This window comes from Streptomyces maremycinicus (assembly GCF_001184025.1).
GTDB lineage: Bacteria > Actinomycetota > Actinomycetes > Streptomycetales > Streptomycetaceae > Streptomyces > Streptomyces maremycinicus.
Genome location: NZ_BBYG01000022.1, coordinates 115344 through 171493 on the forward strand (window position 1 = coordinate 115344; position 56150 = coordinate 171493).

Consider the following 56150-nt stretch of genomic DNA (forward strand, 5'->3'; position numbering starts at 1 on the left):
TGAACGCCCCCGAAGCATCCGCCTGCACCACCACGGAAACGCCGGAGGTCATGGTCGACCTGCCGTGGATCGAGGACGGTGGAAAGGTCGCCCCCAGAGACGCGCGCGAACTGTCCAAGCTGTTCCTCGACCGGCTGCACGTCCTGGAAGAGGGCACCCGCGAGTACCAGTACGCCCGCAACACCCTGATCGAGATGAACCTGTCCCTCGTGAACTTCGCGGCCCGCCGGTTCCGCAACCGGGGCAGCGGGGCGATGGAGGACGTCATACAGGTCGGCACGATCGGCCTCATCAAGGCCATCGACCGGTTCGACCTGTCGCGCGAGGTCGAGTTCACCTCCTTCGCGATCCCCTACATAGTCGGCGAGATCAAACGCTTCTTCCGCGACACCACCTGGGCCGTGCACGTCCCGCGCCGCCTCCAGGAACTGCGAGTCGACCTGGCCAAGAGCAAGGAGGCCCTCGTCGTCCTGCTCGGCCGGGCTCCGACGGTGAAGGAACTCGCCGCCCACCTGGACCTGACCGAGGACCAGGTCATCGAAGGCCTCGTCGCCGCCAACGGCTATGTCGCCGGTTCCATCGACTTCCCGGCCGGTGACGACGAATCCGGCGACGGGCCGAAGTACGCGGACACCATCGGCGACGTCGATCCGGCCCTGGAGCTCTTCGAGGACCTGCACGCGCTCGGCCCCCTGCTCCAGAATCTCGACGACCGGGAGCGCACCATCATCGAGATGCGCTTCGGCCAGGAGATGACCCAGTCGGACATCGGGCGCGAACTGAACCTCTCGCAGATGCACATCTCCCGTCTCCTCAACCGCACCCTCGCCAAACTCCGCACAAGCCTGCTGTCCACGTGACCGTTCCGCCACGTTCGGGCCGCGGTGCGCCGAAGGACTCACCCTCATGGTCCGGTGAAGCGCTCCGTGTCGCGATATCCGCGCAGCCGGGGTCCGCGTACAGCGGGCAACCCGACCAGGGTGTCCTGGAAGGCCTCGTGGTGGGGAACCAGCGCGCACCGGGGGTGTGGCGGCAGCGGGTAGTCGTCGCGCAGGACGACCTCCGGGAGCACTCCGGTCGCCGGCATCGGCGAGGTCTCGCCCGGGTGGGCGAGATACGCCCACACTCCGCTGTCCACCGGCACCACAGCCCCGTCGTCCCCTGACGGGCGCCAGGGCGTGCCCGTCAGGGGGTGGCGGGGGACCAGGAGGACGTCGGGTCGGGGCCGGGACGTGCGGATCCCCGGACCGGCCGGCTCCACGGACCGGGAGCCGGGCCCAGTGGGGAGATACCGGCCGACCGCGTGGCCGAGCAACTCGGCGACAGGGCCGGCGGGGAGGGTCACCGGGCGGTTGTCGGTGGCTGCCACCAGGTGCGCCATCGCGACTCCGACCGCCGCCTCCCAGCGACGGCTCCACGACCCGTCGGGTTCGACGGGCGGTACGCGGTGCCCGGCCTGCTTCAGGTCCCCCCAGTCGGGCGGTGAAGCGGTCGGCAGCGCCGAGGGGCGCCGCACGACCGCGTCCGGTTCCAGCCACACCGTCTGCCACAGTCCGCAGTCGTCCATGCGGATCGCCACGGCCCGCCCGCACCCCTCGCACGCGAGGTTGGGTCCCGCCCGGCCGTCCACGCCTCTGCAGTAGCCTTCGCACTTCTCGGGGATCAGTGCCATGGACCGGGAGTCGCCGGGGGCGATGACGATCCTGTTCCGCGCGCCGAAGGAGACGGAGTACACGGGCGCGTAGACACCCTGCCGGGCAGCCGCGTCCTCTCCGACGTCCTCCCACCGCCGCCAGGGCGGTCCGGTGGGCCGGGGGTCGACGGCGTAGGTCGCGGGCTCCATCAACGGAGGATGGAGTTCCTCCCAACCTCCGTGGTGGGTGTGGACGGGGAGGGCGACCCGGGACACCGGCGCGGTCAGCTCCGTACCGCACCCGGCACACGCGAACACCTCCACACAATCTCCCCTCGCCCAGGTTCTCGGGGATTGTGTCCCGCCCGCTGTGAAGGATCCACCGGATTTCGGATCGCCCGGGCGCTGCCGCGAGGGTCGCGTCCCCGCGCTCACCAGCCCCGCAACCCTCGCCGGCCCGGCCGGTCTCGTCATCCGGTCGGCAAGGTGTTCCGAGGGTTCCCGAAAAGTCAGTTCACCAGTAGGTCGATCACTCCCGTCAGATCCTCCTCGCTGCCGTCCTCGGCCAGGCGGCGGCGCATCAGTTCGAAGTACGGGCTGAGCAGTCGCGGGCTGACACCTTGCTGTTCGGCGGTGCTCAGTAAGGTCGGCGTGCCTGCCACCTGCATGGCGAGGCCGGAGACGACGCCGTCGGTGTAGTCACCGCTGACCAACTGATCGGCGGTCCGGTGAACCGCCGGGGCCATCGCGACCAGCCAGTCGGCGAGCAGCGGGGCGAGCGCAGCGGGATCGATGTTCTCCCGGCGGATCAGGGCGAACGCGTGCGCGGTCCCGGCGAACATCCCGTACATGGCGCTGAGAAGGGCCACGTCGTGCAGGGCCGCGAAGCCCGCGTCCTCGCCCACGTAGGTGGTGCCGGCCGGGACGCCCAGGGTGTCCTGGTGCCTACCGAACAGCTCCCGTGAGCCGCTGTAGAAGACGTAACCTCCGGTCTCCGGGACACCGATCATCGGCGGCACGGCCATGATCCCGCCGTCCAGGTAGCGGGCGCCTCGCTCACGGGCCCACGCGGCACGGGCGCGGGCCTGGGCGGGGGTGCCGGTGGTCAGATTGACCAGGTCCCGGCCGGTCAGGTCGGTGCCGGTCAGCACCTCATCGACCGAGGTGTCGTCCAACAGGCAGAGAACGACCAGGGAGTTCGCCGCGACCGCCTCGGCGGCGGTGTCCGCGACCCGTGCGCCCTCGGCGGCGAGTGCCGCGGCGCGGGCGGGGGTGCGGTTCCAGACGGTGAGCGGGTGGCCGGCGGCGAGCCAGGTGCGGGCCAGCGCGGTGCCCATCGCGCCGAGGCCCAGCAGCGTGACGGGAGTCTTCTCAACAGGGTTCTGTGTCATGGCGATCAGGCTGGTCGCAGGTCCGGAGACGATCAAGTACGCACTAATTGGTGGGTGGTTATCCCGGGGTGAGTGAGCACGTCGGAAGGGTAGGAGACGGGCGGCGTCGCGCACCGCGTCTTCTCCTCGCAAAGTGCTGAGGGTTGAGGGCTGTGGGCTACCGGCTGTGTGCGCGGCGCCCTCAGGAGGGCCGGCCTCTCACCGCTCCTCGCGCAGTCGGAGAAGGTACGCGGCCGTCAGGGCAACGGCGCGGTCCCCGTCATGGGACAGCTCCACGAGGGCGTGGGACGCCGTGGTCCCCGGGATGTCCGCCAGCGCTTGGGTCAGCCGTCCACGTGCGGGTGCCTCGGTGGTGTCGAGGGCGAGGCGCTCGACGAGCACGGTCGCGATCTGGTCCGCCGTCGTGGAGTCGCCCGCCAGCTCGCTCAGTGCGTCGGCCGCGTCGGTGTCGTTCCTTCCCTCCACGATCATGTCGATGAGCGTCGGCACGGCGTCGGCCACTCCACGTGTTCCGAGCGCCAGAGCCGCCTGGCCGCGGACCACGCCGTCGGGGTTCGCGAGGGCGTCCCGCAACCGCAGGGTGGCCTTGTCGCCGGGCATCTCGGCGAGCGACCGAACGGCGCGTTCGCGCACCGCGGCCACCGGCGAGCCGAGACCCTCCGCGAGCAGTGCCGTGCCGCCGTCGCCCGATCGAGCCAGCGCCCATCGAAGGGCGCCGGCGACGTTCGGCTCCGACTCGCTCAGTGCCGCCTCGACCAGGGCATCCACGGGCACGGGTACCTCGTCGGCCGAGGAGAGGGCCGCGCGCTGGCGCGTGTCGGCGCTCTTCGATCCGAGTGCCTGGAGGAGCGCGACGACCTGGAGGACGTCCTCCCAGTCGGCGGGTTCCGCGGCGTCGATGCGGCGAAGCCGCGTGAGCAGTTCGGTCTCGGCCGCGAGGCGTTCGAGCGTCTGGCCGATGAGGTCGTCGACGAGCGCCGAGGGCGTGAAGCCGGGGTCGTCGAGCGCGCGCCCGATCTCGCGGAGCGACAGCCCCAGCGAACGCAGGCTCTCGATGTGGAAGATCCGCCGGACGTCGTCGCCGCAGTACTCCCGATAACCGGAGCCGGTACGCCCGGAAGGGCGCACCAGGCCGAGCGACTCGTAATGCCTGAGCATGCGGGCACTGACCCCGGACCGCCGCGCCACCTCACCGATCAACACGTTCTATCGTCCCTCCTGGCCGGGGCCTCCGAGGACCAGGACGCGCTTCGCCTCCGCGATCGCGAACTCGAACCCGGTGTCCGGATCGCGCAGGAGACGTTCCGTGGCGAGCGCGTGCGCGCGTACACGCGGGTCGGCGGCCGTCATCGCGGGACGCAGAGCCGCCAGAACGACTTCACCCAGCGCGACCAGCGCCCGGCTCAGACTCAGCTGAGTCTCCCGCTCACCGCGCCCGAGCTGTGTCGCCAGGACCGCGGCCAAGTCGGACTCCTCGCCCGGCGGCACGAGCACCACCGCGGCCCGCCACGCGCTCCGCGCCACCTCGTCGTCGGCGTCGGCCAGAAGCGCCGGTGTGATCGCCGGCCACGCCTGACGGTCCCCGATCTTGGAGAGCGAGTGCAGCGCCTGGCTCCGGGCCTGGGCACGCTCCGAGCGGGTTTCGCGCAGCAGTGCGGGGAGCGTCACGGAGACCGGATGGCGGCCGAGCGCCCAGGTCAGCATGTCGCGGACGAAGAACTCGGGCTCGATCGCGCAGCGCTCGACGAGCTTGTCGACAAAGCGAGAATCCGGCGTCGTGCCGATCATGAGGGCCGCCCGCAGCCGCACGGACGAACGGCCGTCCTCCAGTGCCTGGAGCACTCGTTGCGCATCCGCACCCGCAGCCCCAGCCGCAGCCGCAGCCGTGCCCTGTCTCGTCATGGTCATCGGGACCACCTCCTCGGCCAGCAGTGAAGGCCTTGTCACCGTGTCAAGGTCAAGCGGGGCATCTCGTCGCGCGGTGGACGCCGCGGGCGGCCTTTGGCCCCCGTCCGGATTTCCGGGACCCGGGCCGATCGCGTGGAGGAGGCGGAATACCGGCGCTCCCCGCGTGGTTCCCCGCCGTTGTCGATCAACCAGGAGGCCCCATGCCCACGATCCTTCGTCCCCGTGCGCTGCGTTCCGGCGATCTCGTGGTCGTCACCGCGCCCTCGGGCCCGCTCGAGCCCGGTGAGGAGCCGCTGCTCGCCCGCGGTGTGGCGATATTGGAGCGGATGGGGTTCCGCGTGCGGGTCAGCCCGATGGTCGACCCCGCGCGAAGGCGCTGGTGGGCGGCGGGCGCTCCGGCGGAGCAGGCCGCCGAACTCAACACGCTGCTCCGGGATCCGGAGGTACGGGCCGTCGTCGCGCATACCGGTGGTCAGGCGACCATCGGCTATCTCGATCTGATCGACCTCGACGCGATCCGGGCCGACCCGAAGCCGATCATCGGCTACAGCGACATCTCGCTGCTGAACATGGCGCTGCACGCCAAGACCGGTCTCGTCGGCTTCCATGCCGACCTCGTCACCCATGGTTTCGGCAGCGATTGGTACACGTTGGGCGATGAGCGCCGTCGGTCCGAACTCGTCGATCTCTACGCGCGTGTGCTGACCGAGGCCGAGGCGCCGGGCGTGCTGCCGGCCGGGGGGACGTGGGAGACCTGGCGGCCGGGCCGTGTGCAGGGACCGCTGGTCGGCGGCTTGCTGAACCGCCTGGTCCAGTTGCAGGGGACACCCTTCGCGCTGGCCGCCGAGCGCTTCGACGGCGCCGTCCTGTTCTGGGAGGAGCTCCAGCGACCGGTTACGCGGATCTGGTGCGATCTGCACACCTTGCGGCTGTCCGGTGTGCTGGACCGGATCGCGGGCATGGTGGTCGGCATCCCGAGCGAGGTCGCGCCCTATGAAGGCGGCGGGGACACGGTCGGTCTGCGCGAGGTCGTGCTCGACGTGCTGGGGCAGCGCGAGATCCCCGTCCTCGCCCAGGTCGACTTCGGTCACACCTCGCCGAACCTGCCGCTGCCCCTCGGCGTCCGTGCGGACGTGGACGCCGACAACCGGACCCTGTCCCTGCTCGACCCGGCGGTCGCGGAACGCTGAGTTCTGTCGGCTCCCGGCCGGGTGCCGCACCCTGCGCAGGACGCCCTGGCTCCCCACTCGCATGCGGTCTCGGCCGGTGGGGCTCAGGCGAGGGCGGTGACCAACAGGGTGAAGGCGGCGATGATGACCGCGACGCGGACGTAGTGGAAACGGTCCCAGCGGTTCATCTGCTGCCTCCAGTCGGCCGGGAGTCCATCGGCGGTCGCGGTCCACGTCTTGACCCGGTTGTTGATCGGGACGAGCAGCAGGATCGACATGACCACGCTGACGATGAGCAGCGCGGCGGCGGTGACGACGAGGCCGGTGCCGTGGTCGTGCCGTCCGACGACGGCCCAGGCCGCGGCGAGGACGAGCGAGCCGACGTACCAGAACGGCATCACTGCGCCGAGCAGTCGGGCTCCGTGGGTGCGGCCCCGCAGTCCGTTGTCGCCGGGGAGGCCGCTGAGGATCGGGTTGACGAAGAAGGCGACGGAGAACTCCACCCCGACCATCACGCCCACGGCGACGGTGGTGAGGACCTCCAGTGCGTTGAGCATGGTGACCGACTCCCTTTGAGATCTAGCGGTGCTAGGTGATGGGTCAACGCTAGCGCTGCTGCCGCTCGATTGTCTAGCGGTGCTAGGATCGGGTCATGTCGGTACAGGAACGCAAGGAGCGCGAGCGGGCGGACCGCGAGCGCCTCATCGTGGCCACGGCCCGCGAACTCGCGGAGCAGCAGGGCTGGGACGCGGTCACCACGCGCCGGCTCGCCGAGCGCATCGAATACAGCCAGCCCGTGCTCTACAGCCATTTCCGCGGCAAGCGCGAGATCATCGGCGCCGTCGCGCTCGAGGGCGCCGCCGAGATGGCCGCGGCGCTGCGAGGCGCGGCCGGCGCCGCGGACGGACCGCGCGCCCGGGTCACCGCCCTGGCCCGCGCGTACCTCGACTTCGCCGAGCGCAACCCGGCGGTCTACGACGCCTTGTTCCAGCTCGACGGCGGCCTGGCGTTCGCCGAGGAGGACACCCCGGAGCCGTTGAAGGACGCCTTCGACGCCCTGCTGGAGAGCCTCGGCGAGGTGGCCGGGGACGATGTGGGGCCGGCGCTGTTCACCGAGGTGTTCTGGGCGGCCCTGCACGGACTGGCGACCCTGACCCGGGCCGGGCGACTGCCACCGGGGGACACCGGGCGCAGGGTGCGACTGCTGGTGGACCGGCTGGCCGTGGCCTGATCACCGGCCGCGTGTCGTCGCTCGAACGGCTGATGCGAACCCGCGCTTCACCGCGCGGGCGCCGTCGGACCGCTCTCGGTGGAGCCTTTGCCCGCCGTCCGGGGCGCATCCGTACCGCAACCGGCGGTGATGATCGTCCCCGGACGCCACCGGGCCACCCGGCCGCCTTCGGCGCGAGAGCCCCGGGACGGCGGTCTCGTCCGCCGTGTCCGGGATGCGGGGGTCGCGGGGAGCACCGAAAGTGGCCCCATGGCGATCGTCGTGCTGCGCGAGCTGCGCAAGGAACTCTCCACCGACTTCGGCGCGGGCGATGCGGAATCGCGCATCGCGGCGGTACACGCGGCAACGGCCGAACCGGACGCCCTCGGCGATGTGGGCGACCGGACGTTCTGCGGCAAGCCGACCCTGGACATGGAGCGGGTGGACTACCAGCCCCCGGAGTCCGGTGAGTCCTGGCTGCCGCCTGCCATGGCGCCCTGGGAGTGCTCCAGTTGCACGGACGCGCTGAGGTCACCCCGGCCCCCCGGAGCCGACGCCTGAGGGAGCGCGCTCGCACGATCACCGTCAGGCGGCGAGACGAGTGGCGGCCTGAGCAGCGCAGTCACCGAGGGAGGCCGGCTCGGGGCGACGGCCACGAGGTCGGCCGGGGCCGCACCTTCGGCCCTTTCTTCGTCGTCGCCACGGCGACGTGCCACCCGGCCTCAGCCCTTGCCGAAGATCCCCGCGGGGAACGCGCCCGCCGCTCTCAAGGTTCGGGAGAAACCGCCGGCCAGTTCGGTCAGACGGGTGGTGGCGGCCGGGCCGAGATGGTCGTAGGGGGCGGCGTCGAGGCGGTCGGTGAGTGCCTCGGCCTCGCCGCGCAGGCTCGCGCCCGCCTGCGTGAGGTCCCCCGCCTCGTCCAGCAGACCGCGCTCGCGCAACCGGGTCCGGGCGTCCTCCCACTGCTGTGCGGACCACCCGCGGGTCCGCATGAACAGCGCCGAAGTCGGCGCCGTGCCGGTGGCGTTGTGCAGGACCAGCGCCTCGATGCCGGACAGACCGGCGATCGCGAGGGCGGCGAGGTGACCGTCGCCCCGGTGCTCGCGCAGCAGCGTCGCGGCGTGCCACAGGGCCAGGTGCGGCTCCTCGGGCACCGGGAGGCCGGCGTGCGCTGCGTACAGGGGGCGCGCCTCGCGGTGGCAGGCCTCGGTGGCGCGCAGTGCCAGCCCGGCGGCCTCGGCCATCTCCTTCGACGCGAGGACTTCCTGTCCGAGCAGTCGCCGCAGCATCCCGTGCACGCCGCGCAGGAGCGCCGCGAGCACCGCCTCCGGCGTGGTGACCGCCCACGCGGCGGGGATGTACCGCCGCACATGCTCGTGGTTGAAGTTGTAGAAGGTCGCCGTGACCGTGCCCGCGCCGACCGCGCCGAGCGGGGCGGCGCGGCCCGCGTAGTAGGACATGGGCCCTCGTTCGAGTCCGAGCGCCGCGAGTTCGTCCTGCCGCTCCGGTGCGAAGTACATGGCTGAGTGCAGGGGGCTGACGGAGTGGTGGCAGTGGCGGCCCGGGCTCGCCTCGAAGGAAGTGGTCATGCGGTGGCTCCGATGTGGCTGATCAGGTGTGGTCGTGCGCACGGCGGACGGCGCGCATCAGGCACTGTCCGGTTGGGGGGCCGGTGCCGGTGCCGGTGAGGGTGCGGCTGCGGGTTCGGGGTGGGGGTCGCCGGTCAATCCGGCCGCGGTCTGGGTGAGGTGCTGGGTCAGGACCTCGGCCGCGGTGTCCGCGTCGCGGGCGAGCGCGGCCTCTTCCAGCCGGCGGTGTTCCAGGACGCCGTCCCGGCCGGGGTTGCGGTGTGCGGACCAGCGGCGGGCCAGCTCGCTCGCCGTCCACATCCGGTCGAAGGTCTCCAGCAGGACGAGGTTGCCGCATCCCTCCAGCAGGGTGCGGTGGAAGACCCGGTGGGCTTCCGCCCACGCGCCGCTGTAGTGCTCGCCCTCCTCGGGTACGTACGCCGGGGTACGGCTCAGTCGGTGGTGCGCGGCTCGTACGCGGGCCTCCCAGTCGACGTCGCCGCGCTCGACGGACATGCGCAGCATGGCCGGTTCGAGGGTTCGGCGCGCCTCCGCGATCTCCTGCCAGCGCCGGTCGGAGTAGGCCGGGACGGCGAAGCCGCGGTTGGGCAGCCGGTCGGCGAGGCCCTCGCCGACCACCCGCACGAGCGCCTCGCGCACGACGGCCAGGCTCACGCCCTGCTCTCGGGCGAGGTCCTGGGGCTTGAGGGCGTCGCCGGGGGCGTGATCCCCGCGCATGATCGCGTCCCGCAGGTGTGCGTAGACCTGCTCGGACAGCATCCGCTTACCCGGAGAGGCCGAGGCATGGTTCGTCTGGTCGTCCATGCCTACACAATAGACGATCGGATGAATAATCGATTATTAGTGTTATCGTCGATCTGGGCCGCATGCCGCCACCTGGTGCCACGACCCACACGCCGCAATCCGAAAGGACGCCATGAGCGCCAACGACCCGTTCGCCCGCCTGCCCGAGGCGGCCTCCTTCACCGTCGTCAGCACGACCGTCACCGACGGCGCCGCCTGGCCCATCGAGCAGCACTCCGGCCTGTCCGGCGTTCCCGGCGGGAAGGACGTCTCCCCGCAGCTCTCCTGGAGCGGTGCCCCGGAAGACACCAAGAGCTACGCCGTCACCGTCTACGACCCCGACGCCCCCACCGGGTCCGGGTTCTGGCACTGGGCGGTCGCCGACATCCCCGCCACCGTCACCCGGTTGCCCGAAGGCGCCGGTGACGACACCGGCTCGGGCCTCCCGGAGAACGCCTTCCAACTGCCCAACGACGCCCGCGCGGCCCGCTTCGTCGGCGCCGCCCCGCCGGCCGGACACGGCCCGCACCGCTACTTCACCGTGGTGCACGCCCTCGACGTCGAGACCATCGGAGTCCCCGCCGACGCCACCCCGGCCGTCCTCGGCTTCACCATGGCCGGCCACATCCTCGGCCGCGCGGTACTGACCACCACCGCCGAAACCCCCGCCTGAGGAACGGCCGCGAGGCCCGACGAGGTCAGAGGCCGCCCGTGTTGAGCAGTCGGTTGGGGGTGTCGGAGCGGACACCGCGCACCACACCGCGGGTGGCGGTCCGGTCGAGCCATACATGGACCGCGTCGGCCGTGGCGTGGGGGTGGGCCGACAGGTAGAGCGCGATCACGCCGGTCGCGTGCGGCGCGGCCCAGGACGTCGCGCCGGTGTCCTCCGTGACCGTGCCGCCGCCGGCGAGGGCGGCGGTCACCTTCTGGCCGGGGGCGTACAGGTCCACGCACCGTCCGTACCCCGAGCCGTAGGAGCCGCTGTCGTTCCACACGCGGTCGTTCGAGGTGGAGGCCGCCACGACGATCGTGCCGGGGACACCGGCCGGGGAGTGCTTGCAGGCGTCGTCGTGGAAGTTGCCTGCCGACACCACCGTCGGGATCCCCGCGGCGACCATCTTCTTCACGGCGGACTCCAGGGCCGACGACCGGTGGTCGAGGTTGAGCGACATGTTCACCACCGCGGGCTTCTGCGCGTGCGCGGTGACCCACCTGACCGACTTCACCAGGGCCGCCTCGGCCGCCGCGGGGGAGCCGCCGCCCCCGCTCTCGCACAGGACGCCCTGGACCCGTACGAGCTCAGCCTTGGGCGCCACCCCGTACTTCGCCCCGCCGATGACGCCCGCGACGAACGTGCCGTGACCGGTGCCTTCCTCGCTGAAGCAGTCACCGGAGTCCTTCGGGCCCACGAAGTCGGCGCCGAGGCGGGCGCGTCCACCGAACTCCTTGTGGCCGATGTCCATGCCGGTGTCGATCACATAGACGTGCACGCCCTTGCCGGTGGCGGTCGTGGTGAACTTCCCGTTGAGGGGCCGCGACCGCTGGTCCAGGATGTCCAGGTTCCACGGCACGTTCCGGGTGACGGGTGCCGCGGCGGCCGGGGCGGCGCCGGACAGCTTGGCCACGGCGCCGGGTGACGCCGTCGCCGACCCGGAAGGGCCCCCGCCCTCGGACGGTGCTGACGACCCCCCGTTCCCGTGCGCGGAACGGGTCCCGCCCCTCTGCCCTCCCGCAGCGCCGGCTTCGCCGCCGCAGGCTGAAGCCCCGAGCACCGTCAGCATGGCCAGTGCCATGAGACCGGCCTTCGTCATGTTCCGCGTCACTATGTCCCCCGGTAGCCCGCACATCCCGCTTTCGCACACGGTCAGCGCACAAGACGACCACGGCGGGCCGACGGTTCCGGCGGCTTCTGCGGATACCGGGAAGCCGGGGGTTCGGGGGTGGGGTCGGGGGATCGGCGGTCTCAGCTCACGCGGCCGTCGCCCCCCTCGGAGTCCTCCGCTTCCTCCTCGCCGGGCAGGTGGACGTCGTCGACGCTGATGTTGACCTCGACCACCTCCAAGCCCGTCATCCGCTCCACGGCGCCGATGACGTTGTCGCGCACGTCACCGGTCACGTCGACGATCGAGACGCCGTACTCGACGAGGACGACCAGGTCGACGGCGGCCTGGCTCTCACCGACCTCGACCTTCACCCCGCGCGTGACGCCGCCTCCGCCTCCGCCTGCGCCGGGGACCCGGGTCCGCACGGCTCCGAAGGCGCGTGCCGTGCCCGCCCCGAGGTCGTGGATGCCCGGTACCTCACGTGCGGCAATGCCCGCGATCTTGGCGACCACGCCGTCCACGACGGTGGTCTTGCCCCGGGTCCGGGCGGGAGCCTCGGCTCCGGCACGGCCTTTCAGGGTGCTCACGCCCGCATCGGGGCGGCTGCCCGAGCCGGTGCCAGTGCTGCTGGTGGTGGTGGTGCTGGTGGTGTCTGTCATGGAGATCGCCTCGGCCTCTGTCCGATGGGCTCTGTGCGGGCCCCGGGTACCCGCTCCTGTCGCACCGCGAACGGACCGGCGATCACCGAAGGCCGGGCCGCCCGAGCCGCCATGAAGCGACGAAGCGACGAAGCGACGAAGTGGCGAGGTGGCGAAGCGTTGAAGTGGCGAGGTGACTAACCGACGAAGCGCTGAAGTGGTGATGTGGCGAAGCAAGGAGACGGCGGAGCGCGGAAGGAGCGAGGAGACGAAGACACGGGGATTCGTGAGCCGCTGTCGGGCTCCGGCCTCCGGCCGGGCGGCGGGAGAGTAGGTTGGAGGAGCGAGGATCCTTCGTACACCGGCGCTCAGGCCGGTCTCGTCCTCCTGGTTCGACCACACCGGGTGCTTCGCGCTCGAGGCAGGTTCCGCCTTATGGCCGCAGAAGCCGCTCACTTCCCCGACCGTGCCTCGGCCGTCCCGCGGGTGTCGTCGTACCCGGCGGTCGCCCGTCAGGTCGCCGACGCGCTCCGCTGGTTCTTCGCCTGCGAAGAAGCCGGCGGCTCATCCTCGGGTCGCGAAGCAGGCGGCGGACCGCGCAAGCAGCCGCCCGTCTCCGGCGGGAGCGGCTGACCGCGGCTCCCGCGGCACGCCCGACGCCCACGCCGAGGGGCGGCGCGTAGGTCCGCCACGCCCCTTCCGCCGGCACGACCTCGACCTTCACCACGCCGATACCCCGGCCGTCCGTCGACCGCGCAGCCACCAGGAGCAGACATGACCACCGCCCTGCAACCCCCGCTTCCCTCCCAGCCCCTCCTCCGCCTGAACCTGGCGCCGCGCAGTACCATGCCGCGGCCCCTCGACGGCGCCTGGTGGCCCCGCTCATACGACCTGCTCGCCGAGCTGCCCCGTCTCCTGGGCGGGCTGCCGCCGGAGTGGGGCCATATCACCAGCGTGACCGTCAACGGGTCGACGTGGTCCGAGACGCCCGGCCGGACACTCGTCTGCAACCAGGTCGTACGACTGCGCAGAACGACGTCGGCCTCTGCTCCCCACACGGTCGTCCTGCTCGCGCCCGGTCAGGGGCGGTGGGACCTCCTGGTCGTCCCGCCGGAGAGCACCGAGCAGGCCGCGCGGCCGTTCATGACCGCCGCGGAGAGGACGTGAGGACTCGTACGCACGTTTGTTCGTGAATGGCCTGGCTACTCGCACCTGCAAGCCCGTGCCGTAGCGGGAAACAGCGCCGACGGGACCGCGCAGAACAGATGGCAAGGGGTTGGTCGTGATGACCGTGGCGACACAGCAGGGTGGCGGAGGAGGAGGTTCCAGTGGCCTCTACGACGTCCTGGAACTCATTCTCGACCGAGGACTGGTGATCGACGCGTTCATACGGGTCTCCCTTGTCGGTATCGAGATACTCAAGATCGACATACGGATAGTGGTCGCCAGCGTCGACACCTATCTGCGCTTCGCCGAGGCGTGCAACCGTCTTGACCTGGAGGCGGGGCCGCGCAAGCCGGCCGGGCTCACGGAGCTGACGGGCCAGCTCACCGAGTCCGGTGCTCGCGGCAAGACGAAGGGCGCGCTGTCCGGCGCCGCGGACACGATCTCCGACGCCTTCCATGATTCCCGTGACGAGGGCAGGGAACGTCAGGCTGCCCGGCCCGCCGCCCGCAGGAGGCAGACGGAGCGCTGAGCGTCCACGCCTGTCCGACGAGCCTGAAGACGCGCCCGTCGGATGTGCTGAGGACAGGCCGGGGACGCGCCGCTGGGAGGTGCCGCCCGTCCGAGGGGATCCGCCCGACGGGCCGGATGCCCGGCTACTGGACGCTCCACCGGTGCGGATGTCCGGGCGCGGTGGGGCAGGCGAATATGTTGAGCAGCCCGTCCCGGCCGATCGTGAGCTTCGTCGGGGTGAGGTCCCGCAGGTGCTCTGCGATGTCCCGCTCCTCGACGGGCATCCAGCTGCCGTCGGCACCGTCCCACTCGCGGCTGGCGACGGTGAGCAGCAGCTCCATCGGTGCGGCGCAGGCTTCGCAGGTCATCGGGTGGGGGTCGGTCGTGTGCCACGAGGGGAACCCGCCCACACGGCAGCCTTGAGGGATCGCCAGGTCGTGGTGATAGGTGACCAGTTCGTCCTCCCGGCCGTTCCTCTCCGCCTTCCGTTCCTCGGCCTCTTCCCAGGCGTCGATCCGGGCGCCCAGCCGGGTCGGCAGCGACCCGGCGTACGGGTAGGTGACGACCTGTTCGGGGCACAGCACGCACGGCTCCGGGACCGCCCCCTCGAAGCCGACGAGCACTGGCTGCGGGGGAGCGTCCAGCGCCGCGGTGACCTGGTCGGCACGGCGCCAGCGGATGTGCAGGGCCAGGCCCTGGCGGCTCGGGCCGTGTGCCTCGTACGGGCACCACAGCACCTGGAGGAGATCGCAGCCGTCCGGGCCCGGCATGAGGCCGGGTATGTCCCGCCGGTACAGCTGGACCAGGCCGATCAGTGGGATCGGGTCGGTGTCGGTGAGGTCCGGGACGCGATGCCTGCGGCCGAGTTCGGTGAGCAGGGCCCCTTCGGCGGCGGTGGGCCGGTCACGCGCCCAGGCGTCCGCGAGCAGTCGTCGCGCTTGACGGATGTCCGCGACGCGGTACCCACGGCTGCGTCTGTGCGGCTCCGTGCACATCGGCCACGGTTCGTCGGCCGGCCACAGCAGAGGGTCGCCCACCGAGCTGACCGACGCGTCCGGCCGCCCCGGCCTCGGGTGCAGTCGGGTCGTCACACCCCGCAGCGCGGCCAGCTTCGGGAAGAGCTCCTCGACGGGCACCGGGCGCGGTGGCGTAGTCCTGGTCATGGGAGCGACCCTCATGCGCCCTGTCGGCCCGGTGCGGAACCGCCCGCGCCCTCCGACCTCGGGAGGAGTCGAGCGCCTCAGGTGTGGAACGGTGGGCCGCGCGGCGTGTTGCGTCCGTTCCGCCCCTCGGATCCGGGGGAGCGTGGGCCGAGTACAGTCGCCTCGCTCGCCGCTGCCACCATGGACCTCACCGCGGGACCGATCGCCCGCGTCACCCCGTCCCGCTGAAAGCCGCCCCCCCCCGGCATCCCCCCACATCACCAGGAGCAACTCGTGCGCGTCATCGTCTTCGGAGCGTCCGGAATGGTCGGGCACGGCGCACTGCACGCCTGTCTGCGGGACGACGCCGTCACCGAGGTCCTCGCGGTCGTGCGCGCGCCTCTCGCCGTGGAGCACCCCAAGTTGCGGCAGATCGTGCACACCGACTTCACCGACTACACCGCGATCCGGGACCATCTCACGGATCTGGACGCCTGCTTCTACTGCCTCGGAGTCTCCGCCGTCGGCCGCAGCGAGGCGGAGTACACCCGCGTCACCTACGACTACGCCCTGGCCGCCGCGCGCGCCCTGCTCGCCCCCAGCCCGGCGCTGACCTTCGTCTATGTCTCCGGTGAGGGCACCGACCCCACGGGCAGGAGCCGTCAGATGTGGGCCCGCGTCAAGGGCCGCACCGAGAAGGACCTCCAGACCCTGCCCATGCCCTCCTACATGTTCCGCCCCGGCTTCATCCAGCCGGTCGACGGAGCCGTCTCCCGTACCCCGCTGTACCGCACGCTGTACCGTGCGACCGCGGTGCTGTATCCGCTGCTGAAGAGGCTCTTCCCCCGGCACGTCACCACCACGGACGCCGTCGGCCGCGCCATGCTCGCCGTCGCCGGGCCGGGCGGTGACGCTCCCGTCGTCGTGCGCAACGCCGACATCAACCGACTTGCCGCGGGCGCGGAGCGCTAGACCGGCGTCGCCCGAGGGGTGCGGCCGGGAGGGCGGCGGTCAGGCGGTGAGGAGGGAGTCGTCCTCGACGCGGGTTGCGGGCAGCCGGTGGCGGGCGGCGACCAGCGCGGCGTCGATGTCACGCGTGCCGGTCGACACGCACAGCGTGTAGGCGACGTCGTCCATCTGCCGACGCACGTCCTCGCTGCCGCTCTCGGCGTGCAGGACGCTCAGGTTCTCGTACCGCTCGACGAGGTTCTTCAGTACGGCCGGGTGTGCCATGAGCATCATCGGGAGCCTCCCAGGTCGCCACTCTTCGCGTGGGTCATACACGCACCCGTCTGCCCCAGCCGTCGGCTGCCATTCCACCCGACTCGGTCGGGCGCCCAGGGGCAGGCCGGGAGCGGGGACCGGGGTGCGGAGCGGGCGCGCAGGCGACGGTGAGGGCGAGCCGGTGGGGGAGGGGCGTTACCGAAGGCCGGTCCCCGCCATCAAGATCGAGAACCGGACAACCGTCGCGAGCCCGCGAAGCGGGCCGGGGCCCGCGAGTCGATCAACGGTTTCCCTGCATCGTGCACGTACCGTCTCGGGTCGGACAGGGAGCAGACGTGACTGATCGACACGCCGAAGCGGCCCGCCCGTCAAGTGCGCTCCGGACAGTCATGTGTGACTGTCCGCATTGGATCTAGTGCGCAAAGTAACCGACTCTCTATGGTCAAAGCGACGCCAACTTCGCATCCCTGGAGGATTCGTGGCACGCTTCCGTACTCGTCCGGCCCTGCTGGCCCCAGCCGCGGCTCTCGTCGCGGCCACCCTCGCGCCCGTTCAGCTCGCCGGGGCGCACCCCGCCGCCGCGGCGGCCGCGCACGAGTGGGTCGCCCTGGGGGACTCCTACACCGCGGGGGTCATCCCGGCCGCGGGCGACGTTTTCGAAGTGCCCCGGGACGGGTGCGAGCGCACCGACCAGTCGTATCCGCAGGTCGTCGACCGTGACCTCGGCTCTCTCCTGGAGCTGACGAACGTCAGCTGCGGCGCCGCCACCATCGAGAACATCACCTTCCGGGCCCAGGAACCGATCGGCCGCCATCTGCCGCCCTTCTCGGAGGACCCGGACTACCCCTTCCCCGCGGTGCCTCCCCAGTCCCAGGCGGTGGGTCCCGGTACCGACGTGATCACCGTCGGCGCGGGCGGCAACACCCTCGGCTTCGCCGACATCCTCATGCGGTGCCTGCAGCTGGGCGGCGGCAGCGGCGGCGTGGACACCCCGTGCAAGGACGACCTGGCCGACGACATCCCCGGGCGGCTGGCCAAGGTGAGCAGGGACTACGACGAGATGCTCACCGTGCTCCGCGAACGGGCCCCGCACGCGAAGGTCCTGGCCGTCGGCTACCCCACGGTCATCCCCGAGGACACCGCCAAGTGCCGCTACAACGACCTGGAACAGTTCGGCCCCGTCACCCAGGGCGACCTGAACTGGCTGCGCACCGACGTCCTGGAACCGCTCAACAAGGTCATCGAGAAGTCAGCCGGCACCCACGACTCCGTCGGCTTCGTCAACCTCTACGACTCCTCCCGGAACCACAGTGTCTGCGACGCCGGCAAGTGGGTCGAGGGCATCTTCACCCGAGTCCCGGACCAGGTGGCCTTCGTCCATCCCAACGCCCTCGGCCACCGCAACGCCGCCGACCACGTGACGGCAGCACTGCTGGACGCCATCGGCGTGAACTGACCCCGGCACAGCTCCCCTTGAGTGCATGAGCCCCTGGCTTCCTGCCGGGCCTCGGGCTCCCTCGATCCGATTGAAAGGGTTCAACTCCCTCTCGCGGCAGCTGATTTGAGCCGTATCCCCGCATCACCGCAGGTCGCCTGATCAAACTCGGGAAAACCTGTGCGCAGTCATTGACGCGCGTCCCGGCCATCCCTACGTTCACGGCCGTGAATCGATTCACCTTCTGCCTCTGGGGGTCGCAATGATCAGTAGAAGGAACATCCTCGTGGGCGCCGCCGCCACGGTGGGCGCCGTGGCCGCGGGAACCGCGCCGGCCGTGGCCGCGCCCGGGACCGCCGTACCGCGTGCGGGCGAGGGCGCCCTGAGTCCGATCGCTCCGACCGTCGAGTACGTCCGGCAGCCCCTGGGCCTGGACGTGGTGCGACCGCGGCTGAGCTGGCCGCTGACCGCGACCGGTTCGGGGCAGCGGCAGAGCGCCTATCAGGTGCGGGTGGCGTCGAGCGCGGCCGGTCTGTCCCGGCCGGACGTGTGGGACAGCGGCAAGGTCGACTCGGCCGAGTCCGTCCTCGTCCCGTACGCCGGGCCGCGACTCGAGCCGCGCACCCGCTACTTCTGGACCGTACGGGTCTGGGACGCGGCGGGCGGCGTCTCCGCGTGGAGCCCGGCGTCGTGGTGGGAGACCGGGCTGATGGACGCGTCCCAGTGGTCCGCGCAGTGGATATCCGCTCCCGCTTCCCTCACGGACGCCCCCTCCCTGGACGGCAGTTCGTGGATCTGGTTCGCCCAGGGGGACCCGGCGACCGGTGTCCCGGCCGGGACCCGGTGGTTCCGCCGCGCCCTCGACCTCCCCGAAGGCGTCACCGCCGCCACGCTGGTGATCAGCGCGGACAACGTCTACGCCGTGTCCCTCAACGGCGCCGAGGTGGCCCGCACCGACCTGGCCACGGACTTCGAGGGCTGGCGTCACCCGGCCGTCATCGACGTCCTCTCCCATGTCCGCTCCGGGACGAACACGCTGGCCGTCTCGGCGACCAACGGCACGGACGGCCCCGCCGGGCTGATCGGCGTCCTGGCCGTCACCACGGCCTCCGGGGAACGGAAGTTCCTCACCGACGGCTCCTGGAAGTCGACCGACCAGGAGCCGGCCCACGGCTGGCGCGAGCGGGACTTCGACGACAGCGGGTGGCCGGCCGCCAAGGTGGCCGCCGCCTGGGGAGCCGGCCCGTGGGGCCGGGTCGTGCCGGTGGTGTCCGCCGCCACCCAGCTCCGCCACGAGTTCCGGCTGCCGCACAAGAAGGTCGGCCGTGCCCGGCTGTACGCCACGGCCCTCGGCCTGTACGAGGCCCACCTCAACGGCACGCGCGTGGGACGCGATCAACTGGCCCCGGGCTGGACCGACTACCGCAAGCGTGTGCAGTACCAGACCTTCGACGTCACCGGCTCCGTCCGCCCCGGGGCCAACGCGATCGGCGCCTACCTCGCTCCGGGCTGGTACGCGGGCAACGTCGGGATGTTCGGACCGCACCAGTACGGCGAACATCCGGCGCTGCTGGCGCAGTTGGAGATCGAGTACGCCGACGGAACGAGCGAGCGCATCACGTCCGGGCCCGACTGGCGTGCCACCTCGGGGCCGATCGTCTCCGCGGACCTGCTCTCGGGCGAGACCTACGACGCCCGCAGGGAGACGGCCGGATGGACCTCGCCGGGCTTCGACGACCGGTCATGGCTCGCGACCCGACGGACCGACAACGATGTCCCCGCTCGGATCGTCGCTCAGGTGGACGGTCCCGTACGCGTCGCCGGGGAACTGCGCACCCGGACGGTCACCGAGCCGAAGCCGGGTGTCTTCGTCTTCGATCTGGGCCAGAACATGGTCGGCTCGGTCCGGCTGCGGGTGTCGGGCGAGGCGGGCACGACGGTGCGGCTGCGGCACGCGGAGGTCCTGAACCCCGACGGCACGATCTACACCGCCAACCTGCGCACGGCCGCGGCGACCGACACGTACACCCTGAAGGGGACCGGGACGGAGGTCTACGAGCCTCGCTTCACGTTCCACGGCTTCCGCTACGTCGAGGTGACCGGATATCCCGGCACACCGTCGCCGGCAGCCCTGACCGGGCGCGTCATGCACACATCCGCTCCGTTCACCTTCACGTTCGAGACCGACGTGCCGATGCTCGACAAGCTGCACAGCAACATCACCTGGGGGCAGCGCGGCAACTTCCTCTCGGTCCCGACGGACACACCGGCCCGTGACGAACGGCTCGGCTGGACCGGGGACATCAACGTCTTCGCGCCCACCGCCGCCTACACGATGGAGTCCGCCCGCTTCCTCACCAAGTGGCTGGTCGATCTCCGTGACGGGCAGACCTCCGACGGCGCGTTCACGGACGTGGCACCGATGGTAGGCACGGTCGGCAACGGCGTCGCGGGCTGGGGCGACGCGGGGGTCACGGTCCCCTGGGCCCTCTACCGGGCATACGGGGACCGGCAGGTCCTCGCCGACGCCTGGCCGTCCGTCCAGGCGTGGCTGCGCTATCTGGAGCGCAACAGCGACGCCCTGCTGCGGCCGGCCGCGGGATACGGCGACTGGCTGAACGTGTCCGACGAGACGCCCAAGGATGTCGTCGCGACCGCCTGTTTCGCGCACAGCGCCGACCTCGCGGCCAGGATCGCGGCGGAACTGGGCGTGGACGCCGCGCCCTACACCGACCTCTTCACTCGCGTGCGCCAGGCGTTCGCGTCGGCGTACGTGGCGGCCGACGGCAGGGTGAAGGGAGACACCCAGACCGCGTACGTCCTCGCGCTGTCCATGAACCTGGTGCCGGACAGCCTGCGGGAGGCGGCGGCGGACCGTCTGGTCGCCCTCGTCGAGGCCAAGGACTGGCATCTGTCGACCGGTTTCCTCGGCACCCCGCGGCTGCTGCCCGTCCTGACCGACACCGGGCACACCGATGTCGCCTACCGGCTGCTGCGGCAACGCACCTTCCCGAGCTGGGGCTACCAGATCGACAGGGGGGCGACCACCATGTGGGAGCGCTGGGACTCCGTCCGGCCGGACGGCGGCTTCCAGGACGCGGGCATGAACTCCTTCAACCACTACGCCTACGGCTCGGTGGGGGAGTGGATGTACGCCAACATCGCCGGTATCGCCCCGGGCCGGGCGGGCTACCGGCACATCGTCATCCGCCCGCGTCCAGGTGGTGAGGTCACCTCGGCCAAGGCCACGTTCACGTCCCTCTACGGCCCGGTGTCCACCTCGTGGAAGCAGCGGTCCGGCGGCTTCGAGCTGTCGTGCGGGGTGCCGGCGAACACGACCGCCGAGGTGTGGATCCCCGCGGACGACCCCGCCGCGGTCACCCGCACGCACGGGACCTTCGTGCGGGCGGAGGACGGCTGCGCCGTGTTCGAGGTCGGTTCGGGAAGTCACCGGTTCACCGTGTGACAGCCGCGCGGTCCGCCCGTGCGCTCCAGAACCTCCTGGGCGCGCGGGCGGACCGCGTGCTGTCCGGGACATGACGCGCGGACCCTGGCCGACATTGTCCACGAGCCCTCCGTCACGACCATTGCCGACGGCAACACACCTCGCTATGTTAATCGAAAATCACATCTGTGCGACGAGTTGCATCATGCTCGGGTCGCGCATTTGGCAAGTCTGCGAAGGCACCTAGAAGGATCTGACCCATCAGGGAAGCAGGTAAGTCAATGGAGAACCTCAGCAGGCGAAAGGCTCTGTCGCTCGGCGTCGCACTGGGCCTCGTGGGCGTGGCGAACCCCGCCCGGGCGTCGACGGGCTCGGCGAGCGAAGCCGCGGCCGCAGCCGCCGCCGGAACCGACCCGGCCTGGATCTGGGACGACGCGGCGGACCCGTTGATGGTCTCGATGCTCGACAACGGACATGTCCCGGCGATCAACACCGCCTGGGCGTCGTGGGTGAACAACAACGACCCGCTGCCCGGCGGCCTGCCGGCCGATTTCGCCGCGTACCTGCGGCAGGTCAACCGGCTGCCCTCCTGGGCCGACCCCGTGAAGCTGGCCCGCGCCGCCGACTTCAACCGGCGCAGGGACACCTACCTCTTCATGCTGTACGGCCTCGGCAGCGGCATCATGAGCACCGTGATCCCGCGCGAGGCCAAGAGCGTCTACTGGTCCGCGGGCGGCGCCGACATGCAGGACCGCGCGGCCAAGACGTTCACGTTCGGCTACGACCTCTCCCAGCTCGGAGCCTTCGAGCCGACGGGACAGTTCGTCGTGACCGCCAACAAGACCCGCGTGGTGCACGCAGCGGTGCGTCACCTGCTGCCGCAGTCGCCGCACTGGAAGGCGGTCGCCGACGAGACCGTCCCGATCAGCGCCGCCGACATCCTGGTCACCTTCCACAGCCTCGGCACCTACGTGTACCGCAAGCTCCTCGACTGGAAGATCCCGTTCCCGGCCGCCGACCAGGAAGCGTTCCTCCACTCGTGGCAGGTCGCCGTCCACCTGCTCGGTGTGCCGTACGAGCACATCCCCAAGACCTGGGCGGCCGCCGAGAAGCAGTCGGCGCAGGTCCTCGCCCCGATCCTCACCCCGTCGACCGAGGGCATCGCCCTGGCCGAGGACCTGCTCGGCCTGACCGCGCAGATAGACCTCGGCGTCACGCGCGGGTTCCTGAACGAGTTCGTGCGCTATGTGCTCAGCGACGAGGTCGGCGACTGGCTGGGACTGAAACGCGACTACGCCTCGGCCGCACTGGTCCGCACCGCATGGCCGGCGTTCATCCTGTTCCGCGAAGGTCTGTCGCCCGTGATGCCCGGCACCTTCTACATGTTCGACCAGTTCGTGCGCGCCCTGGCGATGCTGTTCCTGAACAAGGGCTCCTCCGGGACCACCACCCCCATCACGATCCCCACCGGAAACAGGGCGGCCTGAGCCGGCGGACCGACCCTCCGGCGTCCGCCCGGAGGCATGGGCGAGGGGCGGACACCGGAGGCTCTCGCACGAGGCGCCGCACGACGTGACCCCCGCGTGGCCGCCGGGTCCCTAGGGGGTGTCGGACACCCCCTGGGCCGTTCGGAGTCCCAGAGCGCCCAGGACCAGAGCGGTCACGGCCGCACGGTGCCCGGCGCTGTCCTGCCACCGCAGTCTGCGTCCCGCCTCGACCACCACGCCGAAGCCCGCGTGCACCAGCACCCGGGCCTGGCGCGGGTCCAGTTCCGGCCGGGCCAGCCGCAACTGCTGCTCCCAGACGGCGATGTGCTCCCGCTGCGCGAGGACCACGGGCCGCCGAAGGCCCACCGGCAGACCGGGGAGCTCGGCCTCGGCGACGCTGTTCAACTCGGTGTACTCGAAGCTGTAGGCCACGTACGTCGCCGCCAGCGCGACGACGGCGTCGTCCGGGCCGGACACCTCGTGCAGACTGCGCTCCACACCCTGGGCCAGCAGTCCCGCCGCCTGGAGGCAGGCCGCGGCCAGGATGTCGATCTTGCCGGGGTAGTGGCGGTAGAGCGCGGACGGCGTCAGCCCCACCGCCTCCGCGATCTGGCCGTTCGTGACGCTGGCGAAGCCGTCCCGGGCGAACAGCGGGATGGCGGCCGCGAGGATCTCCGCCCGTCGCGTGCGCGGCACCGGCCGGGCGGGCAGCTCGACGGGGGGCGCGCCCGGCCGGCCCGCCGCGGGATCGCTCGCGACCACGCCCAGCGCGGACGCCAGCAGCAGCTCCTCGGCCCGGCGTTGGGCGATGGAGGTGTGATGCATCGTGATGGACCCGATCGCGCCGAGAGCCGCCATGGCCCGCAGGCGCTCGTCGGACAGGGGGTGCTCGCGCTGTACCGCTTCGTCGACCCGCCCGACCAGGTGAGCGAACTTCGTCGCGAGACGCCGCCGGTCCTCGTGGTTGAGGTACCGGGCCTCCCATCGGTACACGCCGCCCGACGAGCGGTGAGCGATGGTGATCCGGGTGACGGCGGTGAGCACGTCCGTCAGGCTCGCGCCGGACGGCACCTCGTCGAGCGCGGCGACCAGTCCGTCCACCATGAGGTCGGCGCACTCGGCGAACAGCGCGTACTTGTTCGGGAAGTGCCGGTACAGAGCCGCCGCGGTGATGCCCACGCCGGCGGCGACCTCCTCCATGGACGCCGCGTGGTAACCGCGCTCACTGAAGACCTTCCCGGCCGCCTCGACGATGAGCTGTCGGCGGTTGCGCGGACGGGCGGCCGCGGGTGGCCGGCCGGTCGCGGCCGAACGGGCGGGTGGGGAGGCGGAGGCCATGCGGATCAGTCAATCACACGCCCTCAGGCGGCCGGCCTCCCTCGGCGCGGACGGCACACGAGGTGACTCCTGGATCACTTGGCGGTGCACGGCGCCGGCGCGTCCGGGCGGGCGAAGGTGAGGACGGGTTTGACCACGCTGCCGTCCCGCATGGCGGCCACGGCCTCGCCGATGTCCTCGAACGGGAACGTGGTGACCAACCGGTCGAGCGGGAAGAGGCCCCGCCGGTGCAGCCCGATCAGCTCGGGGATGAAGCGGTCGGGCGCGGAGTCTCCCTCGATCACCCCGTGGACGCGGACGCCCTTGGCGAGCAGGCCCATCACGTCGAACGTCACCTCATCGCCGATGCCGAGCAGGGCGAGCTCGCCGCGCGGGCGGAGCGCGCCCACGGCCCGGCGGGCCGTCTCCGGCCGGCCGGTGGTGTCGATGACGTGGTGGGCGCCACCGCCGGTGAGGTCGCGCAGCGCCGCCACGAGACCGTCCCCGGGGGCCAGGGCGGCCTTGGCGCCCAGTTCGGCGGCCAGGGCCCGGCGGGAGGGGACCGGGTCGACGGCCACCACCGGGTCGCAGCCCACGGCCACCGCGGCCATCAGCGCGCTGAGACCGACCCCGCCCGCGCCCAGCACGACCAGCGAGGAACCGCGCTCGGGGCGCAGCCGGTTGAGCACGGTGCCCGCGCCCGTCTGGCCGCAGCAGCCCAGTGGCGCCGCGACCGTGGCCGGCAGGTCGCCGGGCACCTTGACCACGCCGCGTTCGTGGACGACGGCGTGCGTGGCGAAGCTCGACTGGCCGAAGAAGCCGGCGTGCAGCGGTGTGCCGTCGACGGAGAGCGCGGTGGTGCCGTCCGCGCGTCCGCCGGAGAGGTTCAGGGTCTGCGCCGCGTGGCAGTAGGCCGGGTGGCCCGCCGCGCACTGCTCGCAGGTGCCGCAGCTGGCGAAGGTGAGGCAGACCTGGTCCCCGGGCACCAGGCCGGTCACCTCGGTGCCCACGGCCTCGACCCGGCCGGCGCCCTCGTGGCCGAAGACCATCGGGGTGAGCCGACGGGGCCAGGTGTCCCGCATCCTCAGATCGGTGTGGCAGATGCCGGCCGCGGTCATCCTCACCAGCACCTCGCGCGGCCGTGGGTCCTCCAGGTCCGCGTCCCGCAGGGTGAACCGGGCGCCCGGTGTCTCGGCGACCGCGGCGCGGACCTGCCTCACGAGGCTTCCCCGGCGCCCGGGCTCTCGTTCGGCTGCCCGGAGGCACGCTCGAGGAAGAAGTAGTAGAAGGGGCCCTCGGCGGGGATGCCCTTCCCGTTCATGACGCCCATCAGCGTGGTGTCGTCCACCCACTTGAAGTGGTCGAGGACCGGGCGGCCGTCGTAGACCATGGTGGCCGTGGGCTCGCCGCGGAACTCGACGGTCCACAGGCTGGCCTCGCCCTGGCCGAGTTCGCGGTTGGAATACAGCTCGCCCGCCGCGTCGCGGCACATCAGGGGCTTGGCGTCGTCCAGGGAAACGAACGTCTTTCCGTACCAACGGGCCTCCGCCAGCATGCCTTCGAGGGGGTGGCCGGTGCGGAACTCGCCGCCCTTCCACGCACCGAGTATGTCCTCGGGGCGGGCGGTGGCCAACGCCGCCCAGATCGTGTCCAGTTCAGCGGAGGAGACCGGGCCGTCCTGCTTCCGGAGTTCCTGGAACCGGGCGCGGGCCTCGAACACGTCCATGCTGGGAGTCCTCTCGTCGGTGCGGAACAACAAGGTCGGAGCGTCGGGATGCCGCCGTCACCGCGCGGTGCGCGGCGCGGAACCCCGGGTGGCTGAGGCCCGCGCGAGGGACGCCGGCCGCGGGGAAGTGCGCCGGGTGGCGGGGAGTTCGGGTCCGCCGGGGACCGCGACGGGGTGGCTCACGGTGCCGAGGCTCAGCAGCACATGGCGTTCGGCGACCTCTTCCGCGGTGAGCGGGCCGTCCTCGCGGAACCAGTTGGCGACCCCCTGGCACATGATGAGCACCGAACGCACCGCGTCGACCGGGATCGGCGTGGTGAACACGCCCTGGGCGCGGCCCGCCTCGACCGTGTCCAGCAGCATGTGCTCGAGGTAGTCGCGCAGGGCCACGTAGCGTGCCCGGTTCTGGGGTTCCAGGCTGCGGATCTCGGTGTCCAGGAAGGCCAGCTGCTGACGGTGGGCCATGTAGAGCACGATCGACTCGACCATGCCGCAGAACCGTGCCAGTGGATCGTCCCCGGCCTCCTGGGCGGCGGCCCGGCAGCGGTCCAGGACGTCCCTGATGGACGTCTCCAGCAGGGTCGCCAGCAGGGCCTGCTTGTTCTCGTAGTGGTAGTACAGCGCGGGCACGGTGACACCGACCCGGCCGGCGATGTCCCGGACCGAAGTGCCGTGGTAGCCCTGTTCGTTGAAGGCCTCCATGGCGTGCGTCAGGATCGGGTGCAGGTCCAGCGGTCCGTAGGAGCGCCAGTGCTCCGCCGGGGGCGTGGTGTCCTGGCCGGGTGCGGCGTTCAACGGCTCTCCTCGAGGCGGGCGGCGATCGGCGACATCGTACGGCCGTGAGTCCGGAGCGCCTCCCCCCGCCCGCTTAGCGATCGTTCAGGAACGTTCGGCAACCGATGCCCTCGGGTTGCCGCGGCCCCAGTGTGGATCCATAAATACTCGTCTTGCAAGAGGAGTTGACCGACTGACGCACCCCTCTTACGTTTTTAGCGAACGCTCAGTAAGTTTCCGGTCGGCGGCGCTGAGACGACCGCCCACCGAGAGCCTCGCCCCGAGAAGGGAACCCATGAGCAGGCACCCCACGGACCGTCCCGGCCATGACGTGGCGGGCCCACTGGACGGTGTGCGCGTGGTGGAACTCGCGGGGATCGGCCCCGGCCCGTTCGCCGCGATGCTGCTCGCCGACCTGGGCGCCGACGTGGTGCGCGTGGACCGTCCCGGCCCCTCGCCGCTCGGCGGCGATCCCGCCCACGACCTGGCCAACCGCAACAAGCGATCCGTCCTGGTCGACCTGAAGACACCCGAAGGGCCGGAAACCGTAAGGGCGTTGACGGCTCGCGCAGAGATCCTGCTGGAGGGGTACCGGCCCGGTGTCGCGGAGCGGCTCGGGGTCGGCCCCGAGGAGTGCATGGCCGACAACCCCGCTCTGGTGTACGGCCGGATGACCGGCTGGGGCCAGCAGGGCCCCCTCGCCCTCCGGGCCGGACACGACATCGGCTACCTCGCCACCGCCGGCGTCCTGTCCATGATCGGCGCACCGGACGGACCGCCCGCGCTCCCCGCCAACCTGCTCGGTGACTACGCGGGCGGCTCCCTCTACCTGACCACCGGCGTCCTCGCCGCACTGCTCACCGCCCGCGCCACCGGTCGCGGCCAGGTGGTGGACGCCGCGATCGTGGACGGCGCCGCACACCTCACCACCATGATCTGGGGCATGCTCGCCGAGGGCACCTGGCGCGACGCCCGCGGCCGCAACCTGCTCGACGGCGGCTGCCCCCACTACGGCGTCTACGAGACCGCCGACGGCGGCTGGATGGCGGTGGGCGCCCTGGAGCCGCAGTTCTACGCGGTGTTCGTCGCCCTGCTGGGCCTGGACGGCGAGGACCTGCCGGACCGCACCGACCCGCGCAACTGGCCGCTGCTGCGGGCCGCGTTCACCACCCGGTTCAAGACCGCCACCCGCGCGGAGTGGACGGCCGTCTTCGAAGACACCGACGCCTGTGTCGCACCCGTGCTCTCGCTGCGCGAGGCGGCCGGCCACCGGCACCTGACCGGCCGCGCCACCCACACCGAGGCGCACGGGATCACCCAGCCCGCCCCCGCCCCCCGTTTCTCCGGCACCCCCGGCACCCTCAGGCGTCCCCCGGCCGTCCCCGGCGCGGACACCCCCGACGTGGCCCGCGACTGGGGCGTGCCCGAACTGCTGAAGGACCACCGCTGATGGAACTGTCCTCACCCCTGACCTACGCCGCCGACCCGCGCGCCGCCGCGGATCGGGCCGCCGCTCTGGAGTCCGCCGGTCTCGACGCCGTCTGGGTGGCCGAGGCGTACGGCTTCGACTCCCCGACGGTCATGGGATACCTCGCGGCGAAGACCGAGCGGATGCGGATCGGCTCGGCCGTCGTCAACGTCTACTCGCGCACCCCCGCGCTGATCGCCCAGACCGCGGCCGGACTCGACGCGGTCAGCGGCGGCCGCGCCCTCCTCGGGATCGGCGCCTCGGGACCCCAGGTCGTCGAGGGCTGGCACGGCCGCCGCTACGACCGCCCGCTGGGCCGCACCCGGGAGGTGATCGAACTGTCCCGGCGGATCTGGCGGCGCGAGGTGATCGAGCACCGGGGAATCACCGACCTGCCCCTGCCGCCGGAGAAGGGCGGCACCCTCGGCAAGCCGCTGAAGCTGCTGAACCACCCGGTCCGCGAGTCCGTGCCGGTCTACGTCGCGGCGCTGGGCCCGGCCAACGTCCGGATGACCGCCGAGATCGCCGACGGCTGGCTGCCCTTCCTCTACGTCCCCGAGCACGCCGCCAAGGTCTGGGGCCGGTCCCTGGCCGAGGGCGGCGCCAGGCGCGACCCCGCGCTCGGCCCGCTCTCGGTCGTGGCGGGCGGCCTGCTGGCCATCGGCGACGACGCCGAAGCGGTACGCGACCTGATGCGCCCCACCGTCGCCCTCTACGTCGGCGGCATGGGCGCGCCCGGCCGCAACTTCTACCACGACCTGATCTGTTCCTACGGCTACGAGGCCGCCGCGGCAGCCGTCCAGGAGCACTATCTCGCGGGCCGCAAGAGGGACGCCGAGGCCGCCGTCCCCGCCGAGCTGCTGGAGCAGCTCTGCCTGGCGGGTTCCGAGGGCTATGTCCGCGACCGGGTCGAGGTCTTCCGCGAGGCGGGCGTGACGATGCTCGACGTCACCCCAGTCGGTCCCGACCCCGCCCGGCTGATCGAGCACGTGAGGAGCTGGCTGTGACCTTCGCACGAGACCTGTACGGCCCCGACCACGAGGCCTTCCGCGAGACGGTGCGGACCTTCCTCGCCAAGGAGGTCACCCCGCACCACGAACGCTGGGAGAAGAACGGCGTCGTCGACCGCGAGGTGTGGCGTTCGGCGGGCCGCCGGGGCCTGCTCGGCATGGCCGTCGGCGAGGAGTACGGCGGCGGCGGGACCGACGACTTCCGCTACAGCGCCGTCCTCATCGAGGAGTTCGCCCGCGCCGGCGCCTCCGGGCTCGCCCTGAGTCTGCACAACGACATCGTCGGCCCGTACCTGACCCGGCTCGCCGACGAGGAGCAGAAGCGCCGCTGGCTGCCCGGGTTCGTCTCCGGCGACATCGTCACCGCTCTCGCCATGACGGAACCCGGCGCCGGGTCCGACCTCCAGGGCATCCGCACCACCGCCACCGACCAGGGTGACCACTACCTGCTCAACGGCGCGAAGACCTTCATCTCCAACGGCATCCTCGCCGATCTCGTCGTCGTGGTCGCCCGCACCACCCCCGAGGGCGGAAGCGGCGGGCAGAGCCTGCTGGTCGTCGAGCGCGGCACGGCGGGCTTCGCCCGCGGCCGCAACCTCGACAAGATCGGCCAGAAGGCCCAGGACACCGCCGAGTTGTTCTTCGACGACGTGCGCGTGCCCAAGGCGAACCTGCTGGGCGAGGAGAACCGGGCCTTCGCCTACCTCATGGGCAACCTCGCCCAGGAGCGGCTGGCCATCGCGGTCGGCGCCGCGGCGGCGGCCGAGGAGATCCTGGACGTCACCATGCGGTACGTGCGGGAGCGCGAGGCGTTCGGGCGGCCGCTGGCCAAGCTCCAGCACATCCGCTTCGAGATCGCCGAGATGGCCACCGAGACCGCGGTCACCCGGTCCTTCCTGGACCGTTGCGTCACCGAGCACAACCAGGGCCGGCTCGACGCCGTGCACGCCTCGATGGCCAAGTGGTGGGCCACCGAACAGCAGAAGCGGATCGTCGACCGCTGTGTGCAACTCCACGGCGGATACGGCTACATGAGCGAGTTCCGGGTGGCCCGCGCGTTCCTCGACAGCCGGATCCAGACGATCTACGGCGGCACCACCGAGATCATGAAGGAGATCATCGGCCGCTCGCTGCTCGGCTGAGCCCCGGCCGGCTCCCCTCGGCAACGGAACCCGTGTGCCGCGACGCGGCCTCCTCCAGACCCGACGACATGGAAGGCACCCAAGGTGAGCACCGAAGCGTACGTGTACGACGCGATCCGCACCCCGCGCGGTCGCGGCAAGGCGGACGGAGCCCTGCACGGCACCAAGCCGATCGACCTGGTCGTCGGTCTGATCCACGAGACCCTCCGCCGCTTCCCGGGCCTCGACCCCGCGGCGATCGACGACATCGTGCTCGGCGTGGTCAGCCCGTTGGGCGACCAGGGCGCGGACATCGCCCGCACCGCCGCCCTCCTCGCGGGTCTGCCGGACACGGTGGCCGGCGTGCAGGAGAACCGCTTCTGCGCGTCCGGCCTGGAAGCCGTCAACCTGGCGGCGGCGAAGGTCCGTTCGGGATGGGAGGATCTGGTCCTGGCGGGCGGGGTGGAGTCCATGTCCCGGGTGCCGATGGGCAGCGACGGCGGCGCCTGGGCGCTGGACCCGGCCACCAGTCACGCCACCGGATTCGTCCCGCAGGGCATCGGCGCCGATCTGATCGCCACGTTGGAGGGATTCTCCCGGCACGACGTGGACTCCTACGCGGCGCTCTCCCAGGAGCGGGCCGCCGCCGCGTGGAAGGACGGGCGCTTCGACCGTTCCGTCGTCCCCGTGCGGGACCGCACCGGGCGGCCGGTCCTGGACCGGGACGAGCACATGCGGCCCGGCACGACGCCCGAGAGCCTGGCCGGACTCGAGCCCTCCTTCGCCCGGACCGGCGAACTGGGCGGCTTCGACGCGGTGGCGCTCCAGAAGTACCACTGGGTGGAGAGGATCGACCACGTCCACCACGCGGGCAACTCCTCCGGCATCGTCGACGGTGCCGCCCTGGTCGCCATCGGCAGCGGGGCGGCGGGCGAGCGTCACGGTCTCGCACCGCGGGCGCGGATCGTCTCCGCGGCGGTCTCCGGAGCCGACCCCACCATCATGCTGACCGGGCCCGCGCCCGCCTCCCGCAAGGCACTCGCCAAGGCCGGTCTGACCGTGCGCGACATCGACCTGGTCGAGATCAACGAGGCGTTCGCCGCCGTCGTCCTGCGCTACGTCAAGGAGATGGGACTGAGCATGGACAAGGTCAACGTCAACGGCGGCGCCATCGCCATGGGACACCCGCTCGGCGCCACCGGCGCGATGATCCTCGGCACCCTCGTGGACGAGCTGGAGCGCCGCGACCTGCGGTACGGGCTGGCGACCCTGTGCGTCGGCGGCGGCATGGGCATCGCCACCGTCGTCGAACGCCTCTGAGCGTCCCGCCCTCCTCCGCAGCCGTTCGCCTTCACGGGAGACATCAGCCATGGACATCACCCCACGACCCTCCACCATCCGCTGGGAGGAGTCCGACGACCAGGTCGTCACCCTCGTCCTCGACGACCCGGACCAGTCCGTCAACACCATGAACGCCGCGTTCGTCGACTCGCTGGACGCCGTCGCGGCGCGGCTGGCGGAACGCCGTGACGACATCCGGGGTGTCATCGTCACCTCCGCCAAGAAGAGCTTCTTCGCCGGGGGCGATCTGCACGACCTGATCTCCGTCACCCCCGAGACCGCCGGCGCCTCCTTCGAGGCGGGCATGCGCGTCAAGCGCTCGCTGCGCCTCCTGGAGACCTTGGGCAAGCCGGTCGTCGCCGCGATCAACGGCGCGGCGCTGGGCGGCGGTTACGAGATCGCCCTGGCCTGCCACCATCGTGTGGTGCTGGACGGTCCGGCCACCCGCGTGGGGCTTCCCGAGGTCACCCTGGGCCTGCTGCCCGGCGGCGGCGGAGTGACCCGCACGGTCCGGATGTTCGGTGTGGTGGACGCCCTGCGGAAGGTACTCCTGGGGGGTGACCGGTACGGGCCGGCACGCGCCCTGGAAGCCGGCCTGGTCGACGAGATCGCCGCCGGTCAGGACGAACTCCTGGCGAGGGCACGGGCATTCGTGGACGCCCGGCCCCGGTGCGCGCAGCCCTGGGACGCCCCCGGGTACCGCATCCCCGGCGGCACCCCCTCGGAGCCCGAGTTGGCCACGCGGCTGCCCGCCCTCACCGCGACACTGAAGCGGCGGACGGGTGGTGCCCCGCACCCGGCCCCGCGCGGCATCCTCGCGGCGGCGGTGGAGAGTTCCCAGGTCGACGTGGACACGGCCTTCGTGGTGGAAGCCCGGTACCTGACCGAGCTGGTCACCGGGCAGATCACCAAGAACATGATCCAGGCGTTCTTCTTCGACCTCCAGGCGGTCAACTCCGGCACGGGCCGCCCGAAGGGAATCGAGCCGCGCGGGGCGAGCAGGGTGGCGGTGCTCGGGGCGGGCATGATGGGCGCCGGTATCGCCCACTCCTGCGCCGAGGCGGGCATCGACGTCGTGCTGAAGGACGTCTCCGCCGAGGCGGCGACGCGCGGCAGGGCCTGGTCGGAGAGGCTCTGCGACGCGGCCGTGGCGCGCGGCGACGCGACGCGGGAGAAGGCGGACGCCCTGCTGGGCCGCATCACCGCGACCGCCGACGTCCGGGACCTGGCCGGTTGTGACGTCGTGATCGAGGCCGTCTTCGAGGACACGGACGTCAAGCACGCGGTGTTCCGCGAGATTCAGGATGTGGTCGCCCCGGACGCGCTGCTGTGCTCGAACACCTCGACCCTGCCCATCAGCGTCCTCGCCAAGGGGGTGGAGCGGCCGCGGGACTTCGTCGGCCTGCACTTCTTCTCGCCGGTCGACAGGATGCCGCTGGTGGAGATCGTCAAGGGCGGGAAGACGTCGGACGAGGCGCTGGCCCGGGCCTTCGACCTGGTGCGGCAGCTCGGCAAGACGCCGATCGTGGTCAACGACTCGCGCGGCTTCTTCACCTCCCGGGTCATCGGCCGCTTCCTCGACGAGGGCGTCGCCATGGTCGGCGAGGGCATCGAACCGGCCTCCGTCGAGCAGGCCGCGGCCCAGGCCGGCTACCCCGCCAAGGTCCTCGGCCTGATGGACGAGCTCACCCTCACCCTCCCGCGCAAGATCCGCGAGGAGACCCGCCGCGCGGTCGAGGCGTCGGGCCGGCGGTGGCGGCCGCACCCGGCGGACGCGGTGGTCGACCGCATGATCGACGAGTTCGGCCGCCCCGGACGCTCCGGCGGCGCGGGCTTCTACGACTACGTCGACGGCAGACGGGCCGGGCTCTGGCCGGGACTGCGCGAGCACTTCACGGATCCCGCGCTCCCGCCCGCCGACCTGACCGAGGCGGCGGAGCGGATGCTCTTCGTCGAGGCGCTGGACGCGGTGCGCTGCCTGGAGGAGGGTGTGCTGGTCTCGGTGGCGGACGCCAATGTCGGCTCGCTGCTCGGTATCGGCTTCCCGGCCTGGACGGGCGGCGTGCTTCAGTACATCAACGGCTACGAGGGCGGCCCGCCCGGCTTCGTGGCCCGCGCGGTCGAGCTGGCCGGGAAGCATGGCGAGCGCTTCGCCCCGCCCCTGCTGCTCCTGCGCAAGGCCGAGCAGGGCGAGACCTTCACCGACTCCTGATCCGCGCCGGGGCTTCACGCAACCCCGTTCGCCCGCTTCTGCGCCCGACGAGCCCCGACGGGTCCCGACGGTTCCCGTGGACAGGGCCGTTCCTCCGCCGGGGCCCGGCCCCACCGAAGGACCACCGCACCACTCATCCCGGCTCCACCGGGCACGTCCGCAGGGGCGTCCCCACCGCCCGGTCGCCCCGGACGCTCCCGTCTCACCCGCAAGGAGGCCCGATGACATCAGCACCCCGCACCACCGGCGATCTGCCCGACGACCCGGCCGACCGGACGCTGCCGCAGCTGCTGGCCCGGAACGCCCGCGAGTACCCCGAACTCCCGGGCCTCTCCTGGCAGTCGGGGGACACGGCCGACGACTGGACGACGTTCACCTGGGCGGAGATCCACGAACACACCCGGAGTCTCGCCGCGGGTTACCGGGCCCTCGGGGTCCGCCCCGGCGACCATGTGCTGCTGATGATGGCCAACCGGCCCGAACACTGGCTGTCGGACCTGGCGTTGGTCCGCCTCGGCGCGATCCCGGTCAGCGTCTACGGCACCGCGGCTCCGGAGCAGATCACCCACGTGGCCCGCAACTGCCGGGCCCGCCTCGCCGTGGTGGAGGGGGCGGCCCGGGTGGCGGTGTGGGAGGTGCTGCTGGCCGACCCCGGCACCCCGCTGGAGCGACTGGTGGTGGTCGACGCGGCGGCTGCGGAGCGACCGGTGGGGGTCGACGCGGCGACGGACGGCCACGTCCCGTACGCGTCCCTGCTCCGGGAGCCGGTGCCGGAGGGCTTCGCGGCGGAACTCGACGCCGCCCGCCCCGAGGATCCGCTGACCGTCGTCTACACCTCCGGCACCACGGGCGAACCCAAGGGCGTTGTGCTCACTCACCGCGAGGTGATGGCCAACGCGCTGGCGCTGGACGCCGTGGTGGAGCTGCCCCCGCACGTCGAGCACATCTGCTACCTGCCCTTCGCCCACATCGCCGAGCGGATGCTGGGCATCTACCTGCCCTGTCACCGGGCCTCGCACGTCCATCTGTGCGCCGACCCGACGCGCGTCGGCGAGGTGGTGCGCAAGGTGCGCCCCGCGCAGTTCTTCGGCGTGCCGAGGATCTGGGAGAAACTGGCCGCCGCCGTGCGGGCCGTCCTCTCGCTGATGCCGGCCGACCAGCGAGAGATCCTCGACCGGGCCTTCGAGGTCGCTCGCGAGCACGTCGGCCATCGCGAGCGGGGGGAGAAGCCGCCCGCCGCCCTCGAGGAGCGCTACGCCCGAGCCCGTGAGGACGTGCTGCTGCCCATGCTGGCCGCGGGCGGCCTGGACCGGGTGACCTGGTCGGCCAGCGCGTCGGCGCCGATGTCGGTCGACGTGGTGCGGTTCTGGGCCGGTTTCGGCATCGTCATCATGGACGCCTGGGGGCTGACCGAGACCACCGGCGTGGCCACCAGCAACAGTCCGAAGACCGGTTTCCGGCTCGGTTCGGTGGGACGCCCGGTGGGGTCCGTGCGGATCCGTGTCGCCGAGGACGGCGAGATCCTGGTGCGGGGCTCGTCCGTGTTCTCCGGCTACCTCCAGCCGGACGGCTCGGTGCGGTCCGCCCTGGACGCCGACGGCTGGCTGGCCACCGGCGACATCGGCCGCATCGACGAGGACGGCTACCTCTGGCTGACGGACCGGAAGAAGGAGATGATCATCACCTCCACCGGCAAGAACGTCTCGCCCGCCCTGGTGGAGAACGCGCTCAAGGAACATTCGCTGATCGGCCAGGCGATGGTGCACGGCGACAACCGCTCCTACCTGGTCGCCCTGCTGGTGCTCGACGCGGAGGCCGCTCCCGCCTGGGCCGCGGCGCACGGCGTCGAGACGGACGGGGGACTGGCCGGGCTGGCGCGACACCCCGCCGTCCTGGAGGAGGCGGACCGTGCGGTGGCCGCCGCCAACTCCCGGCTCAACCGCACCGAGCAGGTGAAGCGGTACGCGCTGCTGGCCGAGGAGTGGGGGCCGGCGACGGGTGAGCTGACACCGTCGCTGAAGATGCGGCGCCGGGTCATCGGCGACAAGTACGCGGACGCGCTGTCCGCGCTCTACGGGGACTGACCCGGACGGCTTGCGGCCCGCCCCCCCCCGGGGCCCGGGCCGCACGGCCCGCGCTTCCCGCGCACGAGAGACGGCCGCCCGCTCCCCGTCAGGGGGCGGGCGGCCGCCGCGTCGGCCGTCTCAGAGCCCGTAGGTCTTGCCGATCACGTCGCGCTGGATCTCGCTGGTCCCGCCGTAGACCGTGGAGACGATCGCGGCCCGCAGGTGGCGTTCCATGTCGAACTCCGTGGTGTACCCGTAGCCGCCCATCATCTGCATGCCCTCGAGAGTGGCCCGCTTGGCGATCTCGGTGGCCTTGAGCTTGGCCATGGACGCCTCGCGCGGGAACAGCCGGTCCGGGTGCGCGTCGCAGTCCAGGGCCACCTCGCGCACCAGCAGCCGAGTGCACTCGATCTCGGTGGCGAGATCGGCAATCCGGTGCCGCAGCGCCTGGAAGGAGCCGACGGGCCGGCCGAACTGCTCGCGCCGGCGGACATAGGCGACGGTGTCGTCGAAGGCGCGGCGCGCCAGGCCCAGCATGTTCGCGGCCAGGAAGAGCCGCTCATGGTTGAGGCCGGCCATCAACTGCCGCCAGCCGTCGTCCACCTGGCCCACGACGGCGTCCGCTGGCAGCCGGACTCCGGTGAGGAAGACGTCGTTGACCTCCCGGCTGCCGCGCAGGGTCTCGATGCCGCGCACCTCGACGCCCGGGGTGTCGGCGGGCAGATGGAACATGGTCAGACCGCCGTGCTTGTCCTCGCCGGTGCGGGCCACCAGCAGAATGCTCTTCGCGCAGTGCGCGTTGGAGATCCAGGTCTTCTGGCCGTCGATCACCCAGGTGCCGTCCCCCTGCTGCCGGGCACGGCAGCGCAGCGCTCCGACGTCCGACCCGGCTCCCGGCTCCGACATGGCGATGGACAGGACGTCGCCGCGCACCGCGCCGGGCAGCACCTCCTGTCGCTGCCGCTCGGTGCCGAACCGTTCGTACGCCTTCGCGGTGATGACGGTGGTGACGAAGCCTCCGCACGGGACCATGCCGTACGAGGTCTCCTCCAGGAAGAGACACGCGTCGGCCAGGCCGCCACCGGAGCCCGCGTACTCCTCGGGCAGGCACACCCCGAGCCAGCCCAGGTCGGCGAGCCTCGCGTACACCTCGGGATGGTGGGCTTCGCGGCCCCCCTCGGACAGCGCGTCGCGCTGCTCCCTGGTGCCGCACTCGCGCTTGGCGAAATCGCGCACGGCCGCGGCGAAAGCGGCCTGTTCCTCGGTGAGTCGACTGCCCATCAGGTCCTCCGGGATCCGGGTGCGGTGGCGGCTCGGTCAGCGTCGGGCACGCAGGGGTTACAAAGACACGCTATATGTTTCACGGTCTCTCGGGGGGATGTTCGCCGGTATCGTGAGGGACACCATGAGAACTGACACGAACGACCCGTGGCTCGACCGAGCCCTTGCCCGGCCCGAGCCGGAGGACGACATGGCGCGGCGGATCCTCGACGCCGCGCTGGAGCAGTTCACCCTCCTGGGCCTGCGCCGCTCCTCCGTGGACGACGTGGCCAAGCGGGCCGGTGTCTCCCGGGTCACCGTCTACCGGCGCTTCCAGACCAAGGACAAGCTGGTCGAGGAGACCCTGCTGCGTGAACTCAGCCGGTTCTTCCAGCGGCTGGACTCGGCGGTGGCGGCGCTGCCTACCATGAAGGAGCGGGTCGTCGAGGGCTTCGTCGTCGCCCTGCGCCACACCCGCGCCCATCCGTTGTACGGCGGTCTGCTGCGCCTCGAACCCGAGGTGGTGCTGCCCTACCTGACCGTGCAGGGCGGCTCCTCGCTCTCCGCCACCGTCGCGTATCTGACGGCCCATCTGCGCCGCGCGCAACAGGTCGAGGGCCGCCCCGACGACGACCCGCGTCCGGTCGCCGAACTGATGGTGCGGGTCGCCGTGTCCTTCCTGCTGAACCCCGCCAGCTGCATCGAGATGGAGGACGAGGACCAGGCCCGGGCCTTCGCCCGCCGTTACCTGGCCCCGCTGCTGGACGCCTGACCGGCCGGACGGGACCGGTGACCGGCCGGACGGGACCGCTGACCGGCCGGACCCGACCGCCCGGACCCTCCGCCGGTCGGGCACCGTCGGAGACGCTCAGCGGCGGCGATGCAGGGAGCGCGCCAGCCGTACCGCGCGCTCCCGTGTGGCGGCCGGAACCCCGAACGAGGTCAACGCGATCGGCGGGGTGAACCGCTGCACCGTCGTCGACTGCACGCCGGTGAAGGCACGCAGCCCTTCCGCGCCGTGGATCCGCCCGAAGCCGGAGTCCCGCGAACCGCCGAACGGCAGTGCCGGCACCGCCGCGAAGCCCAGCACCGAGTTCACCGACACCGCCCCGGCACGCAGCCGCGCCGCGATCGCCCGGCCGGTGCGCCCGCCGCCGCAGAACACCGCTGCCCCGAGCGCGTAACGCGAGGCGTTGGCCCGCTCCACCGCCTCGTCCACGTCGGCCACCGCATTGATGGCGACGACCGGCCCGAAGGTCTCCTCCGTCATCGCCGCCGCGTCCTCCGGAACGCCTGCCAGCACGACCGGCGCGACAAACGGGGCGCGAACCGACTCGGCCCCGCCCAGCAGGGCGCGCGCACCCGCCGAGACCGCACCGGACACATGCCGCTCGACGACGGCGACCTGGCCCGGAAGTGTCATCGGGCCGTAGACGGCGTCCGTCTCGTCACCCGTGCGCAGCGCCCCGGCCCGCTCGACCACCCGCTCGCACAGCGCCGCGTGGATCTCGCGCACCGCGTAGACGCGCTCCACGCCCGCGCAGGTCTGGCCCGCGTTGCTCAGCGCGCCCCACACGATCGCGTCGGCGGCGGCCTCCAGGTCCGCGTCGGCGGTGACGATCACCGCGTCCTTCCCGCCGCACTCGGCGAGGAACGGAGTCAGCGTCTCGGCGCACACCGCCATCACCTTGCGGGCCGTCCCCGGCGAACCGGTGAACGCCAGTTTGTCGACCCCGGACCGGGCCAGGGCGTCCCCGGTGGACGCCGCACCCGTGATCGTGGTGAGCAGCCCGGCATGCCCGGGCACGGCGGAGTCGAAGAGCTCGGCCAGCAGGACCCCGGTGCCCGGGGTCAGCTCGGACGGCTTGAAGACCACGGCGTTCCCCGCGGCCAGGGCGTAGCCGATGGAGCCCATCGGCGTGTACAGGGGGTAGTTCCAGGGGCCGATCACGCCGACCACGCCCAGCGGCCGGTGGACGAGCGAGGCCCGCTGGTGGACGGTGAACAGTCCGGTGCGCACCGTCCGCCGGCGCAGTACGCGGTCGGCGTTGCGGGCGGCCCAGCCCAGGTGCTCCAGGGTGAGCACGACTTCCAGTGAGGCGTCACCGAACGGCTTGCCCGTCTCCTCGGAGATGACGCGGGCCACGGCGTCCAGGTCGGTGGCGAGGGCCTTCTTCCAGCTCAGCAGGTGGTCTCGGCGTCGTCCGGCCGACAGCGCCGTCCAGCCTGCCTGGGCGGTCCGGGCGCGGGCGACGGCGCGGGAGACCTCCTCGGGGCCTTTCACCGGGTACTCGGCGATCAGCTTGCCGGTCGCGGGGGAGTACGTGCTGAAGGTCGTCGCGCTGGGTGCGGCGGACGGGGCGGCGTCGGTCATCAGGCCTCCTGACGGGGAGCACGGGGAGCACGGGGAGCACGGGGAGCATGGGGGGCGGACTGCTGCGCCGGAACGGAGGTCTCTTCCGGTGGTGTCCCGTCCTGGACCGGGGTCCGCGGACGGGAGTGCGCCCAGTGCGGGCCCAGGTCGTCCAGGGTCCAGCCGAAGGGGTAGGTGCGCGCCTTGGGTCTGCGGGGGAACCGTTCGGGCCGCCCGGGCAGCAGGCGGAGCAGCCGGGCCCGGGTGCGGAACGCGCGGTGGACCGCGGTCCGCAGCCAGCGGGGCTCCGGGCGGAAGCCGAGCGCGTCGAGCAGCGGTTCGTCCAGGACGGCGAGGACCACCCGGGACGCCAGCCGCCGTGCCGGGGCCGGATACCAGGAGGCCAGGATCCGCAAGGTGGCCGCGGCGACCCGGCGGTTGGCGGGGTCGTAGGCGAACATCTCCCGCTCGTAGCCGTCGTGGAGCCGCTCGAACGCGTCGTAGGTGTCGGGCACGCCGGAGATCCCCATCATCTCGCCCATCCGCCGGCCCACCAGCGCCAGACTCTCGGTCTCCTGCTCGGTCAGGCGCCGCCGGCCGAACCGGTCGATCCACCGTTTCGGGCCCACCACCGTGGTGGCCAGGACGTAGAGGAAGTCCTCGTTGGGGATCTGGTAGCGCCCGTGGATGCGGTTCAGATGGTCGGCGGCCGCCCGGCCGTGGTCCGAGTCCGTCCCCTCGCGGACCATTTCGTACGTCAGCAGCACGGTGTCGTCGTACCGCTTCTGCCCGGCACGTTCGAACTCCTGCGTGCGGTCCAGGAGTCGGGAGATGCGCGGGACGCCGTAGTCCCGAAGGAACGCGATCGACGTCCCGTGGAGATAGTCGCGGGGGAACTCGTAGTGGACGATCCACCGGTAGATCTGCTCGAAGTCCTGCTGCGGATCCATCTGCCGGATGCGCCGGATCCGGCTGCGGCGACCCATGGGTGATCCCTTCCGTCGGAATCGCGGCCACCAGCTCGCGGTGCGAGCGTTCAGGTCGGCGGAGGGGGCGGTTTCCCTCCTGTGAGTCGATGATACTGAAACTATTGAGTTGTATCATCGGCCGTCAATACTCCGGACGTAACCGAGACGCGGAGTGCCTGCGGGCGTGAGGCGCCTTCGGCCTCACACCGTCAACTTCTCGATGGAGTACGGAAGATGACGGGCGTGTGGAACTCGGCCACGCCCTTGGCCGAGCTGCGTCGGGCCACCGGACCGCGGTGAGCGGCCGCGCCGCGGTCCGCCGATCGCGACGACTCCTCAGCGGACTTCGCGGGGGACGGCCCGGGCCGTGGGGCGTCGTGGGACGAGAGGGGGTGAGGTGTCCGGCCGGGTCAGGGCGACCAGGGCGGCGTGGTCGGGGGAGAGGGAGCAGGCGGGGTCGGTGCGGGTGGCGTCCCCCGTGAGCGCGTGCGCCTGGCAGCGGCAGCCGCCGAAGTCCTCGGTGCGGCGCTCGCAGGTGCGGCAGGGAGCGGGCATCCAGTCGGTGCCGCGATAGGCGTTGAAGGCGGGTGACTCCTCCCAGATCCAGCGCAGCGGCCGGTCGGTGACCTTGGGTGGGTCCAGGCCGGGAAGGGTGGCCGCGGCCGGGCAGGGGAGGACCGTTCCGTCGGGTGTGACGGTGAGCGACACGGCACCCCAGCCGCCCATGCAGGGCTTGGGCCTGCCGGAGAAGTAGTCGGGCACCACCCAGGTGATGTCCAGGGTGCCGTCCAGGCGGCTTCGCCGGCGGTCCACCGCCTCGACCGCGCCGGCGAGCTGCGTCCTGGTCGGCATGAGCGCGGCGCGGTTGAGCAGGCCCCAGCCGTAGAACTGCGTGTTGGCCAGCTCGATGCGGTCGGCCCGCCAGTCGACCGCCAGTTGCACGAGGTCGTCCACGGCGTCGAGGTTGTGCCGGTGCAGGACGACGTTGATGCCGAGCGGCAGCCCTCGTTCCTTGACGAGCCGGGCCGCCGCCCGCTTGGCGTCGAAGGACCGGCGGCCCGCTATCGCGTCGGACCGGCCGGGATCGGCGTGCTGGACGGACAACTGCACGCTGTTCAGGCCGGCGGCGACCAGGGTGTCCAGCCGTTCCGCCGTCAGACCGTCGCCGCTGGTCACCAGCTGGGTGTACAGCCCGGCGTCGGTGGCGGCCCGGGTGATATCGGGCAGGTCCCGGCGCAACAGGGGCTCGCCGCCGGAAAGATGGGTGTGCAGCACACCGAGCCCGGCCGCCTGCCGGAAGACGTCCGCCCACTGTGCCGAGCTCAGTTCCTGCGAACGCCGCGTCAGCTCCAGGGGATTGGAGCAGTAGCCGCAGTGCAGGGGGCAGGCGTGGGTGAGTTCGGAGAGCAGGGCCCAGGGCGGAGCGGGTGTGGTCATCGCAGGCAGCCTTCCGTGCGCAGCCGGTCGAGGAACGCGGCGACCTCATGGCGGACGCGGGTTTCGTCGGCGCCGGCCGAGAGCAGGCCGGCGATCTCGTCGACGGTGCGGTGGCCGTCGCACAGGTCGAGCACGGCCCGCCCCGAGCCGTGCAGGACGACGACGCGTTCGGGCAGCAGCAGGACGTCGGTCCCCCGCGCCCCGTCGCGGCGCAGGACCGCGGCCGGGGGGACCCGGGGCCGCCACGGCCGGTCGCCGCTCACCTCGGCGTGTCCCGGTGTGCCGCGCCCTGCACGCTGTCCAGCAGGCTCCACAGGACGTCGCACTTGAAGGACAGGGCGGCGAGCGCCCGGTCCTGCTGTTCACGGGTGACCGCCCACTCCCGCACCCAGGCCAGTGCCTCGCTGCCGTCGCGGCGTCCTTGGGGGACGCGGTCGCGGAAGTAGGACAGGCCGTCGGCGTCGATCCAGGGGTAGTGGACGGGGAACGTCTCCAGACGGGTAAGCATGATCGACGGTGCGCACAGTTCGGTGAGCGAGGAGGCCACGGCTTCCAGTGCGGTGTGGTCGCGGCAGAAGGTCACGTAACCGTCGACGGCCAGCCGGACTCCGGGGAGCAAGTGACGGTGTGTCAGGAGTTCGCGCCGGTCGAGGCCCACCGCCTCGCCGAGGCGGAGCCACCTCTCGAGTCCGCCGTCCCGGTCGGAGCGGCCGTCGTGGTCCTGGATCCGCCGGAGCCAGGAGCGGCGCTGCGCGGGCAGCCGGAGCTTGGCCAGGATGTGGGCGTCCTTGACGGGGATGCCGCACTGGTAGTAGAAGCGGTTCGCCACCCAGGTCCGCAGTTCGCCGGGTGTCAGCTCACCGCGGTGCATGCGCTGGTTGAAGGGGTGCCGGTCGTGATAGCGGGCCGTGGCCAGCTCGCGCAGCCGCGTCTCCAGCTGCTCCGCGGTCCACGCGCCGGAGTCCGCTCGCCCGTCGTGGTGTGCCGGGGGCGGGTTCGTGATCTCGAAGGCGGTCGTGGTCACAGGGACACCACCATCCTGTCCTCGGCCACGCGCAGGCCGAGGCCGGCGAGCCGTTCGTGTGCGGGGTCGCAGGGGTCGACCAGCGGGTTGGTGTTGTTGAGGTGGGTGTAGTGGATCCGCGCGCCGTCCGGCTGGAGGCGCGCGGCGGTGCCTTCGGGTCCCTGGATGGGCAGGTGTCCCATCTCCGTGGCCGTCCGTCGTGACATGCCGGTGCGGTGGGGCTCGTCCTCGTCGAGGAAGGTGCCGTCGAGGAGGACGCAGTCGGCGCCGGAGATCGCGTCGCCGAGCGGGTCGCTCCAGCTGGCGAGTGCCGGTGCGTACAGCGCGCGCGTGCCGGTGGCGGGGTCGCGCACCTTGAGGGCCGTGCTCCAGGCGGGGTGGGCCGGTTCGTCCGCCGCATAGCGCGGGCGCTTGTCCGACAGGGGCAGGGCGCTCACCTCCAGCCCGGCGATCTCGGCCGGCGGCCCGGAACCGTCGAGCGGGAGGTCGTGCCAGGTCAGCGTGGTGTAGGGGGAGAGGATGTCGGTGAGGGGCAGCCGGGCGGTCAGGGCCTTGTGCACGGGTTCCGTGCACCACACGTCGATCCGGGCGGCCTCGCGCAGGCGCGGCAGACCGAGGGTGTGGTCCAGTTCCGCGTCGGTGAGGACGACCCGCACCACGGGGGTGCGTTCCTGTGCGTTCCCCGGCCGCAGACCGGGGTGGCTCTCGAGCTGTTCGGCGACGTCCGGTGTGGCGTTGGCGAGGAACCAGGCGCCCGGGTCGGCGCCGTGGAAGGCGAGACCGTCGTGGAGGCGGCGGCGGGACGGGTGCCGGCGTGCCCCGGCGCAGCCGGGGCACGCACAGTTCCACTGGGGAAGCCCGCCACCGGCTGCTGTCCCGAGGATGCGCAGCAGCACGGCGGACGCCTACTTCTCGCGCAGCGAGTAGGCGGTGACCTCCAGCGCGGTGTCGACCACCGTGAAGTCGGGGGTCTGCCAACTGCCCTGGGGCTGCTCGGTCTGTTCCTGGCGCCGCGGTTCGTTGTGCATGGTGACCTTGCCTTTCGTGGTGGATGAGGCGTTGTGCGCGGGAGTCGGGCCCCGCGCGGCCCGGTGGCCGCCGCCCGGTCGGCGGCGGCCACACGTCACTTGCAGAACGGCTCCTTGCCCATGGCCGACTCGATACCGCCGAGGATCAGCCGCTGGAACTCGGCGGCTCCCGGGAAGGAACCGTCGGTGCTGAAGTCCTTGGCGTCGTGGCCCAGGGTGGTGAGCCAGGCGCGGCCGCCGTCGTAGTACTGGCACCAGGCGACCGGGTGGTCCTCTCCGTGGCCGGGGTGGTGGTAGTTGCCCGTGACACCCTTGGCGAGGGTGCTCTCGTCGACCTCGGCGAGCACGCGGACCCGGGTCGGCGCGGGGACGAGGTTGTACCACTCGTCGGAGAAGTTCCACCGGGACGGCAGGGACTTGGTGGAGACGTCCTTGCGGTTCACGGTCCGGACCGTGCCGGGCTGGGCGGCCCCGTGGTCGTAGAAGTTGGCGTTGCCCAACAGCCCTTCGTACCAGGGCCAGTTGTACTCGGTGCCGAAGGCGTTGTGGATGCCGACGAAGCCGCCGCCGCCGCGGACGTACTGGCGCAGCGAGGTCTGTGCCGCGTCGTCGAGGGCGTCCCGGCTGGTGGAGTAGAAGATCACGGCGTTGTACTTGAACAGGTTGGCGGGCGAGGCCAGTTGACCGACGTCCTCGGTGTAGTCGACCTGGAAGCCGTTGGCGGCGCCCATCGCGACGACGGCCTTCTGGACGGTGTTGGCGTCGCTGAGCGGGGGGTTCGTCCCCGCGCCGAGGGCGGGGCCGAGGTTGGCGTGCCGGGGCCCGGCGGTCCGGGTGTACAGCAGGACCTTGTAGCCCTTGGCGGTGTCGAAGTTGCCCCAGTCGTGGTAGCAGCGGGCGTCGACGCCGCGGCATACCCCGTAGTCGGGGTCACCGAGCTGCTGGGCTCCCTGGCCGACGCGTCCCTGGGCCACGCTGAGCGTGCCGGTGGCTATCAGCGCGACCGTGATGCCGAAGGTACCGGCGACGCTGGTGAGGGCGGCGGTGAGAGGTCGGATGCGGCGTCGTGCGGTGGTCGAGGTCGTCATACGGCAGTCCTCGCGGTGTCTGGTGCGGCGGGGTGGGTGGAGAGGAGCCGGCGGCGGACAGGTCACGCCGGGGCCGGGAGCGCGCGGGGGTGCCGGCCCGCTACTTCACGACGACCTTGCCGGTGTTCTGCGGGGCGACCGGGTCGTTGTAGAAGTACTCGCCGGGGGTGTCGAAGGTGTAGGTGAAGGACTGACCCGGCATCAGCAGTCCGGTGTCGAACTCGGCCTCGAAGAAGGAGACCGCGCCGTGCGCGGACCTGTTGTCGGCCGGGTTGACGAAGGTGACGGTGGTGCCCTTGGCGATGCTCAGGTGCTGCGGGGACATGGCGTTCTGGGCCACGAGGTTCTCGGTGGTGCCGGGGGCGTTCCTGGCGCCGTCCCAGATCCGGCCCAGGGTGATCGTGTTCCTCGCGGTGTCGCCGGTGACGGCGGCGGCCCGGATCTGGTTGCGCCGGGACGGCGGCACCGGGGCCACCGCCTCGCCGACCCGGCCGCCGAGCTTGAAGGCCCACAGGTGGTCGCCCTTGGGGATGTCGGGGTAGGGCAGCCCGTTCCCGCCGGCGAGGACGGCGACGTACTGCTCGCCGTCGATCTCGTACGTCAGGGGGCTGGTGTTGACGCCCGCCCCGCACTGCCAGGTCCACAGCTCGGTGCCGTCGCGGTCGTCCAGGGCGGTGAGCACGCCGTCGGGGCGGCCCTGGAAGAGCAGCCCGCCGGCGGTGCTGAGGATGCCGTTGCCGTGGGCGAGGGACCAGTCGCCCTCCTGCCGCCAGGCGACGGTGTTGGTGCGCGGGTCGACGGCGGCGAGTCCGCCGGCGAAGTACTCGCCCAGCGGTCGTGCGGTGTTGACCCGGCCGCCGTGGGTGTTGGAGTAGGCGGAGTTGATCAGCCCGTAGCCGACGTAGACCAGGCCGGTGCGGTGGCTGAAGGAGGGAAAGGACCAGTCGGCTCCGCCGCCCGCGCCGGGGAAGATGATGGTGGCGCGGTCCTAGTGGGCCTCGAAGAGGCCGCCGGTGGGGTAGAAGGGCACCGGTCGGGTGGCCTTGTCGAGACGGGGTTCGGTCTCGACGAAGGGTTCGCCGCCGGGGAAGGGCTGGGTGGGTGAGGTCTTCTGCGCGGCGTGCTGCGGTACGGGCCGTTCCTCCATGCCGTGGACGGGCTTGCCGTTCGCGCGGTCGAGGATGTAGTACATGCCGGTCTTGCTGCCGTAGACGACGACCCGCCGCTTCTTGCCCTCGATCAGGAGGTCGGCGAGGACCGGGGACATGACACCGTCGTAGTCCCAGATGTCGTGGTGGACGGACTGGAAGTGCCAGCGCCGCTCGCCGGTCTTGGCGTCGATGGCGACCAGGCAGTTGGCGAAGAGGTTGTCGCCGCCCCGGGTCGATCCGTCCGTGCGGGGATACGGGTTGCCGAACGTCCAGTAGACGATGCCGAGTTCGGGGTCGACGGCGGGGTGGATCCAGCACACGGCGCCGCCTGTCTTCCAGGAGTCGCCCTCCCAGGTGTCGTGCCCGTACTGACCCGGTCCGGGTGTTCCCCAGAAGGTCCAGGCGACCTCGCCGGTGGAGGCGTTCAGCGCGTAGGCGCGTCCGCGGGCGCCGGCGGTGCTGCCCTGGGTGCCGATGTAGACCAGTCCGTCCCAGTAGACGGCGGCCCCGGCCAGGCCGCCCTTGCTGCCGCCGCACTGGCCCGAGGCGGGATCGCAGTCGGGGTTTCCCTGATCCTCGACGAGGAGTTCACGACTCCAGACGACGGCGCCGGTCCGCCGGTCCAGGGCGTGGACCTTGTTGTCACCGGAGATGGTGAAGGCCATGCCCTGGCCGAGGGCGAGACCGCGCATGTTCGTGGTCTCGGTACCGATGTTCGTCTTCCACTTCACCGCGCCGGTGCGGCCGTCGACGGCGAACACGTTCTGCTGCGTGGTGGCGAGGTAGAGGATGCCGTCCTGGGCGATGACCGCGCACTGCTGGTGGGTGGAGGTGGAACCGTTCTCCAGGTTGATGTGCCAGGCGCCGCCGAGCTTGCGGACGTTGGCGGTGTCGATTCTCTTGAGCGAGGAGTGGTTCTGGTTGCCGAGGTTGCCGCCGGCCTTGGGGAAGTCCTTGCCGGTGGCGGCGTGGGCCTGCGCGGGGACCGGCCGCGCCAGGGAGTCCGACGGAGCCGCTTCGGCGGCGGTGCCGTTGAGGAACGCGACCGTGGTCGCTGTTCCGGCGGCGGTCGAGGTGAGGAAGCTGCGTCTGTCCATGGTCCCTCTTTCGTGACAGGTGCCTGACGCACTCGTCAGTGACGGGGCTGAGGAGTCTCAGGTGGGGGGAGGGAGAGGCGAGGCGGATCGTGGTCCGCTGTACGGTTCGTATGGTCCGTACCGTGGTTGCCGTTGGGCGGAAAGCTACGTTAGGGATGCGGTCGGGGTGTGACAAGAGGGGTGACGCGGTTTGTTCACGCGTCTTCGGCCTGGGGCAGCCGGGCCGGCAGCACACTGCGGGGAACGGGGCCCTTGTTGCGCCGGCCCTGGCCGCTCTCCTCCCAGGCGTGGGCGAGGATGCCCACGGAGCGGCTGAGCACGAACAGGCCGCGTGCGAGCGGTGCGGCGAATCCCAGCTCGGCGTAGATGACGGCGGTCGCGCCGTCGATGTTCATCGGGACCGGCCGGGCACCGGCCCGGCGGCGCCGGAGAACCGCCTCGACGGCCAGGGCGGCGTGCAGGAAGTCGCCGCCGACGACACCGTCTGCCACCGCCTGGTGGACCAGGTCCAGCAAGGGGTCGCGCCGGGGGTCGACGGGGTGGAAGCGGTGCCCGAACCCGGGCAGGTAGCGGGAACGGCTCTGCCAGTCGGCCATGACCTCACGGGCCGCGTCGTCCCAGCCGAGGCCGGAGTCGCGGGCGGCACGGACGTCGGTGAGCATCTCCACGCACTGCTGGCCCGCCCCGCCGTGGGCGTCGCCGAGCATGTTGACCCCGGTGGCGATCGCGTTGTTGAGGCCGACTCCGCAGGTGGCCGCCATGCGGGCGGCGGCGATGGACGGAGCCTGCGGGCCGTGGTCGACACCCGCGACCAACGCGGCTTCGAGCAGGGCCGTCTGGGGTGGCGAGGGCATGGTGCCGCGCAGCATCAGCCAGATGACGTCGACCAGGCCGGCCCGGCCGATGAGTTCCTGGACCGGACGGTCCCGCAGTTCGATGCTGCCGGGTTCGATATGACTGACCGCCGTGGCCCACCACAGGGCGGCCTCGTCCGCGGAGCCGGTCATGAGGCGGCGGCCTCCCCGGCGGCCGCGGTGGCCTCGGCGGCCGCGGCGGACCAGCGCCGTGCGAGCTCCCGGCGCTCGGCGTTGTGCTCGCCCAGCAGTGGTGGGGGAGCGGGGGGACCGAAGGCCTCTCCGTCGACCAGCACCCCACTGCCCACCACGCGCAGCGGCTGCCCGGCACGCCCGGGGTGGCTCAGCTCGGTGACGAAACGCCGGTGGGCCAGTTGGGGCTGCTCCAGAGCCTGGGGCACGGTCAGGACGCGGGCCGCGGGCACACCGGCCGCGTTCAGCTCACGTTCCCAGTCGGCGGCCGGGCGCGCGGCCAGGGCCCGGTTCAGCTCGGTGCCGAGCTCGGCCCGGTGGAGTCTGCGCTGCTCGCGCTCACCGAAGCGCGGGTCCTGGATCAGTTCGGGGACGCCGGCCAGCCGGCACAGGGTCTCGAACTGGCGTTGCTGGTTGGCGGCGATGTTCAGCGGGCCGTCCAGGGCATGGAAGGTGCCGGAGGGGGCGGCGGTCGGGTTCTGGTCACCGAGCGGCTGCGGCGGGATGCCGCTGACCAGGTAGTTCGAGACGGCCCAGCCCATGGTGGACAACGACGCCTCCAGCATCGAGACGTCGAGTCGGCTCCCGGCGCCGGTACGTTCCCGGCGCAGCAGCGCGGCGCTGATGGCGAACGCCGCCATCAGTCCTCCCGTGGTGTCGCAGACCGGGAAGCCGATGCGCTGCGGCGCGGTGTCCCGGGTGCCGGTGACGCTCATCATCCCGGACAGACCCTGGACGATCTGGTCGTAGGCGGGGGCGTCACTCATCGGTCCGCTGTGCCCGAAGCCGGAGATGGAGCAGTAGACGAGGCGTTCGTTGAGCTGGGTGAGGCGTTCGTCCCCGTAGCCCATCCGTTCCAGGACACCCGCCCGGAAGTTCTCCAGCAGCACGTCGGCGCCGCTGAGGAGTTCTTCGAAGAGCGCCCGGTCCGCCGTGTCCTTCAGGTCGAGTTCCAGCGATTTCTTGCCGGCGTTCTGGGCGAGGAACGACGCCCCGACGCCCTCCCGGTTGAGCGCGGGATCGGGGCCGAGACTGCGGGCCAGATCTCCCTGCCCGGGGCGTTCGATCTTGACCACCTCTGCACCCATGAGCATCAGCTGATAGCTGCAATAGGGCCCGGCGAGCACGTTCGTGAGATCCAGAACGCGTATTCCGTCGAGTGGGCGAACGTGCATGCGGCGTCTCCTTCCAGCGGCGCCGCGCGCGGCGCCGCTGTCGGCGTACTGGTTAGGTGCGCGGCCCCAGGGGGTGCTGGAACCCTTGCGACGCGATGTGGGCGGCCGTCTCCAGCAGATCGCCCGCGAAGTCCTCGATGGCCCGCTCGGGGATACGGGCGCTCGGCCCGCTGAGCGAGAGCGAGGCGACGACCACGCCTGACTGGGTGCGGATCGGGACGGCGACGGCCGTGAGGCCGACATCGCGCTCACCGTGGCTGACCGCGTAGCCGCGGTCGGCGGCCTCCTCCGCCCACAGGCGCAGCTGCTCGACGTGGGCCACGCCGTGCGGCGAGCCCGCGGCGACCCGCTGGAGCAGGCCGTCGGTGGCGCCGATGAGCAGCACCTTGGAGGAGGCGCCGGCCCACAGCGGCAGCTCGTCGCCCACCCGCACCACATGCCGTAGCGGCTGCGGACTCTCCTGCTGGGCGACGCAGACGCGATGGATGTCGCGGCGGATCATGAGATTCGCCGTCTCGCCCCGGCGGTCGACCAGCTCGCGCAGCAACTTCTGTGTGTCGGGCGGCAGTTCCCAGCTGGTGTGCGCCAGATGGGCCCATCGCCACAGGCCGGGGCCGGCCGTGTAGCCGCCCGGTGTCGCCCACAGCAGCCCGTACTGCTCCAGGGTCTGCACCAGGCGGACCACCGTGGTCTTGGGCAGGCCGGTGGCGTCGACCATGTCCTTCAGGGGGACAGTGGGCTGATCTTCGGTCAGCAGCGACAGGATGTCCAGAGCGCGGCGCACACTGCGCACCCCGCCGCCCGGTCCTTGCTCCGCGTCCACGTTCTCTCCTTCGTGAGGGGGCGGCCGCCGCAGCCCGGTGATCGGGCGCGACGCCTGGAGCGACAGCTTTCCCCAGTTGAGCCGTGTTGGAAATCGCTGATTTCAACTTCCCTGCGCCGCCCTATTGCCACGGCCTTCCGGCGCCCGTACGTTACACGCCAGTCCACAGAGCAGTCCACGGAAACCACTAGATGGTTTTTTCTGGAGACGTGATGCTGCAAGACCTTCTCAAGGCCGCCGACGCGAACGACGTCGTCGAGGCCCTTCCCTATCTGGCCGGATCGTGGGGTGGTGAGGGCCCGCCCCTGGAACGCACCGGCCCCTACCTCAGACGCACGGTGAGCCGCGCGCCCACCGCGACGGCGGACGAGATCGACACCGCCGTCACCCGGGCCGGCCGCTACGCCCGGCAGATGGCCGACCTCGCGCCCGCCGCCCGGGCCGACATCCTCGAGACAGCCGCCCGCAACGCCACCGCCCACCGCGACCGGCTCGCCCGGCTCCTGGCCCTCGAGCTGGGCAAACCGCTCAGGGACAGCCGTACCGAGATCGACCGGGTGGCCTCCACCTTCGCCGTCTGCGCTGCCGAGGCCCGCCGTATCGACGGCGAGAACCTGCCGGTGGCCGGCTGGGACACGGGCATCGGCAACACCGCCCTCACCTACCGGGCGCCGGCCGGCGTCGCCCTGGCCATCACCCCGTTCAACGCGCCCGCCAACCTGCTCGCGCACAAACTGGGCGCCTCCTTCGCCGCGGGCAACACCACCCTGGTCAAGGCACCACCCCAGGCCCCGGGCATCTCCGCCGCCGTCGTCGCGCTGCTCCTCGACAGCGGCATGCCCCACCAGGCGGTCCAGCTGCTGCACGGCGGGGGAGAGGTGGGCGCCGCTCTGTGCGGGGCCGACGCGGTGAGCGTCATCAGCTTCACCGGCAGCGCCGAAACCGGGGCGGCGGTGGCCCGCGCGGCAGGAGCCAAACGGCTCGCACTCGAACTCGGCGGCAACGCCGCCACCGTCGTCTGCCAGGACGCCGACGCGGTCGCGGCGGCCCGGGTCTGCGCACGCACCGGCTACAGCAACTCCGGACAGAGCTGCATCTCCGTCCAGCGCGTGTACGTCCACCGCAGCCGTTACGACGAGTTCCTCGACGCCTTCACGGCCGCGGTCGACGCCCTCGTCGTGGGCGATCCCCTGCTGGAGACCACCGACATCGGCGCCATGGTCGACGAGAACGCGGCCGAACGCGTGGTCGCCTGGTCGAAGGAAGCCCGGGACCTGGGCGCGAGCGTGATCCGGGGCGGCACCCGGGACGGCGCCACCGCCGCACCCACGATCATCGCCGACCCACCCCCGAACGCCTCGGTGGTCGTGCGGGAGGTGTTCGGCGCGCTGGTGGCCGTGCTGCCCTACGACGACTTCGACACCGTGATCGAACAGTGTAACACCAGCCGCTACGGCCTCCAGGCCGGTCTGTTCACCCACGACATCACCCGCATCCTCACCGCCTGGCGGCGACTCGAGGTCGGCGGGCTGATCGTCAACGGCTCCTCCAACTTCCGCCTCGACCACGTGCCCTTCGGCGGGGTGAAGGACTCCGGCTTCGGCCGCGAGGCCCCCCGCTGGCTCATCGACGACTACACCGTCGTCAAGACCCTCATGCTGCGCGGTCTGTCCGTCTGGGGCGACAGCCGCGAGCTGCCCAAGGAGAACCCGTGACCACCGTGACCGCCGCCGAAGCCCTCGTCGCCCAGCTCGAGTCCTACGGCGTCACCCACGTCTTCGGCACCTGTGGACACACCAACATCGCCCTCCTCGACGCGCTGGGTCCGAGCCCGATCGAGTTCGTCATCGCCCGCCACGAACAGGCCGCCGCCCACGCCGCCGACGGCTACGCACGCGCCACCGGCCGCCCCGGCGTCCTGCTCACCCATGTCGGCCCCGGCATGATGAACGCCGTCACCGGCGTCGCCACCGCCGCCCTGGACTCCATCCCGCTGATCGTCATCACCGGCGACATCCCCTCCTACTACTACGGCCGTCACCCGCACCAGGAGGTCAACCTCCACGCCGACGCCGACCAGACGGCCATCTACCGGCCCTTCTGCAAGCGCACCTGGGCAGTGCAGCGCGTGCAGGACCTGCCGCGCGTCACCGAGCGGGCCTTCTTCACCGCCACCGGCGGACGCCCCGGGGCGGTCCTGATCAACATCCCCATGGACCTGTTCAACCGGCAGGTCGCCCCCTACACCGGTGACCACCCGCTCCCCGGCCACCTCGGCCGGCCCGGACTGGACGAGGCGACCGCCGACAGGATCGCCGAAGCCCTGCTGGAGGCGGAGCGCCCGCTGATCTACTTCGGCGGCGGACTGCGCAGCCCCGGCGCCCGGACCCGGCTGCTCTCCCTGGCCGAGCACCTCGACATCCCCCTGGCCCACTCCCTCATGGGCAAGGGCGTCATCCCCGACCGGCACCCCCTGCTCCTCGGCATGCCCGGCTTCTGGGGGCTCGAGACCACCCACGAACACACCAAGGGCGCCGACGTCGTCCTCGCCCTCGCCACCCGCTTCGCCGAGACCGACGCCAGCTCCTGGGACGCCGCCCACACCTGGAACTTCCCGCCGAGCCGACTCCTCCAGATCGACATCGACCCGGCCGAGATCGGCCGCAACTACCCGGTGCACATCGGTGCCGTCGCCGACGTGGAACTCGCCCTGGAGAGGATCGACGCGGCGGTGCGCGCCCGGCAGAGCACCGCTCTGACCCGCCCGGGGCTGCGCGAAGGAATCGCCGCCGCCCGGAGCGCCGTCTTCGACGCGGCCCGCGAGGCCGGCCGCAGCGACGCGTTCCCGCTGCGCCCCCAGCGCATCCTGGCGGACCTGCGGGACGCCCTGCCCGACGACGCCGTCCTCGTCACCGACGTCGGCTGGAACAAGAACGGCGTCGCGCAGTGCTACGAACTGCCCGAGTCGGGACGCTTCATCACGCCGGGCGGCGCCTCCACGATGGGCTTCGGCCCCGCCGCCGCGGTGGGCGTGCAGATCGCCCGGCCCGACGGTGTCGTGGTCGCCCTGATCGGCGACGGCGGCATGAGCGCCCAGCTGCCCGCGGTGCCGATGGCCGTCGAACAGGGCGCGCCCGTCATCTTCGTGGTGATGAACAACCGGGCCCACGGCACCATCGCCGATCTCCAGGCCTCGTCCTTCGGGCGGTCCTACGGCTGCGAGTTCACCGACGCCGAGGGGCGGCCCTACAGCCCCGACTTCGCCCGGTACGGCGAGTCCTGCGGCGCCGACGGCTACACCATCACCGCACCTGGTGACCTGCGTAAGGCCCTGGAGGACGCCATCGCCCGTCGCCGTCCCGCCGTGCTGGACGTGCCCATGGTCAACGAGCCGGTCCCCACCCCGGGCCACTGGAACATCAAGGACATCTACGCCGGCCACTTCCCGGCCGACACCCTCTGACCGAAACCCCTGACCTCCTCCCTCCGACCGGCGCCCCTGCCCGACCTCTTCCGACCAGGGCCCCCTGACCGACCCCTTCCGACCAGGGCCATCTGACCGACACCTTCCGATCGGCGCCACCTGACCGACTCCTTCGATCGGCGCCACCTGCCCGACTCCCGCCGACCGGCGCCACGGCGCCCGGCGGTACACACCGTCCCCCGGCCGGACCACGGCAGGCCGGCGGGGACGTGCCCCGCCTCCCTCTACGCCCCCACGCCTCACCGCCCCGACGCCTCACCGCCCCCACGCCTCAAGCCCACCCACGTCTTCCACGAGGTGAACCTCATGCCCCGCCGATTCCGCCCATCACGCCCCTCCTCCCCGCGCACCGCACTGGTCGCGGCGATCGCCCTGGCCGCGGCCCTGTCCGCGTGCAGCGCCCCGGGCGAGTCCGACAGCGACACCCGGTCCGGCTCGGGCCCCATCAAGATCGCCGTCGTCAACGCCCGCAGCGGCCAGCTCTCCTCGCTGGGCGAGTGGGAGTACAAGGGCGCCAAGCTCGCCGTCGACGAGTGGAACAAGAAGGGCGGCATCAACGGCCGCAAGATCCAGCTGAAGTCGTTCGACGACCAGGGCGACCCGACCACCGGCACCAACCTGGCGCGCAAGATCGACAGCGAGAACTACATCGCGATGATCGGCACCGCGGAGAGCGCGGTCACCATCGCCATGGCACCCGTGCTGAAGCAGGCCGGGATACCGAACATCACCTCCGGTCAGTCCGACGGACTCGTCGCCCAGAAGAGCCCGTTCCTGTTCCTCAACGGCCCCACCAGCACCACCTACGACAGCACCCTGGCCAAGTACCTGATCCAGGACAAGGGCTACAAGAAGATCGCGATGATCACCAACAACGGCTCCTTCGGCAAGGGCGAGCACGACGCCTTCAGCAAGGCCGCCAAGGATCTCGGCGTCACCCCGGTCACCGACCAGGTCGTCACCACCGACCAGAAGGAGTTCAGCGCCGCCCTCACCACGATCCGCTCGAAGAAGCCCGAGGTCGTCTTCATCGGCTCGGAGGAGGTCGAGGCGGGCCTCATCGTCAAGCAGGCCCGTGACCTCGGCATCACCGCGCCCTTCGCCGGCGCCGCCCCCCAGGGCACCCCCGTGTTCATCGACACCGCGGGCAAGGAGGCAGCCGAGGGCACCATCGTCAGCTCCCCCTACCTGGGCAACGACATCAGCCCCGCGGCACAGAAGTTCGCCGCCGCGTACAAGTCGGCCTACGGGGAGGATGCCGAACTGCACGGCGCCAAGGCGTACGACGGCGCCAACATCCTGCTCACCGCCCTGAAGTCCAGCGACGTCGCCACCGGCAAGAAGCTCGCCGACGCCATCCGCGCGACCTCCTACGAAGGGCTGCTCGGGACGTTCGCGTACGGCCCCGAAGGCGTCGGCATCACCCGCACGACCATCGGCGTCATCCAGGACGGCAAGCTCGTCGAGCAGAAGTGAGAACGACGTGCAGGACACCCTCCAAACCCTCGTCGGCGGCCTGAGCCTCGGCGCCGTCTACGCCCTGGTCGCCATGGGCTTCTCCCTCGTCTACCGCACCATGGGCCTGGTCAACTTCGCGCACGCCGACATCGCCATGATCGGCGCCTACACCGCCTCCACGTTCTACCTCACCTCCGAACTCCCCTTCGCCGTCGCCATGGTGGTGGCCATCGTCATCACCGGGGCCATCGGCCTGGTCATCGAGCGTGTCCTGCGCCCCCTGGAGAACAAGGACTTCGACCTGATGCTGATCGGCACGATCGGCTTCGGCATCGTCCTCCAGGCGCTGGCCGTCATCATCTGGGGCACCACCGGCCGCGCCGTGCCCTCACCGCTGCACTCCGCGCCCCTGGACGTCCTCGGCATCCGCGTACGCACCTACGACCTGCTGGTCATGGCCGTCGCCGCGCTCGCCGTGGTCGGCCTCGCCTTCTTCCTGTCCCGCACCAAACGCGGCGCGGCCATGCAGGCCGTGGCCATGGACCACGAGGCGGCCACCGCGGTCGGCATCGACGTCGGGCGCAGCAACGCCCTGGCCTTCGCCATCGGAGCTGGCCTCGCCGCCCTCGCCGGCGGACTGGTCGGGCCCATGCTCTACGTCGACGCCTCCCTCGGCGGTGCCCTCGGCATCAAGGGCTTCGCCGCGGCGATGCTCGGCGGCTTCGGCTCCATCCACGGCGCCGTGGTCGGCGGGATCGCCATCGGCGTCCTCGACTCCTACGCGGCCGGCCACTTCCAGGGCTACTCGGTGCTGGTCACCTTCCTGGTCTTCACGGCCGCGATCATGATCCGGCCCACCGGCATCTTCGGTGAAAGGACGGTCAGTCGCGCATGAAGTCCCGCCTCGCAGCCACCGGCGTCCTCGTCCTCGCCGCCTGGGCACTGCCGTACGGCCTGGGCAGCTACACCGTCCACGTCGTCAACATCGCCCTCATCTACGCCCTGCTCGCCCTCGGCATGGGCCTGGCCATGGGCGTCTCCGGACAGATCAACCTCGCCCAGGTCGCGTTCTTCGGCGTGGGCGCCTACGCCGTCGCCATCCTCACCACCCACTACGGCCACGGCTTCTGGCTCTCCGCCCTGCTCGCCGTCCTCGCCACCGTCGTCAC

General features: G+C 71.7%; 53 protein-coding genes (1 of these 53 only partly in view). 24 read left to right on the forward strand and 29 right to left on the reverse strand.

Annotated elements, in window-relative coordinates:
* Positions 1-50: 50 nt before the first annotated feature.
* Complete coding sequence (locus tag AOQ37_RS33510) at positions 51-860, forward strand: RNA polymerase sigma factor SigF (protein ID WP_078890490.1); 810 nt, start codon at positions 51-53, stop codon at positions 858-860.
* A gap of 44 nt (positions 861-904) precedes the next feature.
* Here AOQ37_RS33510 and AOQ37_RS33515 read toward each other — a convergent pair whose 3' ends face one another.
* The 4 genes from AOQ37_RS33515 to AOQ37_RS33530 all read right to left on the reverse strand — a co-directional run bounded on the left by AOQ37_RS33515 (position 905) and on the right by AOQ37_RS33530 (position 4932).
* A complete protein-coding gene (locus AOQ37_RS33515) occupies positions 905-1843 on the reverse strand; it encodes a hypothetical protein (RefSeq protein WP_234437093.1) in 939 nt (312 codons plus the stop codon).
* Positions 1844-2142: 299 nt separating this feature from the next.
* Positions 2143-3024 (reverse strand): NAD(P)-dependent oxidoreductase, encoded by an 882-nt coding sequence (locus AOQ37_RS33520; protein WP_062650319.1) that lies wholly within the window; start codon positions 3022-3024, stop codon positions 2143-2145.
* 198 nt (positions 3025-3222) lie between these two features.
* Positions 3223-4227: a MerR family transcriptional regulator gene (locus AOQ37_RS33525; protein WP_062650124.1), complete on the reverse strand. Its 1005-nt coding sequence runs from the start codon at positions 4225-4227 to the stop codon at positions 3223-3225.
* A gap of 3 nt (positions 4228-4230) precedes the next feature.
* The gene (locus AOQ37_RS33530) at positions 4231-4932 is read right to left on the reverse strand and encodes a HEAT repeat domain-containing protein (protein WP_062650126.1); all 702 of its coding nucleotides are present in this window, start codon (positions 4930-4932) and stop codon (positions 4231-4233) included.
* A gap of 200 nt (positions 4933-5132) precedes the next feature.
* Here AOQ37_RS33530 and AOQ37_RS33535 point away from each other — a divergent pair, with 200 nt between their 5' ends.
* A complete protein-coding gene (locus tag AOQ37_RS33535; RefSeq protein ID WP_062650128.1) occupies positions 5133-6122 on the forward strand; it encodes a S66 peptidase family protein in 990 nt (329 codons plus the stop codon).
* An 83-nt stretch (positions 6123-6205) separates the two neighbouring features.
* On the opposite strand, the gene AOQ37_RS33540 is transcribed toward AOQ37_RS33535, so the two are convergent.
* On the reverse strand, positions 6206-6658 hold the full coding sequence (locus tag AOQ37_RS33540; protein WP_062650131.1) for an anthrone oxygenase family protein: 453 nt from the start codon (positions 6656-6658) through the stop codon (positions 6206-6208).
* A 95-nt stretch (positions 6659-6753) separates the two neighbouring features.
* On the opposite strand from AOQ37_RS33540, the gene AOQ37_RS33545 reads away from it, so the two are divergent.
* Together AOQ37_RS33545 and AOQ37_RS33550 are read left to right on the forward strand one after the other, a co-directional pair.
* A complete protein-coding gene (locus AOQ37_RS33545) occupies positions 6754-7332 on the forward strand; it encodes a TetR/AcrR family transcriptional regulator (RefSeq protein WP_062650133.1) in 579 nt (192 codons plus the stop codon).
* A gap of 249 nt (positions 7333-7581) precedes the next feature.
* A complete protein-coding gene (locus AOQ37_RS33550) occupies positions 7582-7872 on the forward strand; it encodes a hypothetical protein (protein ID WP_062650135.1) in 291 nt (96 codons plus the stop codon).
* 161 nt (positions 7873-8033) lie between these two features.
* Here AOQ37_RS33550 and AOQ37_RS33555 read toward each other — a convergent pair whose 3' ends face one another.
* Positions 8034-8900, reverse strand: a complete 867-nt coding sequence (locus AOQ37_RS33555) for an SCO6745 family protein (protein WP_062650137.1) — start codon at positions 8898-8900, stop codon at positions 8034-8036.
* A gap of 57 nt (positions 8901-8957) precedes the next feature.
* Positions 8958-9704, reverse strand: a complete 747-nt coding sequence (locus AOQ37_RS33560) for a GntR family transcriptional regulator (RefSeq protein ID WP_062650139.1) — start codon at positions 9702-9704, stop codon at positions 8958-8960.
* Between the two features lie 112 nt (positions 9705-9816).
* On the opposite strand from AOQ37_RS33560, the gene AOQ37_RS33565 reads away from it, so the two are divergent.
* Positions 9817-10356 carry a YbhB/YbcL family Raf kinase inhibitor-like protein gene (locus AOQ37_RS33565; RefSeq protein ID WP_062650141.1) on the forward strand — a complete coding sequence of 180 codons (540 nt, stop codon included), beginning with the start codon at positions 9817-9819 and terminating at the stop codon, positions 10354-10356.
* A 25-nt stretch (positions 10357-10381) separates the two neighbouring features.
* Here the strand turns inward: AOQ37_RS33565 and AOQ37_RS33570 are convergent, their stop codons facing one another.
* Positions 10382-11308, reverse strand: a complete 927-nt coding sequence (locus tag AOQ37_RS33570; RefSeq protein ID WP_234437094.1) for a S8 family peptidase — start codon at positions 11306-11308, stop codon at positions 10382-10384.
* A gap of 338 nt (positions 11309-11646) precedes the next feature.
* Positions 11647-12165, reverse strand: a complete 519-nt coding sequence (locus tag AOQ37_RS33575; protein ID WP_062650145.1) for an Asp23/Gls24 family envelope stress response protein — start codon at positions 12163-12165, stop codon at positions 11647-11649.
* 414 nt (positions 12166-12579) lie between these two features.
* On the opposite strand from AOQ37_RS33575, the gene AOQ37_RS33580 reads away from it, so the two are divergent.
* The 3 genes from AOQ37_RS33580 to AOQ37_RS33590 all read left to right on the forward strand — a co-directional run bounded on the left by AOQ37_RS33580 (position 12580) and on the right by AOQ37_RS33590 (position 13840).
* Positions 12580-12777 (forward strand): hypothetical protein, encoded by a 198-nt coding sequence (locus AOQ37_RS33580; RefSeq protein WP_062650147.1) that lies wholly within the window; start codon positions 12580-12582, stop codon positions 12775-12777.
* A 141-nt stretch (positions 12778-12918) separates the two neighbouring features.
* Positions 12919-13311, forward strand: coding sequence for a DUF5994 family protein (locus AOQ37_RS33585; RefSeq protein ID WP_062650149.1), 393 nt, complete (start codon positions 12919-12921; stop codon positions 13309-13311).
* Between the two features lie 118 nt (positions 13312-13429).
* Entirely contained in the window at positions 13430-13840 is a 411-nt protein-coding gene (locus tag AOQ37_RS33590) for a gas vesicle structural protein GvpA (RefSeq protein WP_062650151.1), read from the forward strand.
* A 124-nt stretch (positions 13841-13964) separates the two neighbouring features.
* On the opposite strand, the gene AOQ37_RS33595 is transcribed toward AOQ37_RS33590, so the two are convergent.
* The gene (locus tag AOQ37_RS33595) at positions 13965-14984 is read right to left on the reverse strand and encodes a hypothetical protein (RefSeq protein WP_062650153.1); all 1020 of its coding nucleotides are present in this window, start codon (positions 14982-14984) and stop codon (positions 13965-13967) included.
* Between the two features lie 273 nt (positions 14985-15257).
* Here AOQ37_RS33595 and AOQ37_RS33600 point away from each other — a divergent pair, with 273 nt between their 5' ends.
* Positions 15258-15935 carry an NAD-dependent epimerase/dehydratase family protein gene (locus tag AOQ37_RS33600; protein ID WP_062650155.1) on the forward strand — a complete coding sequence of 226 codons (678 nt, stop codon included), beginning with the start codon at positions 15258-15260 and terminating at the stop codon, positions 15933-15935.
* Positions 15936-15974: 39 nt separating this feature from the next.
* Here the strand turns inward: AOQ37_RS33600 and AOQ37_RS33605 are convergent, their stop codons facing one another.
* Entirely contained in the window at positions 15975-16202 is a 228-nt protein-coding gene (locus tag AOQ37_RS33605) for a DUF5133 domain-containing protein (RefSeq protein ID WP_062650321.1), read from the reverse strand.
* A gap of 463 nt (positions 16203-16665) precedes the next feature.
* Between AOQ37_RS33605 and AOQ37_RS33610 the strand changes: the two genes are divergently transcribed.
* The 3 genes from AOQ37_RS33610 (at position 16666) to AOQ37_RS33620 (ending at position 22554) form a co-directional block, all read left to right on the forward strand.
* Complete coding sequence (locus AOQ37_RS33610; protein ID WP_107085366.1) at positions 16666-17643, forward strand: SGNH/GDSL hydrolase family protein; 978 nt, start codon at positions 16666-16668, stop codon at positions 17641-17643.
* Between the two features lie 241 nt (positions 17644-17884).
* Positions 17885-21088 (forward strand): alpha-L-rhamnosidase, encoded by a 3204-nt coding sequence (locus AOQ37_RS33615; RefSeq protein WP_062650157.1) that lies wholly within the window; start codon positions 17885-17887, stop codon positions 21086-21088.
* Positions 21089-21348: 260 nt separating this feature from the next.
* Positions 21349-22554, forward strand: coding sequence for an oxygenase MpaB family protein (locus AOQ37_RS33620; RefSeq protein WP_062650159.1), 1206 nt, complete (start codon positions 21349-21351; stop codon positions 22552-22554).
* Between the two features lie 111 nt (positions 22555-22665).
* On the opposite strand, the gene AOQ37_RS33625 is transcribed toward AOQ37_RS33620, so the two are convergent.
* The 4 genes from AOQ37_RS33625 to AOQ37_RS33640 form a co-directional block, all read right to left on the reverse strand.
* Positions 22666-23892, reverse strand: coding sequence for a TetR/AcrR family transcriptional regulator (locus AOQ37_RS33625; protein WP_062650162.1), 1227 nt, complete (start codon positions 23890-23892; stop codon positions 22666-22668).
* A 74-nt stretch (positions 23893-23966) separates the two neighbouring features.
* Positions 23967-25091, reverse strand: a complete 1125-nt coding sequence (locus AOQ37_RS33630) for an NAD(P)-dependent alcohol dehydrogenase (RefSeq protein ID WP_062650164.1) — start codon at positions 25089-25091, stop codon at positions 23967-23969.
* Positions 25088-25597, reverse strand: a complete 510-nt coding sequence (locus tag AOQ37_RS33635; protein WP_062650166.1) for a DUF4334 domain-containing protein — start codon at positions 25595-25597, stop codon at positions 25088-25090. The genes AOQ37_RS33630 and AOQ37_RS33635 overlap by 4 nt, the downstream gene beginning before the upstream one ends.
* 57 nt (positions 25598-25654) lie before the next feature.
* The gene (locus AOQ37_RS33640; protein ID WP_062650168.1) at positions 25655-26392 is read right to left on the reverse strand and encodes a TetR/AcrR family transcriptional regulator; all 738 of its coding nucleotides are present in this window, start codon (positions 26390-26392) and stop codon (positions 25655-25657) included.
* Positions 26393-26666: 274 nt separating this feature from the next.
* On the opposite strand from AOQ37_RS33640, the gene AOQ37_RS33645 reads away from it, so the two are divergent.
* The 6 genes from AOQ37_RS33645 to AOQ37_RS33670 all read left to right on the forward strand — a co-directional run bounded on the left by AOQ37_RS33645 (position 26667) and on the right by AOQ37_RS33670 (position 35607).
* Positions 26667-27821: a CaiB/BaiF CoA transferase family protein gene (locus tag AOQ37_RS33645; protein ID WP_078890475.1), complete on the forward strand. Its 1155-nt coding sequence runs from the start codon at positions 26667-26669 to the stop codon at positions 27819-27821.
* Positions 27821-28846 (forward strand): LLM class F420-dependent oxidoreductase, encoded by a 1026-nt coding sequence (locus tag AOQ37_RS33650; protein ID WP_062650171.1) that lies wholly within the window; start codon positions 27821-27823, stop codon positions 28844-28846. Before AOQ37_RS33645 ends, AOQ37_RS33650 begins: the two co-directional genes overlap by 1 nt.
* Positions 28843-29991 (forward strand): acyl-CoA dehydrogenase family protein, encoded by a 1149-nt coding sequence (locus tag AOQ37_RS33655; protein ID WP_062650173.1) that lies wholly within the window; start codon positions 28843-28845, stop codon positions 29989-29991. The genes AOQ37_RS33650 and AOQ37_RS33655 overlap by 4 nt, the downstream gene beginning before the upstream one ends.
* 84 nt (positions 29992-30075) lie before the next feature.
* Positions 30076-31290: an acetyl-CoA C-acetyltransferase gene (locus AOQ37_RS33660; protein WP_062650175.1), complete on the forward strand. Its 1215-nt coding sequence runs from the start codon at positions 30076-30078 to the stop codon at positions 31288-31290.
* 49 nt (positions 31291-31339) lie between these two features.
* Positions 31340-33523 (forward strand): 3-hydroxyacyl-CoA dehydrogenase NAD-binding domain-containing protein, encoded by a 2184-nt coding sequence (locus tag AOQ37_RS33665; RefSeq protein ID WP_107085367.1) that lies wholly within the window; start codon positions 31340-31342, stop codon positions 33521-33523.
* A gap of 221 nt (positions 33524-33744) precedes the next feature.
* On the forward strand, positions 33745-35607 hold the full coding sequence (locus AOQ37_RS33670; protein ID WP_062650177.1) for an AMP-dependent synthetase/ligase: 1863 nt from the start codon (positions 33745-33747) through the stop codon (positions 35605-35607).
* A gap of 120 nt (positions 35608-35727) precedes the next feature.
* Here AOQ37_RS33670 and AOQ37_RS33675 read toward each other — a convergent pair whose 3' ends face one another.
* The gene (locus AOQ37_RS33675) at positions 35728-36870 is read right to left on the reverse strand and encodes an acyl-CoA dehydrogenase family protein (RefSeq protein ID WP_062650179.1); all 1143 of its coding nucleotides are present in this window, start codon (positions 36868-36870) and stop codon (positions 35728-35730) included.
* 124 nt (positions 36871-36994) lie between these two features.
* On the opposite strand from AOQ37_RS33675, the gene AOQ37_RS33680 reads away from it, so the two are divergent.
* Complete coding sequence (locus tag AOQ37_RS33680; protein WP_062650331.1) at positions 36995-37621, forward strand: TetR/AcrR family transcriptional regulator; 627 nt, start codon at positions 36995-36997, stop codon at positions 37619-37621.
* Between the two features lie 96 nt (positions 37622-37717).
* Here the strand turns inward: AOQ37_RS33680 and AOQ37_RS33685 are convergent, their stop codons facing one another.
* The 13 genes from AOQ37_RS33685 to AOQ37_RS33745 all read right to left on the reverse strand — a co-directional run bounded on the left by AOQ37_RS33685 (position 37718) and on the right by AOQ37_RS33745 (position 50039).
* Positions 37718-39223, reverse strand: coding sequence for an aldehyde dehydrogenase family protein (locus tag AOQ37_RS33685; protein ID WP_062650181.1), 1506 nt, complete (start codon positions 39221-39223; stop codon positions 37718-37720).
* Positions 39223-40188: an oxygenase MpaB family protein gene (locus tag AOQ37_RS33690; protein WP_062650183.1), complete on the reverse strand. Its 966-nt coding sequence runs from the start codon at positions 40186-40188 to the stop codon at positions 39223-39225. The genes AOQ37_RS33685 and AOQ37_RS33690 overlap by 1 nt, the downstream gene beginning before the upstream one ends.
* A 318-nt stretch (positions 40189-40506) precedes the next feature.
* The gene (gene pqqE, locus AOQ37_RS33695) at positions 40507-41607 is read right to left on the reverse strand and encodes a pyrroloquinoline quinone biosynthesis protein PqqE (protein ID WP_078890476.1); all 1101 of its coding nucleotides are present in this window, start codon (positions 41605-41607) and stop codon (positions 40507-40509) included.
* A complete protein-coding gene (pqqD, locus tag AOQ37_RS33700; RefSeq protein WP_062650185.1) occupies positions 41604-41870 on the reverse strand; it encodes a pyrroloquinoline quinone biosynthesis peptide chaperone PqqD in 267 nt (88 codons plus the stop codon). Before pqqD ends, pqqE begins: the two co-directional genes overlap by 4 nt.
* Positions 41867-42544 carry a pyrroloquinoline-quinone synthase PqqC gene (pqqC, locus tag AOQ37_RS33705; RefSeq protein ID WP_234437099.1) on the reverse strand — a complete coding sequence of 226 codons (678 nt, stop codon included), beginning with the start codon at positions 42542-42544 and terminating at the stop codon, positions 41867-41869. The genes pqqD and pqqC overlap by 4 nt, the downstream gene beginning before the upstream one ends.
* A gap of 83 nt (positions 42545-42627) precedes the next feature.
* A complete protein-coding gene (pqqB, locus tag AOQ37_RS33710) occupies positions 42628-43527 on the reverse strand; it encodes a pyrroloquinoline quinone biosynthesis protein PqqB (RefSeq protein ID WP_062650187.1) in 900 nt (299 codons plus the stop codon).
* 9 nt (positions 43528-43536) lie between these two features.
* Positions 43537-43659 (reverse strand): pyrroloquinoline quinone precursor peptide PqqA, encoded by a 123-nt coding sequence (gene pqqA / locus AOQ37_RS40570; RefSeq protein WP_159401405.1) that lies wholly within the window; start codon positions 43657-43659, stop codon positions 43537-43539.
* Between the two features lie 95 nt (positions 43660-43754).
* Positions 43755-44747 carry a ThuA domain-containing protein gene (locus AOQ37_RS33720; RefSeq protein ID WP_062650191.1) on the reverse strand — a complete coding sequence of 331 codons (993 nt, stop codon included), beginning with the start codon at positions 44745-44747 and terminating at the stop codon, positions 43755-43757.
* A 100-nt stretch (positions 44748-44847) separates the two neighbouring features.
* On the reverse strand, positions 44848-45723 hold the full coding sequence (locus AOQ37_RS33725; RefSeq protein WP_078890478.1) for an outer membrane protein assembly factor BamB family protein: 876 nt from the start codon (positions 45721-45723) through the stop codon (positions 44848-44850).
* Between the two features lie 12 nt (positions 45724-45735).
* Positions 45736-46995, reverse strand: coding sequence for an outer membrane protein assembly factor BamB family protein (locus tag AOQ37_RS33730; RefSeq protein ID WP_062650196.1), 1260 nt, complete (start codon positions 46993-46995; stop codon positions 45736-45738).
* Between the two features lie 194 nt (positions 46996-47189).
* Entirely contained in the window at positions 47190-48002 is an 813-nt protein-coding gene (locus tag AOQ37_RS33735) for a citryl-CoA lyase (RefSeq protein ID WP_062650198.1), read from the reverse strand.
* Positions 47999-49216 carry a CaiB/BaiF CoA transferase family protein gene (locus tag AOQ37_RS33740; protein WP_062650200.1) on the reverse strand — a complete coding sequence of 406 codons (1218 nt, stop codon included), beginning with the start codon at positions 49214-49216 and terminating at the stop codon, positions 47999-48001. Before AOQ37_RS33740 ends, AOQ37_RS33735 begins: the two co-directional genes overlap by 4 nt.
* Positions 49217-49268: 52 nt before the next feature.
* On the reverse strand, positions 49269-50039 hold the full coding sequence (locus AOQ37_RS33745; protein WP_062650202.1) for an IclR family transcriptional regulator: 771 nt from the start codon (positions 50037-50039) through the stop codon (positions 49269-49271).
* A 212-nt stretch (positions 50040-50251) separates the two neighbouring features.
* On the opposite strand from AOQ37_RS33745, the gene AOQ37_RS33750 reads away from it, so the two are divergent.
* From AOQ37_RS33750 to AOQ37_RS33770, 5 genes are all read left to right on the forward strand, one after another.
* On the forward strand, positions 50252-51754 hold the full coding sequence (locus tag AOQ37_RS33750; RefSeq protein ID WP_062650204.1) for an aldehyde dehydrogenase family protein: 1503 nt from the start codon (positions 50252-50254) through the stop codon (positions 51752-51754).
* Positions 51751-53502 carry a thiamine pyrophosphate-binding protein gene (locus AOQ37_RS33755; protein ID WP_199825123.1) on the forward strand — a complete coding sequence of 584 codons (1752 nt, stop codon included), beginning with the start codon at positions 51751-51753 and terminating at the stop codon, positions 53500-53502. The genes AOQ37_RS33750 and AOQ37_RS33755 overlap by 4 nt, the downstream gene beginning before the upstream one ends.
* A gap of 327 nt (positions 53503-53829) precedes the next feature.
* Entirely contained in the window at positions 53830-54999 is a 1170-nt protein-coding gene (locus AOQ37_RS33760) for an ABC transporter substrate-binding protein (RefSeq protein ID WP_062650206.1), read from the forward strand.
* A gap of 7 nt (positions 55000-55006) precedes the next feature.
* Complete coding sequence (locus AOQ37_RS33765; RefSeq protein ID WP_062650208.1) at positions 55007-55876, forward strand: branched-chain amino acid ABC transporter permease; 870 nt, start codon at positions 55007-55009, stop codon at positions 55874-55876.
* Positions 55873-56150, forward strand: partial view of a branched-chain amino acid ABC transporter ATP-binding protein/permease gene (locus AOQ37_RS33770; protein ID WP_062650210.1) — the start only. Its footprint extends 1558 nt past the window's final position; the window shows 278 of its 1836 coding nt (coding positions 1-278); it begins with the start codon at positions 55873-55875; its stop codon lies off the right edge, out of view. Before AOQ37_RS33765 ends, AOQ37_RS33770 begins: the two co-directional genes overlap by 4 nt.

Excerpts from the sequence above, each read along its gene's own strand:
- AOQ37_RS33510 (WP_078890490.1), top strand. The coding sequence starts at position 51 with ATGGTCGACCTGCCGTGGATCGAGGACGGTGGAAAGGTCGCCCCCAGA.
- AOQ37_RS33515 (WP_234437093.1), bottom strand. The coding sequence starts at position 1,843 with ATGGAGCCCGCGACCTACGCCGTCGACCCCCGGCCCACCGGACCGCCC.
- AOQ37_RS33520 (WP_062650319.1), bottom strand. The coding sequence starts at position 3,024 with ATGACACAGAACCCTGTTGAGAAGACTCCCGTCACGCTGCTGGGCCTC.
- AOQ37_RS33530 (WP_062650126.1), bottom strand. The coding sequence starts at position 4,932 with ATGACCATGACGAGACAGGGCACGGCTGCGGCTGCGGCTGGGGCTGCG.
- AOQ37_RS33535 (WP_062650128.1), top strand. The coding sequence starts at position 5,133 with ATGCCCACGATCCTTCGTCCCCGTGCGCTGCGTTCCGGCGATCTCGTG.
- AOQ37_RS33540 (WP_062650131.1), bottom strand. The coding sequence starts at position 6,658 with ATGCTCAACGCACTGGAGGTCCTCACCACCGTCGCCGTGGGCGTGATG.
- AOQ37_RS33545 (WP_062650133.1), top strand. The coding sequence starts at position 6,754 with ATGTCGGTACAGGAACGCAAGGAGCGCGAGCGGGCGGACCGCGAGCGC.
- AOQ37_RS33550 (WP_062650135.1), top strand. The coding sequence starts at position 7,582 with ATGGCGATCGTCGTGCTGCGCGAGCTGCGCAAGGAACTCTCCACCGAC.
- AOQ37_RS33555 (WP_062650137.1), bottom strand. The coding sequence starts at position 8,900 with ATGACCACTTCCTTCGAGGCGAGCCCGGGCCGCCACTGCCACCACTCC.
- AOQ37_RS33560 (WP_062650139.1), bottom strand. The coding sequence starts at position 9,704 with ATGGACGACCAGACGAACCATGCCTCGGCCTCTCCGGGTAAGCGGATG.
- AOQ37_RS33565 (WP_062650141.1), top strand. The coding sequence starts at position 9,817 with ATGAGCGCCAACGACCCGTTCGCCCGCCTGCCCGAGGCGGCCTCCTTC.
- AOQ37_RS33575 (WP_062650145.1), bottom strand. The coding sequence starts at position 12,165 with ATGACAGACACCACCAGCACCACCACCACCAGCAGCACTGGCACCGGC.
- AOQ37_RS33580 (WP_062650147.1), top strand. The coding sequence starts at position 12,580 with ATGGCCGCAGAAGCCGCTCACTTCCCCGACCGTGCCTCGGCCGTCCCG.
- AOQ37_RS33585 (WP_062650149.1), top strand. The coding sequence starts at position 12,919 with ATGACCACCGCCCTGCAACCCCCGCTTCCCTCCCAGCCCCTCCTCCGC.
- AOQ37_RS33590 (WP_062650151.1), top strand. The coding sequence starts at position 13,430 with ATGACCGTGGCGACACAGCAGGGTGGCGGAGGAGGAGGTTCCAGTGGC.
- AOQ37_RS33595 (WP_062650153.1), bottom strand. The coding sequence starts at position 14,984 with ATGACCAGGACTACGCCACCGCGCCCGGTGCCCGTCGAGGAGCTCTTC.
- AOQ37_RS33605 (WP_062650321.1), bottom strand. The coding sequence starts at position 16,202 with ATGCTCATGGCACACCCGGCCGTACTGAAGAACCTCGTCGAGCGGTAC.
- AOQ37_RS33615 (WP_062650157.1), top strand. The coding sequence starts at position 17,885 with ATGATCAGTAGAAGGAACATCCTCGTGGGCGCCGCCGCCACGGTGGGC.
- AOQ37_RS33620 (WP_062650159.1), top strand. The coding sequence starts at position 21,349 with ATGGAGAACCTCAGCAGGCGAAAGGCTCTGTCGCTCGGCGTCGCACTG.
- AOQ37_RS33625 (WP_062650162.1), bottom strand. The coding sequence starts at position 23,892 with ATGGCCTCCGCCTCCCCACCCGCCCGTTCGGCCGCGACCGGCCGGCCA.
- AOQ37_RS33635 (WP_062650166.1), bottom strand. The coding sequence starts at position 25,597 with ATGGACGTGTTCGAGGCCCGCGCCCGGTTCCAGGAACTCCGGAAGCAG.
- AOQ37_RS33645 (WP_078890475.1), top strand. The coding sequence starts at position 26,667 with ATGAGCAGGCACCCCACGGACCGTCCCGGCCATGACGTGGCGGGCCCA.
- AOQ37_RS33650 (WP_062650171.1), top strand. The coding sequence starts at position 27,821 with ATGGAACTGTCCTCACCCCTGACCTACGCCGCCGACCCGCGCGCCGCC.
- AOQ37_RS33665 (WP_107085367.1), top strand. The coding sequence starts at position 31,340 with ATGGACATCACCCCACGACCCTCCACCATCCGCTGGGAGGAGTCCGAC.
- AOQ37_RS33670 (WP_062650177.1), top strand. The coding sequence starts at position 33,745 with ATGACATCAGCACCCCGCACCACCGGCGATCTGCCCGACGACCCGGCC.
- AOQ37_RS33675 (WP_062650179.1), bottom strand. The coding sequence starts at position 36,870 with ATGGGCAGTCGACTCACCGAGGAACAGGCCGCTTTCGCCGCGGCCGTG.
- AOQ37_RS33680 (WP_062650331.1), top strand. The coding sequence starts at position 36,995 with ATGAGAACTGACACGAACGACCCGTGGCTCGACCGAGCCCTTGCCCGG.
- AOQ37_RS33685 (WP_062650181.1), bottom strand. The coding sequence starts at position 39,223 with ATGACCGACGCCGCCCCGTCCGCCGCACCCAGCGCGACGACCTTCAGC.
- AOQ37_RS33690 (WP_062650183.1), bottom strand. The coding sequence starts at position 40,188 with ATGGGTCGCCGCAGCCGGATCCGGCGCATCCGGCAGATGGATCCGCAG.
- pqqE (WP_078890476.1), bottom strand. The coding sequence starts at position 41,607 with ATGACCACACCCGCTCCGCCCTGGGCCCTGCTCTCCGAACTCACCCAC.
- pqqA (WP_159401405.1), bottom strand. The coding sequence starts at position 43,659 with ATGCACAACGAACCGCGGCGCCAGGAACAGACCGAGCAGCCCCAGGGC.
- AOQ37_RS33720 (WP_062650191.1), bottom strand. The coding sequence starts at position 44,747 with ATGACGACCTCGACCACCGCACGACGCCGCATCCGACCTCTCACCGCC.
- AOQ37_RS33730 (WP_062650196.1), bottom strand. The coding sequence starts at position 46,995 with ATGGACAGACGCAGCTTCCTCACCTCGACCGCCGCCGGAACAGCGACC.
- AOQ37_RS33735 (WP_062650198.1), bottom strand. The coding sequence starts at position 48,002 with ATGACCGGCTCCGCGGACGAGGCCGCCCTGTGGTGGGCCACGGCGGTC.
- AOQ37_RS33740 (WP_062650200.1), bottom strand. The coding sequence starts at position 49,216 with ATGCACGTTCGCCCACTCGACGGAATACGCGTTCTGGATCTCACGAAC.
- AOQ37_RS33750 (WP_062650204.1), top strand. The coding sequence starts at position 50,252 with ATGCTGCAAGACCTTCTCAAGGCCGCCGACGCGAACGACGTCGTCGAG.
- AOQ37_RS33760 (WP_062650206.1), top strand. The coding sequence starts at position 53,830 with ATGCCCCGCCGATTCCGCCCATCACGCCCCTCCTCCCCGCGCACCGCA.